Annotated in this window: 43 protein-coding genes and 1 riboswitch (1 of these 44 only partly in view); of the genes, 23 read left to right on the forward strand and 20 right to left on the reverse strand. The window is 32.8% G+C overall.

Annotation, left to right across the window (positions count from 1 at the left end; all coding sequences use genetic code 11):
- On the forward strand, nt 1-903 hold the 3' portion of the coding sequence (locus tag OF897_RS15990; protein ID WP_267266674.1) for an endonuclease/exonuclease/phosphatase family protein. It extends 183 nt beyond the left edge of the window; 903 of the gene's 1,086 nt are visible here — the last part of the coding sequence; the start codon falls outside the window, past its left edge; its stop codon occupies nt 901-903.
- 66 nt (nt 904-969) lie between these two features.
- Here OF897_RS15990 and OF897_RS15995 read toward each other — a convergent pair whose 3' ends face one another.
- Nucleotides 970-1,872 carry a LysR family transcriptional regulator gene (locus OF897_RS15995; RefSeq protein ID WP_267266675.1) on the reverse strand — a complete coding sequence of 301 codons (903 nt, stop codon included), beginning with the start codon at nt 1,870-1,872 and terminating at the stop codon, nt 970-972.
- Between the two features lie 195 nt (nt 1,873-2,067).
- On the opposite strand from OF897_RS15995, the gene OF897_RS16000 reads away from it, so the two are divergent.
- Nucleotides 2,068-2,682, forward strand: coding sequence for an NAD(P)H-dependent oxidoreductase (locus tag OF897_RS16000; protein WP_267266676.1), 615 nt, complete (start codon nt 2,068-2,070; stop codon nt 2,680-2,682).
- Nucleotides 2,682-2,969, forward strand: coding sequence for a putative quinol monooxygenase (locus OF897_RS16005; RefSeq protein ID WP_267266677.1), 288 nt, complete (start codon nt 2,682-2,684; stop codon nt 2,967-2,969). Before OF897_RS16000 ends, OF897_RS16005 begins: the two co-directional genes overlap by 1 nt.
- Nucleotides 2,970-3,026: 57 nt before the next feature.
- Here the strand turns inward: OF897_RS16005 and OF897_RS16010 are convergent, their stop codons facing one another.
- The 3 genes from OF897_RS16010 to OF897_RS16020 all read right to left on the reverse strand — a co-directional run bounded on the left by OF897_RS16010 (nt 3,027) and on the right by OF897_RS16020 (nt 4,725).
- On the reverse strand, nt 3,027-3,467 hold the full coding sequence (locus tag OF897_RS16010) for a carboxymuconolactone decarboxylase family protein (RefSeq protein WP_267266678.1): 441 nt from the start codon (nt 3,465-3,467) through the stop codon (nt 3,027-3,029).
- A 197-nt stretch (nt 3,468-3,664) separates the two neighbouring features.
- Nucleotides 3,665-4,090: a DoxX family membrane protein gene (locus OF897_RS16015; RefSeq protein WP_267266679.1), complete on the reverse strand. Its 426-nt coding sequence runs from the start codon at nt 4,088-4,090 to the stop codon at nt 3,665-3,667.
- A 62-nt stretch (nt 4,091-4,152) separates the two neighbouring features.
- Nucleotides 4,153-4,725 (reverse strand): Crp/Fnr family transcriptional regulator, encoded by a 573-nt coding sequence (locus tag OF897_RS16020; protein ID WP_267266680.1) that lies wholly within the window; start codon nt 4,723-4,725, stop codon nt 4,153-4,155.
- 64 nt (nt 4,726-4,789) lie between these two features.
- Here OF897_RS16020 and OF897_RS16025 point away from each other — a divergent pair, with 64 nt between their 5' ends.
- Nucleotides 4,790-5,155 (forward strand): DUF1304 domain-containing protein, encoded by a 366-nt coding sequence (locus OF897_RS16025; RefSeq protein WP_267266681.1) that lies wholly within the window; start codon nt 4,790-4,792, stop codon nt 5,153-5,155.
- Nucleotides 5,156-5,279: 124 nt separating this feature from the next.
- Here OF897_RS16025 and OF897_RS16030 read toward each other — a convergent pair whose 3' ends face one another.
- Together OF897_RS16030 and OF897_RS16035 are read right to left on the reverse strand one after the other, a co-directional pair.
- Nucleotides 5,280-5,747 carry a thioredoxin domain-containing protein gene (locus OF897_RS16030; protein WP_267266682.1) on the reverse strand — a complete coding sequence of 156 codons (468 nt, stop codon included), beginning with the start codon at nt 5,745-5,747 and terminating at the stop codon, nt 5,280-5,282.
- A 179-nt stretch (nt 5,748-5,926) separates the two neighbouring features.
- Complete coding sequence (locus OF897_RS16035) at nt 5,927-7,999, reverse strand: TonB-dependent receptor plug domain-containing protein (protein WP_267266683.1); 2,073 nt, start codon at nt 7,997-7,999, stop codon at nt 5,927-5,929.
- Nucleotides 8,000-8,157: 158 nt separating this feature from the next.
- On the opposite strand from OF897_RS16035, the gene OF897_RS16040 reads away from it, so the two are divergent.
- The 8 genes from OF897_RS16040 to OF897_RS16075 all read left to right on the forward strand — a co-directional run bounded on the left by OF897_RS16040 (nt 8,158) and on the right by OF897_RS16075 (nt 16,185).
- The gene (locus OF897_RS16040) at nt 8,158-9,345 is read left to right on the forward strand and encodes a homogentisate 1,2-dioxygenase (RefSeq protein WP_267266684.1); all 1,188 of its coding nucleotides are present in this window, start codon (nt 8,158-8,160) and stop codon (nt 9,343-9,345) included.
- A gap of 208 nt (nt 9,346-9,553) precedes the next feature.
- Entirely contained in the window at nt 9,554-10,828 is a 1,275-nt protein-coding gene (locus OF897_RS16045; RefSeq protein ID WP_267266685.1) for an acetyl-CoA hydrolase/transferase family protein, read from the forward strand.
- Nucleotides 10,829-10,856: 28 nt separating this feature from the next.
- Nucleotides 10,857-11,396, forward strand: a complete 540-nt coding sequence (locus OF897_RS16050; protein ID WP_267266686.1) for a hypothetical protein — start codon at nt 10,857-10,859, stop codon at nt 11,394-11,396.
- Nucleotides 11,397-11,520: 124 nt separating this feature from the next.
- Nucleotides 11,521-12,651: a 4-hydroxyphenylpyruvate dioxygenase gene (gene hppD, locus OF897_RS16055; RefSeq protein WP_267266687.1), complete on the forward strand. Its 1,131-nt coding sequence runs from the start codon at nt 11,521-11,523 to the stop codon at nt 12,649-12,651.
- Between the two features lie 258 nt (nt 12,652-12,909).
- Entirely contained in the window at nt 12,910-13,389 is a 480-nt protein-coding gene (locus tag OF897_RS16060) for a hypothetical protein (protein WP_267266688.1), read from the forward strand.
- 109 nt (nt 13,390-13,498) lie between these two features.
- Nucleotides 13,499-14,746, forward strand: coding sequence for a fumarylacetoacetase (fahA, locus tag OF897_RS16065; protein WP_267266689.1), 1,248 nt, complete (start codon nt 13,499-13,501; stop codon nt 14,744-14,746).
- 99 nt (nt 14,747-14,845) lie between these two features.
- A complete protein-coding gene (locus OF897_RS16070) occupies nt 14,846-15,253 on the forward strand; it encodes a GxxExxY protein (protein WP_267266690.1) in 408 nt (135 codons plus the stop codon).
- A 110-nt stretch (nt 15,254-15,363) separates the two neighbouring features.
- Complete coding sequence (locus OF897_RS16075; RefSeq protein ID WP_267266691.1) at nt 15,364-16,185, forward strand: flavin reductase family protein; 822 nt, start codon at nt 15,364-15,366, stop codon at nt 16,183-16,185.
- Nucleotides 16,186-16,231: 46 nt separating this feature from the next.
- On the opposite strand, the gene OF897_RS16080 is transcribed toward OF897_RS16075, so the two are convergent.
- The 8 genes from OF897_RS16080 to OF897_RS16115 all read right to left on the reverse strand — a co-directional run bounded on the left by OF897_RS16080 (nt 16,232) and on the right by OF897_RS16115 (nt 25,246).
- Entirely contained in the window at nt 16,232-17,080 is an 849-nt protein-coding gene (locus tag OF897_RS16080) for an alpha/beta hydrolase family protein (RefSeq protein ID WP_267266692.1), read from the reverse strand.
- A 147-nt stretch (nt 17,081-17,227) separates the two neighbouring features.
- The gene (locus tag OF897_RS16085) at nt 17,228-18,286 is read right to left on the reverse strand and encodes a diphosphomevalonate/mevalonate 3,5-bisphosphate decarboxylase family protein (protein WP_267266693.1); all 1,059 of its coding nucleotides are present in this window, start codon (nt 18,284-18,286) and stop codon (nt 17,228-17,230) included.
- A gap of 166 nt (nt 18,287-18,452) precedes the next feature.
- Complete coding sequence (locus OF897_RS16090; protein ID WP_267266694.1) at nt 18,453-20,222, reverse strand: AMP-dependent synthetase/ligase; 1,770 nt, start codon at nt 20,220-20,222, stop codon at nt 18,453-18,455.
- Nucleotides 20,222-21,238: an NAD-dependent epimerase/dehydratase family protein gene (locus OF897_RS16095; RefSeq protein WP_267266695.1), complete on the reverse strand. Its 1,017-nt coding sequence runs from the start codon at nt 21,236-21,238 to the stop codon at nt 20,222-20,224. Before OF897_RS16095 ends, OF897_RS16090 begins: the two co-directional genes overlap by 1 nt.
- Nucleotides 21,239-21,388: 150 nt before the next feature.
- Nucleotides 21,389-22,174, reverse strand: coding sequence for an alpha/beta fold hydrolase (locus OF897_RS16100; RefSeq protein WP_267266696.1), 786 nt, complete (start codon nt 22,172-22,174; stop codon nt 21,389-21,391).
- Nucleotides 22,175-22,264: 90 nt separating this feature from the next.
- The gene (locus OF897_RS16105; protein WP_267266697.1) at nt 22,265-22,984 is read right to left on the reverse strand and encodes a pyridoxine 5'-phosphate synthase; all 720 of its coding nucleotides are present in this window, start codon (nt 22,982-22,984) and stop codon (nt 22,265-22,267) included.
- Nucleotides 22,981-23,952 (reverse strand): LTA synthase family protein, encoded by a 972-nt coding sequence (locus tag OF897_RS16110; protein ID WP_267266698.1) that lies wholly within the window; start codon nt 23,950-23,952, stop codon nt 22,981-22,983. Before OF897_RS16110 ends, OF897_RS16105 begins: the two co-directional genes overlap by 4 nt.
- A 28-nt stretch (nt 23,953-23,980) precedes the next feature.
- A complete protein-coding gene (locus tag OF897_RS16115; RefSeq protein ID WP_267266699.1) occupies nt 23,981-25,246 on the reverse strand; it encodes a mechanosensitive ion channel family protein in 1,266 nt (421 codons plus the stop codon).
- Between the two features lie 165 nt (nt 25,247-25,411).
- On the opposite strand from OF897_RS16115, the gene OF897_RS16120 reads away from it, so the two are divergent.
- The 3 genes from OF897_RS16120 (at nt 25,412) to OF897_RS16130 (ending at nt 27,659) form a co-directional block, all read left to right on the forward strand.
- A complete protein-coding gene (locus OF897_RS16120; protein ID WP_267266700.1) occupies nt 25,412-26,590 on the forward strand; it encodes a carboxypeptidase regulatory-like domain-containing protein in 1,179 nt (392 codons plus the stop codon).
- A 65-nt stretch (nt 26,591-26,655) separates the two neighbouring features.
- On the forward strand, nt 26,656-27,147 hold the full coding sequence (locus tag OF897_RS16125) for a DUF456 domain-containing protein (RefSeq protein ID WP_267266701.1): 492 nt from the start codon (nt 26,656-26,658) through the stop codon (nt 27,145-27,147).
- Between the two features lie 8 nt (nt 27,148-27,155).
- Nucleotides 27,156-27,659 (forward strand): hypothetical protein, encoded by a 504-nt coding sequence (locus OF897_RS16130; RefSeq protein ID WP_267266702.1) that lies wholly within the window; start codon nt 27,156-27,158, stop codon nt 27,657-27,659.
- Here OF897_RS16130 and OF897_RS16135 read toward each other — a convergent pair.
- The 3 genes from OF897_RS16135 to OF897_RS16145 form a co-directional block, all read right to left on the reverse strand.
- Nucleotides 27,646-28,287, reverse strand: coding sequence for a uracil-DNA glycosylase (locus OF897_RS16135; protein WP_267266703.1), 642 nt, complete (start codon nt 28,285-28,287; stop codon nt 27,646-27,648). The two genes, OF897_RS16130 and OF897_RS16135, sit on opposite strands and share 14 nt — an antisense overlap.
- Entirely contained in the window at nt 28,288-28,590 is a 303-nt protein-coding gene (locus tag OF897_RS16140) for a hypothetical protein (protein ID WP_267266704.1), read from the reverse strand. It lies immediately after the preceding gene.
- 64 nt (nt 28,591-28,654) lie between these two features.
- The gene (locus OF897_RS16145) at nt 28,655-29,158 is read right to left on the reverse strand and encodes a GNAT family N-acetyltransferase (protein ID WP_267266705.1); all 504 of its coding nucleotides are present in this window, start codon (nt 29,156-29,158) and stop codon (nt 28,655-28,657) included.
- Between the two features lie 229 nt (nt 29,159-29,387).
- Between OF897_RS16145 and OF897_RS16150 the strand changes: the two genes are divergently transcribed.
- From OF897_RS16150 to OF897_RS16170, 5 genes are all read left to right on the forward strand, one after another.
- Nucleotides 29,388-31,535 carry an endonuclease MutS2 gene (locus tag OF897_RS16150; RefSeq protein WP_267266706.1) on the forward strand — a complete coding sequence of 716 codons (2,148 nt, stop codon included), beginning with the start codon at nt 29,388-29,390 and terminating at the stop codon, nt 31,533-31,535.
- A gap of 9 nt (nt 31,536-31,544) precedes the next feature.
- Complete coding sequence (locus OF897_RS16155; protein WP_267266707.1) at nt 31,545-32,033, forward strand: YcxB family protein; 489 nt, start codon at nt 31,545-31,547, stop codon at nt 32,031-32,033.
- Nucleotides 32,034-32,379: 346 nt separating this feature from the next.
- Nucleotides 32,380-33,042: an ATP-binding cassette domain-containing protein gene (locus OF897_RS16160; protein ID WP_267266708.1), complete on the forward strand. Its 663-nt coding sequence runs from the start codon at nt 32,380-32,382 to the stop codon at nt 33,040-33,042.
- A gap of 30 nt (nt 33,043-33,072) precedes the next feature.
- Nucleotides 33,073-33,870, forward strand: coding sequence for a hypothetical protein (locus tag OF897_RS16165; protein WP_267266709.1), 798 nt, complete (start codon nt 33,073-33,075; stop codon nt 33,868-33,870).
- Between the two features lie 77 nt (nt 33,871-33,947).
- Nucleotides 33,948-34,132: riboswitch (cobalamin riboswitch) on the forward strand.
- A 112-nt stretch (nt 34,133-34,244) separates the two neighbouring features.
- Nucleotides 34,245-34,628 carry an acyl-CoA thioesterase gene (locus tag OF897_RS16170; RefSeq protein ID WP_267266710.1) on the forward strand — a complete coding sequence of 128 codons (384 nt, stop codon included), beginning with the start codon at nt 34,245-34,247 and terminating at the stop codon, nt 34,626-34,628.
- Between the two features lie 87 nt (nt 34,629-34,715).
- On the opposite strand, the gene OF897_RS16175 is transcribed toward OF897_RS16170, so the two are convergent.
- From OF897_RS16175 to OF897_RS16185, 3 genes are all read right to left on the reverse strand, one after another.
- Nucleotides 34,716-35,621: a T9SS type A sorting domain-containing protein gene (locus OF897_RS16175; protein ID WP_267266711.1), complete on the reverse strand. Its 906-nt coding sequence runs from the start codon at nt 35,619-35,621 to the stop codon at nt 34,716-34,718.
- Between the two features lie 142 nt (nt 35,622-35,763).
- Nucleotides 35,764-36,354, reverse strand: a complete 591-nt coding sequence (locus tag OF897_RS16180; RefSeq protein WP_267266712.1) for an HD domain-containing protein — start codon at nt 36,352-36,354, stop codon at nt 35,764-35,766.
- Nucleotides 36,354-37,022 carry an XAC2610-related protein gene (locus OF897_RS16185; protein WP_267266713.1) on the reverse strand — a complete coding sequence of 223 codons (669 nt, stop codon included), beginning with the start codon at nt 37,020-37,022 and terminating at the stop codon, nt 36,354-36,356. Before OF897_RS16185 ends, OF897_RS16180 begins: the two co-directional genes overlap by 1 nt.
- Nucleotides 37,023-37,298: 276 nt before the next feature.
- Between OF897_RS16185 and OF897_RS16190 the strand changes: the two genes are divergently transcribed.
- From OF897_RS16190 to OF897_RS16200, 3 genes are all read left to right on the forward strand, one after another.
- Nucleotides 37,299-37,628: a PadR family transcriptional regulator gene (locus OF897_RS16190; protein WP_267266714.1), complete on the forward strand. Its 330-nt coding sequence runs from the start codon at nt 37,299-37,301 to the stop codon at nt 37,626-37,628.
- Between the two features lie 11 nt (nt 37,629-37,639).
- Nucleotides 37,640-39,355 (forward strand): PspC domain-containing protein, encoded by a 1,716-nt coding sequence (locus tag OF897_RS16195; RefSeq protein WP_267266715.1) that lies wholly within the window; start codon nt 37,640-37,642, stop codon nt 39,353-39,355.
- Between the two features lie 397 nt (nt 39,356-39,752).
- Nucleotides 39,753-40,349, forward strand: a complete 597-nt coding sequence (locus OF897_RS16200; RefSeq protein WP_267266716.1) for a 1-acyl-sn-glycerol-3-phosphate acyltransferase — start codon at nt 39,753-39,755, stop codon at nt 40,347-40,349.
- Nucleotides 40,350-40,474 lie beyond the last annotated feature (125 nt).

Raw genomic sequence — 40,474 nt, forward strand, 5'->3', positions numbered from 1 at the left:
TTTCAAGGTTTTTTACTGGCACTATTTGTTTATCACGGAATTATTTTGATTAAATACACTCCGCTTTATCCGGTAAAAAAACATGAGAGAAATTCTCATTCTTCAAAAAAAATTCATTTTATTTCGGCAAATATTTATCAGTTTAATAAAGAGTTTGACCGTTTTATTGATTTAATCAAACGAAACAAGCCAGAAATGTTTTTAACGATGGAAAGCGACAGTCATTGGGAAAAAGCATTGCAGGTTTTAGAAAAAGACTATCCGTATCATCATAAAGTGACTCTTGAAAACACGTACGGAATGCATTTTTATTCAAAAATAAAAATCGAAGACTCAAAAACTCATTATTTTGTAGCCGATGACATTCCTTCTATTGAAGCACATTTAAAGACAGAAGACGGTTTTGAGTTTGTATTTTTCGGAGTTCATCCGCCACCTCCAAGTCCGACAGAAGAAGAAACTTCGAAAGAGCGAGACGGCGACTTGTTAAGTACGGGAAAAAGAGTTATTGAAATTAAAAAACCCGTGATTGTTGTTGGAGATTTCAATAACGTCGCATGGTCTAAATCTTCCATTTTATTCAGAAAAACAAGCGAATTGATTGATCCTAGAATTGGTCGTGCATTTGTATCAACTTTTCATGCAAAATATAGGTTATTCAGATTTCCGATTGATTTGATGTTTCACAGTGAAGATGTTTTTATTGAGGAATTAAAAACGCTTGAAAACTTTGGCTCAGACCACCTTCCGGTTTATTGTGAGTTTTTTATCGATCATAAAAATGATGAACAGGAAGAGCGTATTGAAACAGCCGATTCTGAAGAAAAACAGGAAGCCGAGGAAATGATTGAGGAAGGAAAACAAGAAGACGGGGAACGAGATACTGTTGTGACAGAGGATTAATAATTAATTTACAAGAACTAAAAACAATATATTTATTTACATTGTGACCAACACCCCACTTTTACATTATATTCCATCCATCACTTGTCTAAAAAGACTTTTAATATGATCAATTTCTGCTTGATACATCGTTTTTTTTCTGCATCCGAAATACAAAGTATTTTCTAATTTTTTTTCACCTTCCCAAATCAATTTTACCTCACCGCTTTCCAACTCATCCTTACATAAAAAACCAGGAACTACCGCCAAACCGTTTCCGCCTTTCAAGCAACGAATAATAGAGTTGAGATTCGGAACAATATAATTCGGTCGAAAATTAGGTTTATGCCCGAAATTCTGAAGCCAAAATTGGAAAAGATGTTCCATATCTCCAGTTGTTCCATACCATTTATCTTGTTTTAGCCATTCTTCTATTTTTTGAAAGTCTTTAGTTTTTAAAACTTCTTTAAAATTATCTGTATCAACATTTTTTCCACCTACCAAAATAATTTGTTCAGATGAAAACGCTTCGTGTAAAATATTAGGAGAAGTTCCTTTTTTGGGTGTAATGATTAAATCTAAAATTCCTTTATCTAATTGATCTAGCATTTCAGGATATTCACCAAAATTAATAATCAGATTAAAGTCTAACGTTGAAACATACTGTTCTAAAGTGGTCTGAAAGGTTTCAAAACACATTCCTACACTAATTGTCGGAGTGGTTTTTTCGGTAGATTTCTGGAAGTTTTTTTCAACTTCTTCCAATTTAGTTAATGGTTCTAAAATCGCATTAAATAAAACCTTCCCCCTTTCTGTCGGAATCATTTTTCGCCCGGTTCTGTCGAATAATTTATACCCAACATAAGCTTCCAAAGAACCTAAATGCAGACTAACTCCTGGCTGTGAAATGAACAGAGAATCTGCCGCTCCTGTTAAAGTTCCAGTTTTATATATTGCTTTAAAAGTTCTGTACCATTCAAGATTTACCATAATTTTTGTATCAATTGTAAATTTGCTTTGCAGTCAATTTTCAATTCTCATAAATTCACAAGCGAAGTAAATTAACAATTCACTATTCACTTCTTGATTCATCAGAATTATAATACAAAGGTATAAATTATATTATTTTAATTATACAAAACTCCAACATAACTTTGCATCATAAATTTAAACAATCATACAACAATGAAAAAAGTATTAGTTATCAACGGTGCACAAAACTTTGGACATTCCGGAGGAAAATATAATCAGACTATTGCAGAAAATACACTTGAAGTTTTAAAAAACTTTGAAAATGTAGAAGTAAAAGTGACAACCGTAGATGAAGGTTTTGATAAAAATGCAGAAGTAGAAAAATTCGTTTGGGCAGATTTCATCATTTATCACACGCCAATCTGGTGGTTTCAATTGCCAAATGGTTTCAAAAAATATATTGATGAAGTTTTCACAGCAGGTCATGCAAAAGGAATTTATATGAGTGACGGCAGAAGTTCAGAAAATCCGAAAATCAACTACGGAACCGGCGGAATGTTGGGTGGAAGAAAATACATGGTTACCACAAGCTGGAATGCTCCAGAAACGGCTTTTACACTTCCGGGAGAATTTTTCAATGAAACAAGTGTTGATGAAGGAGCGTTATTTGGTTTTCACAGAATGAACGCCTTTGTTTCTTTAGAAAAAATGGAAAGTTTTCACTTTCATGACGTTGAAAAAAATGCAAATATTGAACGTGATATGAAATTGTATAGAGAACACGTTAAAACCGTTTTTGAAAATGAATTAAAACCACAATTAGTCTGATGAAAATTTATTTAACTGCCATTATCAAGTCAAAAGAAGAATACAGAAACGAAGTTTTGGAAGTTCTTCAAAATATGGTAACTGAAACCCGAAAAGAAGAAGCCAACGAATTGTACACGCTTCATCAGGGAATTGAAGATAAAAATCAATTCGTTTTCTACGAAATCTGGAAAAGTGAAGAAGGTTTAGCAGACCACAATCAACAATCTTACATTCAAGCTTTCGGAGCTTTGGTTGATGAAAAACTTCAGGAAAAACCTCAGATTTATTTAACTCAGATTATTTAAAATAAAAAATAGCTTCTCAGAATCTGAGAAGCTATTTTTTTCAAACCAATTATTCTATTATTTTGGCACTTGTAAATGTGTAGAAATTGCAATTCTATTCCACATATTGATCGTAATTACCGCCATAATGATAGTTCTTATTTGCTCTTCGTCAAAAAACTGAGTTGCCTTTTCGTACGTTTCATCAGTTAATCCCTTCTGGCTGATTAAAGTGATTTCTTCGGTCATTGCCAAAATTACTTTTTCTTCTTCCGTGAATAAATCTGTTTCTCTCCAAGCATTTAAAAGGAAAAGTCTTTGCGCTGTTTCACCATATTTTAAAGCATCTTTTGTGTGCATATCCAAACAAAATGCACATTGATTGATTTGTGATGCTCTCGTTTTGATTAATTCTTTTTGAATGTTGCTTAAAGAAGTGTTTTGTAAAGTCATTTCCAGATTCATCATTGCTTTGTAAGATTCTGAATTGGCATTTAAGATTTTAATACGTGTACTCATTACTGTCTGTTTTTGTTATATTACTAAATTTGTTATTCTGTGAAATCATGTTGCAGCCCGACTTGAACGGAAATCCTTTTTTTGATGGCTGAGCTTACCGAAGCCATCGAAAAAAGATTGGGAGTGGAAAGCATAAACGAGATGAAGCGAACGCTTTATCGAAGTTTACGAAAGAAGTTCTTTGCTGCCCAAAAAAATTAATTATTCTTCGCTAAAAGTTCATCAATACTGAATGAATATTTCTCCTGACCTGCCAATAAAAATGCAGCTGCACTTCCTATCCAGACTGAATAATCCAGAGGAGCTTTTACACCTAATGAAACGGTCATCGATAAAGCGAAAATCAGTAATAAAAATCCGATTCCATAAGAGGCAATTTTAGTTTTGAAACCTAAAATCAGCATGAATGGAAACAAAATTTCTAAAAAAGTAGCAGAGTACGCTGAAAAAACGCTTAAACTTTCAGGAAGAAAAAACGTGAGTTGCTTTGTATAATTCTCAAAGTTCTCCCAAGCAGAATTTTTTCCCCAAAATCCGAATCGATCTGCTACGGCGGAAAGCATTGCTACCGAGATAGCGAGTCTTAAAAATAATTGTGGATAATGAACTATTTTTGGCGTCATGATGTTTGCTTTAATTACATGACAAAGTTGCGACATAGGAACCGCAAAAATCTTAAACTGGTTTAAGAACGTAATTTTGCTCTGATTTCACTCAGATATTCCGGAGTAAAACCTAAAAAAGAGGCAATTAAATATTGTGGAATCCTCTGAATAAACCAAGGATATAACGTGCTGAAATGCACATACAATTCCTCTCTACTAAGTTCGTACAAATAACGGATGCGTCTTTCTGAAGCAGCATACGCTCTTTGGTAGATCATTCTGAAATAACGTTCCATCACGGGATGTTTTTTCAACAATTCTTCCTGAGTCTGAAGATTAATTTCAAGAATAACAGATTTCTCAACCGATTGAATGCAAAAGTTGGATTTAATTTGTCGTTCGTAAGCAAAAGTATCAGTCATCCACCAGTTTTCGATGGCAAATTCGGTGGTTCGTTCGACTCCTTTTTCATTGACAAAAAACTTTCTCAGACAACCTTTAACTACAAAATACATTGAGTGACAAATTTCGCCGTCATTCATTAAGATATGTTTCTTCTTAACTTCCACAACTTTGAAAAAAGAAAGAACAGAAGCAAATTCTTCGTCATTAATAGTAATAAATTTATCTAAATGTGCCTTGAAAGTTTCCATTTTTGAAATTGAATACTCAAACTTAACTTTATTTTTTTAGTTTTACAATGATAAAAATCGAATCATGGAAATTGTTGCTAAAATTCTTATTGCAGTTGTGGCTTTAGAGCATTTATATATTCTCTGGATGGAAATGTTTGCATGGGAAACCAAAGGAAAAGAAGTTTTCAAAGCTGCTTTACCCGCAGAAATGTTTAAACCTACAAAAGGTTTAGCTGCCAATCAAGGATTGTATAATGGTTTTTTGGCTGCAGGATTAATTTGGTCTTTTTTTATTGAAGACCCGAAATGGCAAACGAATATTGCTTTGTTTTTCTTGAGTTGTGTAGCGATTGCAGGAATTTATGGTGCAGTTTCAGCCACGAAAAAAATCTTTTTTGTACAGGCTTTACCTGCGATTTTGGGGATTGTTGCCGTTTTGTTAAAATAATTTTCTCTCACAGATTAGGTTGATTTTGCAGATTATTAAGTAATAAAAAACAGCCGTAAAATCTCCCGAATCTATGAGAAAACTCAATATAAGTTTGGAAATTAAAGCTGTCAATAATATAAAATTACAATTCAAAAATTTCTGTCAACTTTTCCTTTAATTTTTCAAGTTTAAATAGACCTTCGTGATAATAAATAAGATTCTGATCTTTATCTAAAATAATCCACAAAGGATAAATCGGTTGACTTTTTTTTTTAGATAAAGCCAAAGCAAGCTCATGAATTCCTGAATTTCCGTTTGGTAAATAATTAAATTCTTGCCCTTGAAAATTGATTTTCTCTTTTGTTTTTTCTGCTTCAAAATTGATAAAGTAAAAATTTTCATTCATTGTTTTAACCAAATCTTTATCTTTATTTAAGTTAAAAGACTCAATTTTACAAACTGAGCACCAACTCGTATAAATATGAATAATAATCGGCTTCGGATTATCATTTTGCTGAATTTCCAAATCCGAAAAAGTGCCTGTTTTCATCTGCGAAAGACAAAAACACGGCACAAACATTAAAAATAAAAATATCGTTAAGATTCTCATTTCATAAATTTTATGATTTTATTTTTACCGCAAAAGAGAAAAAAGATTTTCAAACCTTTCTAAGATATTTAAAAGTTGATAAAAGCATAATGTTTAAAATTTTGCATTTTGTAAGCTTTTGAATATCTATTTTTTCAATCATTTCTTTTACTTCTTTTGTGGTAAAATTTCATATATCATTATTTTAAAATATATTTAACACCCAGAAAACCTCGTATTTTTTGCATAGGAGCGTATCCGTAAGTTGTATCAAAAGTATAATAATTGGGATTATTAATCGGGTCATCAACATTTTTATCAAAAGGATCAAACGGTCGCATCAATGGATCTTTCGGTGTGAAATTGAACAGATTTTTAATTCCGCAATACACTTCAAATCCTGATTTGAAACTTTTCGAAACCTGAATATTGGCTAAATTATAAAATGGCGAATATCCGGGTCGATAATCATTCGGTAAAACAGGCAATCGCATCGGTCCGTAAAACTGTCCTGTAAAATCAATCGTCAAATTACTCGGAAATTTATAGGTTAAATTGTACGTTCCACTCCATTTTGGAGCATGAAGCTGTTGTGATTTTTGTCTGTCATCATCAAATCTTTGGTACACATCAAGATATGTTACACCCAAATTGATACTTAATGGAAAATTAAAAGTATAATCCAAATTCAAAGAAGCTCCTCTCGAAATCCCATAACCTTGAAGGTTATCGTAAATAATTTTCTGAGGATCTGTATCAAAATCACCAACAATTTTATTGCTGAAATAGGTATAAAATGCAGAAGCATCAAGATTAAGCAATTTGTCCCCAACAGGAATTTTCCAAATATAATTTAAATTTCCGTTGATCGATTTTTCAGGTTTTAAATTTGATTTAATAACAACATCACGTGAGCCTGTCAAAGCTGCATGATCTTCTGTAAACAAATTCACCACACGAAAGCCCGTTCCAAAATTGAATCTCAACGTATGATAAGGATTGGGCGAAAACTTCCAAGCAAAACGCGGTGAATGTACCGCATGATGAATTTTATCATAATCGAATCTGTAACCGATTAACAATGTATTTTTTTCGTTAATTTCCCACTGATCCTGAATAAATAGTCCGAAAATCGGGGATTTCATCGGTTCGTTTAGCAATCCGTCATTAGACAATGTTCCGGGCGTATTATCATCATAATAGGTTTTCTTAAAAGTAGCTCCTAAAATCAAATCATGATTTCCCAATTTCTTATCCCAATAGGTTTGCGTAAAAGCTACTTTTTGCGTCGCCAGAAAAGGGTTACTTCCGTAAAAAGAATTTTGATCATGAAAATTAAACGAAAACTGAGTCACAATATTTTCTTTCATTGGCCATTGATAGATTCCAAAAGCTTCGACTCGATTGGTATAAATACTTTCTCCGTAAATTTCATCACTTCCACGATAGGATTTATTCCACTGCATTTCTCCACCAAAACGGTCTTCATATAAATACCTCAACGCAAAACTTGCCAATCGATTTTCTTTTCGCTGGAAATTCCATTTATTAAAAATCGAAATTCTGTTTTGTAACGCTGCATCCGTAAAATTGTCATTATTTTCGTCAAATCTTTTGGTAGAATTAAAATAATTTAGGCTTAATAATGAAGCAATATTTTTATTTATGTTAAATTTCGTTGAAAAATCAACATTATTTTCTGCCCAGCTTGTTGTCATTACATCGACACTTAATTTCGGAGCTGTCAAAGCATTTTTTGTAATAATATTAATCACTCCGCCCATCGCTTCAGAGCCATACAATGACGAAGCCGGGCCTTTTACAACCTCAATTCTGTCCACCAAACTATTTGGAATTCCGCTTAACCCGTAGACTGTTGAAAGTGAACTTACAATCGGCATCCCATCAATCAAAATCATTGTATAAGGTCCTTCCAATCCGTTGATGTGAATGTCTCCCGTATTACAAACGGAGCAATTAAGCTGAGGTTTTACACCATTTACCATCGCAATCGCTTCAAAAATATTCGGAGTGGGATTTTTCTGGAAAAATTTTTGACTGTAAATTTCCACTGCAACCGGACTTTTTGATTTGCTGACAGGTTTCAAAGTTCCTGTAATCACAACATCATCAATATCTCTCGTCTTAATTTCTTTTTTAACAGGAGCTTTTATTGAATCTGTTTTTTTAGAAGGACTTACAGTTAAACTATATGTTTCCTGAGCGAAACAAAATGAGGATAAAAAAAGAGCAGAAAATAATATTCGTTGCATGAAATTAAAATTGTTAGACAAAACTAACATTTATTTTTAGAATACCAAAACTAATTTTATTAACCTTGGAGATTCATATCAAAAAAAACACAGTGAAAAATCTTTCAACACAATTCATTAAAAAATATTAAATTTGAGAGTCAACATATAAAAGTAAAATGAGATATCATCAGTCGGGAAATATCCCACAGAAAAGGCATACGATTTTCAAGTCTCTGGAAGATAAATTCTATTACGAACAACTTTTCGGAACCGAAGGTTTTCATGGAATTTCTTCGTTGTTATATCATATTCATCGTCCGACTCAAATCAAGTCAATTGGCGAAGCGAAAGATGTGACCCCAAAAATTGCGATTGATAAAAACGTGACTCCAAGAATGTTTAAGGGAATGAATGTAACTCCTGAAGACGATTTTATGGACAGCCGAAAGTTTTTGATGGTGAACAACGACCTGAAAATGGGATTATCGAAGCCTAGAAAATCGATGGATTATTTCTACAAAAATGCCGAGTGCGACGAACTTTTATACGCTCACAGCGGAAGCGGAATTCTAAAAACCTTTGTTGGAAATCTGGAATTTTCTGTTGGTGATTATTTAATTATTCCAAGAGGAACGATTTATCAGGTTGAATTACATTCTGACGATACTGTTTTCTTTGTGGTTGAAAGTCACTCTCCTATTTACACTCCAAAGCGTTACAGAAACGAATTTGGACAATTATTAGAGCATTCTCCATTCTGCGAAAGAGATATTATTACACCAACTTTTGTGGGACCAAAAGACGAAAAGGGAGAATTCTTAATTAAAGTAAAAAAAGAAAATCAGATTACTGATTTCATCTATGCAACACATCCGTTCGATGTTGTAGGTTGGGACGGATATTTTTATCCTTATAAATTTAATATTAAAAACTTCGAGCCGATTACGGGAAGAATTCACCAACCACCACCAATTCACCAGACTTTTGAAGCGCACAATTTTGTGGTTTGTTCGTTCTGTGCAAGAATGTATGATTATCATCCGTTGGCAATTCCAGCGCCTTACAATCACTCAAATATTGACTCTGATGAGGTTTTATTCTACACTGAAGGTGATTTTATGAGCCGAAACCATATCGATTTAATGGATTTCACGCTTCATCCAGGAGGAATCGTTCACGGACCTCATCCCGGAGCAATGGAACGCAGTATCGGAAAAAAATTCACTGAAGAATATGCAGTGATGGTTGACCCGTTCAGACCTTTAAAAATTACTGAAGAAGCTTTAAAAGTAGAAGATCCTTCTTACAAAACTTCTTGGCTGGAAAGTGAAGATCATAGTTTAGAAGACCGTTCGCAGGAATAATGCAGCTATATGTAATTAGCTTTTGGCTTTTAGCTTTAAATCTATTATAAAATATATTGAGGACTGAATTTAAAATTCAGTCCTTTTTCATTCAATTTTCACCAAAACATGATAAATATTTTCTCTTATTAATAGCCTGTAAAAATTAGATAAACTATCTTTAAAGGAAGAAAGAAATCGTAAAATCTATCCTTTAAAATTTTAGAAAATGTACAATTATATAAGTGCAGAAGAAGCTGTATATACCGTAAAAAGTGGAAATCGTGTGTTTTTTCATGGAAGTGCATGTACCCCAAATCATTTAATTGACGAATTGGCGAAACAATCTCACCGACTAGACAAAGTAGAAATTGTTTCCATCACACAACAAGGAAATGTGGAAGTTGCAAAACCAGAATATAAAGACAAGTTTTTCGTGAACTCATTATTTGTTTCAACACCTGTGCGAGATGCAGTGAATTCTGACCGTGGAGATTTCGTGCCCGTTTTTTTAAGTGAAATCCCTATTCTTTTCAGGAAAAACATTTTACCGCTTGATGTTGCCTTTATCACAGTTTCGCCGCCTGATAAACACGGTTTCTGTACATTGGGAACTTCTGTAGATGTTGCGAGAGCCGCTGTTGATACTGCTCAGACTATTGTTGCCATCGTTAATCCTTTAATGCCAAGAACACACGGTGACGGAATGATCCACATCAGCAAAATTCATAAATTGGTTTGGCATGAAGAAGAACTTCCAACTGTTGATTATGGTGCAAAAGTAGGTCCGGACGAAATGTTGGTCGGAAAAAACGTTGCCGAATTAATTGAAGATAGATCCACACTTCAAATGGGAATCGGAACTATTCCTGATGCAGTTTTAAAATGTTTGGGGAATCATAAAGATTTGGGAATTCATACCGAAATGTTGAGTGACGGAGTGATTGATTTGATTCAAAACGACGTCATTAACAATAAATACAAAGGTTACAATGATAATAAAACAATTACAAGTTTCTGTTTCGGAACAAGAAAATTATACGATTATGTAGATGATAACACCGTTTTCTCTTTTGACGATGTGAGCACAGTGAATTTCCCAATTAATATTATGAGAAACAATAAAATGGTTGCGATTAATTCTGCGATTGAAATAGATTTAACCGGACAAGTTTGCGCAGATTCCATCGGAACAATGCAATACAGCGGAATTGGCGGACAAATGGATTTTATGAGAGGAGCAGCTTTAAGCGAGGACGGAAAACCAATTATCGCCATCACATCAAGAACGAAAAGAGGAGTTTCCAGAATTGTTCCATTCCTGAAACAGGGAGCCGGAGTTGTAACAACAAGAGGTCATATTCATTGGGTTGTTACAGAATACGGAAGTGTGTATTTATATGGAAAAAATCTTCGCCAGAGAGCTCAGGAACTCATCAGTATTGCACATCCTGATGACAGAGAAATGTTGGAGAGAGCAGCTTATGAGAGATTTAAGCATTAGTTTTAGCGAATTAATAAAAACACCTAAAATGGACAAAAATTTATTAAATCTATTTCATGATTCGTTCAATCATTTTTTAGAATCAAATTTAGATAATATATTAAATGGAGTAGCAGAAAGAAATCTGTGTGCAAGACTTGGATTAAATTTTGAGTTTAATTTTCAAAAATATGGACTTGAAGGCTATTATGCAGATGCCGAGTACAATCGCAAACAAGGAGGAGAGGTAAAAACAATATTAGATAACGAAACTGAAATTATACCAATTCAATGTGATTTAATAATCCATAGTAGAGGTGGAATAATTTCGAATGATAACTTAATTGCAATTGAAATGAAAAAATCAGGTCGACCAGAAGAAGAAAAAATAAAAGATCGAAAAAGACTTCGTGCTCTCACTAAAGAAAGCTACGATGACATTTGGTCAAATGATGGAATTACTCTTCCGGAACAGGTATGTGGATATGATATTGGAATTTATTTAATTTTAAATATAACAAAGAGATATTTTGATATTGAATATTATTTTAAAGGGAAGTATATTACTAAAACGCAAAAGAATTTTTAATACAAGCACAATATTTCATTTGATTTTTTTATTAAAACTTTAACTAACAGTTGTTTGTTTCAATTTTAACATTATCGCAGAATTTTGTAATTTGCAACATCAATAAAAGTAAAAAACAGAAAATATGTCAACATTAACATTTGCCGAAAAAATTGCTCAGGCAGAGAATTTTTTGCCAATCAACGGTACAGATTATATCGAGTTTTATGTGGGGAATGCAAAGCAGGCAGCTCATTATTACAAGACTGCATTCGGTTTTCAGTCGGTTGCATATGCCGGTCCTGAAACGGGTGTAAGAGATCGTGCATCATACGTTCTTCAGCAGGGAAAAATCAGATTAATCCTTACTACAGGTTTAAAATCTGATTCTCCAGTTAGTGAGCATGTAAAAAAACACGGTGATGGTGTTAAAATTTTGGCACTTTGGGTAGATGATGCGTATTCAGCATTTGAAGAAACTACAAAAAGAGGTGGGAAACCATATTTAGAGCCTACAACTTTGACAGATGAGCACGGTGAAGTAAGAATGTCCGGAATTTATACTTACGGCGAAACGGTTCACATGTTCATCGAAAGAAAAAATTATACAGGAGCTTTCATGCCTGGTTACCAAAAATGGGAAAGTGATTACAAGCCTGAAGAAGCAGGACTTTTGTATGTTGACCACTGCGTAGGAAATGTAGACTGGGACAGAATGATTCCAACTGTTGAGTGGTACGAAAAAGTAATGGGATTTGTAAACATTCTTTCTTTTGACGACAAACAAATTAACACAGAATATTCTGCTTTGATGTCTAAAGTAATGTCAAACGGAAACGGTTTCGCAAAATTCCCGATCAACGAACCAGCAGAAGGTAAAAAGAAATCTCAGGTAGAAGAATATCTTGATTTCTATGAAGGTGAGGGTGTTCAGCACATTGCGGTTGCTACAAAAGACATTATTCACACTGTTACTGAGTTGAAAAAAAGAGGTGTAGAATTCCTTTCTGCTCCACCAGAAGCTTATTATGAATTGGTTCCTGAAAGAGTGGGTCACATTGATGAAGATCTTAAAAAACTTCAGAGTTTAGGAATTTTAATTGACCATGACGAAGAAGGTTATTTACTTCAGATCTTCACGAAACCAGTTGAAGACCGTCCTACTCTATTCTTCGAAATCATTGAAAGACATGGAGCTCAGAGTTTCGGAGCTGGTAATTTCAAAGCTTTATTTGAAGCTCTAGAAAGAGAACAGGAAAAAAGAGGGAATCTTTAATATTAAATAAATTACGAGATAAAATTTGAATCTTTAAACCATTAAGTGGAATTAATTAGTTAAGATTTTTTAAGGAAATTTCTAAAGATATTGATTGAGCAAAGTGCTTAATTTTAGATTTATCTAAATCTTAAAAATACTTAAAAACTAAAATATCTTAATGTTTTAAAATCAATTCATTTTAATTATCTAACATTAAACAACACAGTTTTTGTCAGGACAAAAAATCCTGACAAAACTTTTTATAAACACAGGATTATGACCAAATTTTTCAGCGGATTATTACTTATCGGAACCGTTTTTTTTGCCAATGCACAATACGGAACATTGAATGCTATTCTTACCAAATTGGAAGAAAGAAAAGGGATCAATCAAAATTTGAGTAATGTAAATATTGATGATAAAAAATTTGTTGTCATAAAAGATTTTCAGGATCACACTGAAAGAAATTTTATCGTTATAAAAGGTAAAAAAGCAACTTATGTTGAAGTATTCGACGATAAAGCGACAGGAGAAAGTACTTCAAACGTATTTTCAGGAGATATTGTTAGAAGCAGAAAAAACATTATTTCTCTAAGAGCCGATATGCTTGAAAATAAAAAAGTTCCTATTCCTGTAACCAAAACGCTTTTGCTGACAAGGCTTGATGACATTTTATATCTCATCGATATCAACAGCAAAGATCGATGGATTGATGAAACTTCTTTTTCAAAAATGAAAAATTCGTCTAAAAAATAGCTTTGTTTAAACACAAATAACACTGATATTTTTCACGAATAAACACAAGTTATTTATGACATCATTTGTAAACTTTGTGTTAAAAAAATCAAATTAAAAAATAAAAATTATGAAATCATTTGTAGAATATAATTCAGATTCAGACTTTTCCATTCATAATATTCCGTTTGGAGTAGCGGTTTTTAACAAAGAATTTATCGCTTGTTGCACGAGAATCGGAGATCAGATTATCGATTTGGCGACGTTGTATGATTTGGGCTTTTTTGAGGGAATAAAAGGTCTTGAAGACAACGTATTCGAAGCATACACTCTGAACGAATTTATAGAGCTTGAAAAACCAGTTACGAATGCAGTTCGTCTTAAACTTCAGGAATTACTTTTGGAAGGATCTATCTTGTCAAAAGATGAAAAAACCATTGAAGAAGCGTTCTACGATTTAGATCAGGTGAAAATGATGATGCCTGTTCATATCCCGAATTACACCGACTTCTACAGCAGCATCGAGCATGCAACCAATGTTGGAAAAATGTTCAGAGATCCTGCAAATGCTTTACTTCCCAACTGGAAACATTTACCGGTAGGATATCACGGTAGAGCTTCATCAATCGTAGTTTCGGGAACAGAAATTAACCGTCCAAAAGGTCAGACTAAACCTGCTGATGCAGACAAGCCACTTTTCGGTCCATCAAAGCAATTGGATTTCGAACTGGAAATGGCTTTCATTCTGAATAAAAACACAGAAATGGGCGAAAGTATTTCTACCAAAGACGCTGAAGACGCGATTTTCGGGATGGTGATTTTCAACGATTGGTCAGCTAGAGATATTCAAGCGTGGGAATACGTTCCGCTAGGACCATTTTTGGCAAAAAATTTCGGCTCGTCGGTTTCTCCGTGGGTGGTAACTCTTGAGGCTTTAGAACCATTTAAAACCGCTTCACCCACACAAGATCCTGAAGTTTTAGATTATCTAAAATTTGAAGGCGATAAAAATTACGATATCAATCTTGAAGTTTACTTGCAACCTGAAAACGGTGAAGAAAACCTAATTTCCGAAAGCAACTACAAACACATGTACTGGAACATGACTCAGCAATTAGCTCATCACACCGTAAATGGTTGCAATGTTGAAGCGGGAGATATGTATGCAAGTGGAACAATTTCAGGAAGTGACCCAAAATCTTTCGGTTCTATGCTTGAATTAACATGGAGAGGTCAAAACCCAATCACTTTAAGCAACGGACAGGAAAGAAAATTTATTGATGATAATGATACTGTGACAATGAAAGCCTGGGCTGAAAAAGATGGGGTGAGAGTAGGTTTCGGGGAAGTTTCCGGGAAAATTATTCCTGCTAAATAATGACTTAACCACAAAAGGCACAAAAGTTTTTTTTAAGAGTTTAAATTTAAAGCTTTTTAAAGTTCAAATAAGTTGTACGTAAATTATTAAAGAATTGTGATGATAACGCAATCATACTTAACAGATTTGACCTATAAAATTAATGGAGCCTGTATTGAAGTTCACAAGATTTTAGGTGCTGGTTTGCTTGAAAATGTTTATCATAAATGTTTGGAGGAAGAATTCAGATTAAGAAACATTAATTTTAAATCTGAATTAAAAGTTCCTGTTATTTATAAAGGAAAAGAAATTAGTTGCGACTTTTTTTGTGATTTTTTAATTGAAGAACAAATTATTCTAGAAATAAAATCCGTAACGGCAATCAATGAAATTCATCGTGCTCAAATCTTAAACTATATCAATTTAATGCAAAAACCCAAAGGCATTTTGGTCAATTTTAATGTGAAAAATTTATATCATCAAGGGCAGGAAACTTTTGTAAACAAACATTATGAGATGCTGTTATGATTACTAAAAATTTGGTATAGATGTTATTCACACCACCTTTTTTGAACTTTAATAAATTAAAAATTATAACTCATAAAAGCTTTTGTGACTTTTGTGGTAAAATATAAAACATGAAAACAGTAATCCCATCAGAAATAACTCCTGTACAACTACAAACAATAATGCAAACAGCCGTTTCACCACGACCTATTGCATTGGCTTCAACGGTTGATAAAGACGGAAACAGTAATTTATCTCCGTTCAGTTTTTTTAATATGTTTAGTACGGTGCCACCGATTTTGATTTTTTCACCATCCAGAAGAGTTCGGGATAATACAACGAAGCATACGTTGGAAAATGTTTTAGAAACTTCTGAAGTAGTAATCGGGACAGTCAATTTTCCGATTGTGCAGCAGATTTCTTTGGCTTCTACAGAATATGGCGACGGAGTGAATGAATTTATCAAATCTGGTTTAACGATGAAAGATGCTGATTTGGTTAAGCCTAAATTAATTGCAGAATGCCCTGTCAATTTCGAATGTAAAGTTTTGGAAGTAAAATCTTTAGGAGATCAAGGAGGTGCAGGAAACTTGGTTATCTGTGAAGTTCATAAAATTCACATCAGAGAAGAATATTTGAATTCTGATGGAAATTTAGACCAAGCAAAATTGGATATGGTTGCCAGATTAGGTGGAAATTATTATTCAAGAAGCAATGAGAACAGTCTTTTTGAAGTTCCAAAACCTTTGGTTACAAAAGGAATTGGCTTTGACCGACTTCCAGACGCTGTAAAACTCAGCAACGTCTTTACTGGAAACGATTTGGGAATGTTGGCAAATGTTGAGGTTTTGCCTTCAGAAGATTGTCATGATGATGAAAATATTCATTTGGAAGCTCAGAAGTTTTTGCTTGAAAGTAAAATTTCTGAAGCTTGGAAACTTCTGAGTAAATAAACCAAATTATATTAATAAAAGGAGTAAAAATTTTTCACTCCTTTTATTATTCGTTTACTATTTTTTCGGTAATAAATTCAATACATTTTTTTATCACTTCATCCAAATCTTTTGGCAATTCTTTCCCTTCCCAAGGCTCTTTTGCTCCGAAAGTATGATTAGCGTTTTCTACAAAATACAATTCAGTATTCGGATTTAAAAGATGAAGATGTTCTGCATTCTTTAAACTTACTGATTCATCATTTGTCCCGTGAATTATCAAAACATGAGCTTTAGCCATTTCCATCGAGCGCTCAACATCAAAACGATGATAATTGGTTTCAAAATCTTCAAAAAACTGGTAGTAGTGCGGCATCTGCTGTTTCGTCCTTCCGTTTTCGACATAATAAACTCCTTCATTTTTCCAGTTTTCAAAAGCTTCATTTTTCGGAAATCGTTCTAAAGAATCAACACTTGCTAAAGTAATCAAACCATTAATTCTGATGTCTTCGCAGGTTTTAACAATCGAAATTCCGCCACCTCTACTATGACATATTAAAATGATTTTATTTTCATCAACTTTTTCTTTTTTAGAAAAATGATCAATCACAACGTTTAAATCTGAAAGTTCTTTTGTGTAATTATTATTTCCGAAAGCTTCTAAATCCGCAAAATTATCCGGATCTTCAACTGTTGTTCCGTTGTGCGAAAAATTAAATTTAACAAAGAAAAAGCCAGCTTCGGCAAATTTTTCAGCCATTAAATTCCAAGCTCCCCAATCTTTGTAACCTTTGTAACCATGAACAAAAATGACTAAGGGAAGTTTATTTTCTGTTTCAGGGTAAAATGCATCGGCAAGAAAATCTTTCGTTTCAGAATTTGAAAGGATGATATTTTGATCTTTAATAATATTCATACTATCTTATTTAATTACCAGTTTATCGTTCGATTTCTTCCCCATGTTCCTACAGATGTACCTTTGCTATAAGTTGTATTCATGCAAAGAATCAAGATAAAACCTATTAATAAACTGATGAGTAAAATTCTTTTTTTGTTTTTCATTTTAAAACTTCGTCACATCTTTCACTACTCCATTTTTCTGAGTGTGCTGCAATAATTCAGTTTCGATAAACGATTTTATCTGCTCTTCAGAACCATCATTCGGGAACAATAAATGTACATTTGCTCCTGCATCCAAAGTGAAGAATAAAGGTAAATTTGTTTCTTTTCTGAAATCCCAAATCTTATTGATGACTTCCAAAGTGCCTGTTTTCATTAAAATAAAAGCAGGATCGCTCATCATCATCATGGCGTGAAGCGTTAAAGCTTCGTGTTCTACCAACTTGATAAATTCTTCCATATTTCCTGATTTCAGAATTTCTTTCATCGGAACAAAATTTTCTCTTGCCTCCTGAAATCTTCTTTCAGCATACGGATTTGTGTTCATTAAACCATGACCAACCGTTGAAGAAACGCTTTTTACACCTTCATGAATCAGCAAAACCCAATCATTAAAATCTTTAAAAACAGGATGAATTTCATCATCAGAATATTTTACGGCGAATAAATCTGAACTCCCTTCAACCTCATCAGATTTCCCCCAAACAACCAATCCATTGTACAAACTTCTACAAGCACTTCCGCTTCCTAATCTTGCCAGAAACGATGCTTTTCTTAATGATTCATCTTCTGAAGTCTTTCCTGAAAACTCTTCATCCAATGTCATCAGACATTTTGCAATTGCTCCGAAACCTGATGCAGAACTTGCAATTCCTGAGCTGTGAGGAAATGTATTTTCAGTTTTGATAACGTATTTTCCTTTTAATATCCACGGTAAGTACTGCTCGATATTCTTGAAGTATTTTTCGATTTTTTCAGCAAATTTCACTTCTTCATTTCCTGAAAGGAAAGTCTGTACAGAAAATGGCTCGTTTGCAAAAAACTCCATTTCTGTATTGGTTTTACAGTGATTTAAAGTAAAACTGATACTTGGATTTGCCGGAATCTGATCTTTGTATTTCCCCCAATATTTAATCAAAGCAATATTTGAGGGACAGCTTTCTGAAACTGTTTTATTTTGTATCGTAAAATTTTCTTTTCCTAAAAATTCGTTTGTTGTCATAGTTAGTTTCAAATATAAACCTATTTTTCAATCCTAATCATTTTAATAGTTTAAGATATACAATGTTTGTCATTCCGTAGGAATTTAAATTATTTTATCTTAAAACTGTTGAGATTCCTACGGAATGACAGACTAGTCGTGATTTATCTGAGATAATAAGTTCTAATTAGTACATCTTCTCAATAACGTCTGCATATTTTTTCAGCACAATATTTCTTTTAATCTTCAAAGTTGGCGTGATTTCTCCGCTGCTGATTTCAAATTCTGCAGGCATTAAAGTAAACTTTTTCACCTTCTCAAAATCTGAAAGATGCTTTTGAAATTCGTTGATTTTTTCTTTATAAAAATCGATGATTTCTTTCTTCTGAACTATTTCTTCCCAATTGGTAAACGGAATATTTCTCTTTTTTAAATAATCCGTCAGAAATTCAAAATTCGGAACAATTAAAGCCGAAACAAACTGTTTTCCTTCAGCAATCAAAACAATCTGTTGGATGAAATTATTGTTGGTCAGAAGATTTTCTATTATCTGCGGTGCAATATATTTCCCGTTGGAAGTTTTCATTAAATCTTTGATTCTGTCGGTAATAAAAAGATTTCCTTTGTCGTCAAACTTTCCTGCGTCACCGGTTTTAAACCAACCATCCTGCGTAAAAACTTTTTCGGTTTCTTCAGGTCGGTTGTAGTAGCCTTTCATAATGCCGTTTCCTTTTGCCTGAATTTCGTCGTTTTCGCCAATTCGGATTTCTACTCCCGGCAAAGGCTTTCCACAACTTCCGTGTTCAAAATTTGTTGGTGGAAATGCCGTTAAAGTTGCAGTCGTTTCTGTCAAACCGTAACCAACTGTAATATGAATATCAATTGACTCGAAAAACTGTGTTACTTCTGGTGACAAAGATGCTCCACCACAAGGAATAAACCACAATCTTCCGCCTAATTTTTCTTTTATTTTGCTGAAAACCAACAAATCGGCAACCGTTTCTTTACATTTTAAACCAAAAGGAATTGTCTGGTCTTTTCTTTTGAATTCTGCAGTTTGACTTCCAATTTCTAAAGCCCAATTGAAAATTTTCTTTTTTAATGATGAACCTTCTTCTGCTTTTTCTAAAACTCCTGCATACACTTTCTGCAAAAATCTCGGAACAACGCACATCATTGATGGTTTTACTTCCTCCAAAGCTTTGGCAATATCTTTCGGATCGTCCAGGAAATAAACTCTTGCTCCACCATATAAACACAGCAAGGTCCAGCTTCTTTCAAAAACGTGTGTTAATGGTAAAAATGCCAACGAAATCTCATCTTCAAAGTTTTTAAACCTAAAAAACTCAAAATGAGCATCGCAAAGTTTTACAAAATTTCCATGGGGAAGTATTACTCCTTTGGGATTTCCTGTTGTTCCTGATGTGTAAATAATCGTTGCTGTATCGTCTTCATTCTTTTCTGAAAAATCAAGTTTCGGTGACGATTTTGCAATAAAATCTTCCAAATAAAAACTGCTGAATTCTTTTTTAATCCAAACCGCTTTTTTAGAAATGATGATTGATTTTAAACCTGTGCTTTCTTTTTTTAAGATTTCCAGACAAGAATCGTATTGAGCCTGACTTCCCACTAAAACTGATTTTGCACCAGAATCATTAAGAATAAATTCCGCCTGTTCGGTATTATTGGTTGAATAAATCGGAACGGTAATCGCCCCAATCGACAATACAGCCAAATCAAAAATCATCCATTCTGCAGAATTATCGGCATAAATAGCGATTTTATCATTCACCTCAATCCCTGAATCTTTCAGTGCGTTGGCAGTTTTAAAAATAACTTCACTGAATTTTTGCCAGCTCAGTTCTTTCCAACCACCTTCTTTTTTCTTAAAGCCAATTGCTGATTTTAAAGGATGCTTTTCTACATTTTTTTTGATGATTGCCTCTGCAAGATTCATTACTTTTTATTCAGCTTTTTGTCGTTAATATAATTGTTGAGATGAAAGTCAATACTTTCTGACACGGGAGTAAATTGAAAATCTAATTTCTCTTTAATTTTTTGATTTGAAATCACATTTAAAGAAGAAACAGATTCAATATTCGATTTTGTCGCCATTTTGAGCTGAGGAATCATCCAACCCAAAAACACATTGGCTATTCTTCCCATTTGCAGCGCAGGTTTTGAAAGAATTTTAGCTTCTTTTAAACCTAATTTAGTTCTGATTTGCTTACCTAAATCAGCATATTTTTTGTTTTCGGAAACGATAATAAATCTTTCTCCGAACGCATTTTTTTCCATTAATTCAATAGAAATTCTGGCAACATCTCTAACGTCAACATAACTCGTTCCGCCAGAAAATGTGAAGCTGTTATTTTCAAAAGTCGGAAAAATATCGCCACTGCTTTTGCCCCAGTTTCCCGTTCCGATAATCATTCCGGGATTGATAATGATTGTATTTAAACCTTCTGCGGAAGCTCTCCAAACCTCCATTTCAGAAAGATGTTTTGAGATCGAATATGCAGAATGCTCGTCTTTAGGGTTGAAATCTGAACTTTCGTCAAGCTCTCCTTTTTCATTAAATAAATCTAAAACTGCAATCGAACTTACGTGAAGAAATTTTTCAACCTTAGAATTTTCGCAGGCAAAAAGAAGGTTTTCTGTCGCCTTGATATTGGTGTGATTCATTTCTTTTTCATCTTTCGGATGAAAACTGACTTTCGCAGCACAGTGATAGACTTCTGTAACGCCATTCAAAGCTGATTCAACTGCGTGAATGTCATCAAAATCCACATCAATCCATTCAATTTTATCAAAAAAAACACCGGAATTCTCTGTAAAATATTGATAGGAATGTTTTACTTCATTGATGTTGCTCGAAGGTCTTTTTGCAGCACGCACTTTTTTACCTTTTTTTAAAAGTTCGAGAACGATGATTCTGCCTAAAATTCCTGTTGCACCTGTTACGAAGACCATAGATTGAGATTGATTTTAATGGTTTTGCAAATTTGCATAAATATAACAGAAAAAGATGGATTTATTTTACTACAAAAGTCATAAAACATATTTTTCACCTAAATTTTAAACTGAAAATTAGATGGCATCAAAGAATACATTTGACTTAGCTTATAATCCTAAAAATTCTTTCACAACGATTGCAAAATCAACCGGATTATCTGCCTGAACCCAGTGTGCAGCATTTTTTATTTTTACAAATTGAGCTTTTGGAAACTGCTGCTTGATGGCAAACTCATCCTGTGGCAAAATATAATTTGATTTCTCACCTGAAATGAACAATGTTTCACCTTCAAAAACTCCAAATTTAATAGCATTTGATACAAACTGATTGTATTTTTCTGACAATGTTTTCAGATTAAATCTCCAGTTTAATTTTTTAAAATCCCCATTTTCTTCCCAATACAGATTTTTAGCTAAAAACTGAATGGTAGATTTTTCAGGAATGTATTGCGTTAAAACGGTTTCTACTTCACCTCGTGATTTTACCTCATCAAAGTTTACCGTTTCTAATGCTTTCATAATTCCCTGATGATGCGGAGGATATGCTTTTGGTCCAATGTCGACAACAGTTAGTTTATCAACTTTTTCAGGATAATTTATAGCGAATTGCATCACGGCTTTTCCACCTAAAGAATGCCCTAAAACATGGGCTTTTTCAATTCCATAATGATTCATGTAATTGGCAATATCATTAGCTAAATCATCGTGAGACATACTTTCAGAATGAAAACTTCTGCCATGATTACGTAAATCAATTAAATGAACGGGTAAAAATTCTCCCAATTCTTTTCCGAAACTTCCCCAATTATCAAGCATTCCAAACAAACCGTGAAATACTAAAAGCGGTGTTGACGATAAGTTTTCGCCGAATATTTTTGAATGTAAGATTTCCATATTTTTTTAAGATGTTAGAAATTAGATATTAGAAGTTAGTATGCAAACTCTCTTACTAACTTTTAATACCTTAACCTATAGTTTCTAATTCTACCATTTTGCCAATCTCTTCAAATACGCCTGAACTGTATTTTCCATTCCCATATACAACGCTTCAGAAATCAAAGCGTGACCGATGGAAACTTCCAAAAGATTTGGGATATTGTCTGCAAAATATTTTAAATTTTCTAAACTTAAATCGTGACCAGCATTGATTCCTAATCCGAATTTCTCAGCTTCAATAGCTGTTTCAATATAAGGTTTGATAGCTTCTTCTTTATTTGTTGAATAATTTGATGCATAAGCTTCAGTGTACAGTTCAATTCTGTCGGCTCCTGTTTCCGCAGCAAATTTTACCATTTCAGGATTGGGATCTAAGAAAATTGAAGTTCTGATTCCCGCATTTTTAAATTCTGTAATTACAGATTTTAGAAAATCCATATTTTTTTCACAATCCCAACCTGCATTTGATGTTATTGCATCATCGGCATCGGGAACCAAAGTCACTTGTTCAGGTTTTACTTCTAGAACCATATCGATAAAATCTCGGTGTGGATTTCCTTCTATATTATATTCGGTTGTTACCAATGGCTTTAAATCGTACACATCTTTTCTCGTAATGTGTCTTTCATCTGGTCTTGGATGAATGGTAATTCCATGAGCACCAAATTCCTGAATTTTGATTGCAGCTTCCGTCACACTTGGAGTTTCTCCTCCTCTAGCGTTTCTGATGGTTGCAATTTTATTAATGTTTACACTTAGTTTTGTCATTTAGAGAACAATTTTTGAAAAACGGTCTTAAAAGATATTGCATTGAGAGGAAATTCTGCTAAAACATGAATCATGCTCAATACGAAAAGAAACAACAAGCCCGTTTGATAATTTATAAGGTACAAAGCTATTGATAAAATCCAAATCCCTGCAACTAAAACCATCTTTTTTGGCTCCAAAGACCGACTCCATCCTATGACAGAAGTCTTGGAAAACCAATTCAGATAATGGTAAGTATAAGCAAAAGCTATAAAAATCTGTACTTTTATGATTAGTGCTGCAGTTTCTGTTTTACCAATAAAAAAAACCAACCATTGACTAATAGGTTTAAACCCGGTAAGATTAAATAAATTTTGTGCACTTGATCTCTCCAAAGCTAAATTTTCTACAGGAAGAAAATAAATAAAAAATGGCACAGCCAAAAGAATTACAATACTCAGTAAACCCAATCTATTGGGACTTGAAAGATATCCCATTATCATGAACATTGCTGTAAATACATAAACGTGAATAATTGTAGGCAGAAATAAACCAAAAAGAATGATGACACTGGGTTTAAAAAAGTAAAGAATTACACAAAACAATAAAGTTGCAATCATTAAGCTTTTAATCAATATTGATTTAGTTTTAAAAATAAAGTAAATACTTATAAGAAAAAACGCAGACAATAAAAACCCGACAAAAAAACCATTATTTATGCTGTATAAGTTGAAAATACTGATATAATTTAAAAATAAAAAAAGCGACAGTGCGACAAATAATAAGACAAAGATTTTTACTGTTTTTTTAGGAACAAAGAAATCTTTATTTTTTAACCAATGCAATTCTGTTAAATAATGTAATGGCCCCAAAACAGCGTAAGAAAATAAAAAAGTATCGAATGGAAGTACACAAGATATTAGTGCAGCCAACAAAAGCATGATGAAATTTAACTGTTCCGCATTTTGATGAGATACAATATTTTTCATGTTTTTACAAATGTGCTTTTAATACAGATTAGACTTTTAAGCCAATCTGCATAACCTGAAGATCAAATTCCTTTGAAGCAACCAACAAATGGTCAAAAATATCAGCCTGAATTTGTTCAAAACGCACCCATTTAGAATCATTTGCAAAACAATAGATTTCCATCGGAAGTCCTTGAGCTGTAATTTCCAGTTGACGAACCATTATTGGACTTTCTTTATCGATTTCGGGATCATTTTCAAGGTATTTTTGAGCGTAATGCCTGAAAACTCCGATATTGGTCAACTGTCTTCCGTTGATAATTTTATCTCGATGCTCAATTGAAGCTTTTTCCTGATTGATTTCTGAAATTTTTTGATTTAAATAATCCGAAATAAGATTAATGTCTTTTAGTTTTTCAATTTCTTCATCATTTAAAAATTTAAATGATGTAATGTTAAAAACTATTGATTTTTTTATTCTTCGGGTATTTGATTCCGACATTACCTGAAGATTTTTAATTTCAGTAGTCAGCAAATCATACGTTGGAATCGAAGAAATTGTTTTGTCAAAATTTGAAATTTTTGTGGTCAGCAAGCTTATATCTAAAATATTTCCTTCAATATTATATTTTGGAATTCCGATCCAATCACCAACTTTTAAACTTTTGGAAGTAGCAACGTGAATTCCGGTAACAAAACCTAAAATTGTATCTCTGAACACCAAAACCAAAACTGCTGTAATTGCTCCTAAACTCCCGACAATCGTTGTTCCTTTAATCCCAAAAATCACACAGATGCTTACTATAGTAAAAATGAAAATACCGAGAATTTTTACCGTTTCAGAAATCGCATTAATTGCCATCACTTTGTAATAATCTTGTTTTATCGTAAAATAGCTTCTAAAACCAGTTAAAGAACGATACAACATTCCTGCAAGAATCAGTACCAAACCTAGATTAACCGATCTGTGAATAAAAATAGTGGTATTTTTTAAAGCTCCCACAAAAATTGACTCATGCAAAGATCCTATCGTTGCCAATGCTACAAAATGAGCAAGGGAATTGGTAATCCTTGAATTGTAAATAGATTTTATAACGGGAAATTTTTCTTCGTTACGGAAAAACTTAAAAGTATAATTGATGATTATCTTGAAAATAAAATCAAGCAACAGGAAAATTCCAAGCAGCAATGCCATCTTCACGATGATATGAAAAACCCAGTCGAGCCCCGTAGGTGAAATTTTGCTTACATAAATGTAAAGCTGTTCACTCGTTTCCTGAAAAAAACTTTTGGTATCTTTTATTTCGTCTTTCATTAAAACAAATTTAATAAATTAAAATTCACCACAACCCTAATAAAATAAGAATTTTTCACAATACTCAAGATTAATAATTAACAAATATTTAAAATTAATTTAAAAATACAATCAAATCAATAATAATTTAATTAATTTAGTATTCTTAATTTAAAACCAAATTCTATGAAAAATCTCAACTTATTCTTTATTCTCATTCTGCTTTTATCACTTGGATCTTGTAGGTCTGATTCTGAAACTCCGGCAGAAATCACTGTTGACAACACTATAAAAACCGGTAAAATCTCCGGAAGAGTAATGTCGCAAAACGGGAGCAAATCTATCGGAGGTGCATCTGTTTTCACATTTGATGAAAAATACAAAATCTATTACACAACTTCTGATTCTGATGGAAATTTCACATTAGAAGCTCCTGTTGGAAATCACACAATTCACATTCAAACCGGAAATGGCAGTAATTTCCGTACCGAAATTTCAGCAACTATAAAAGACAACGAAACTTTAAGCTTAAATGCAAGTCAAACTAAACTAAATCAGGTTGCTAAAATTGCTTACGTAAAAGGAAACTATGATAAAATTGAGAATATTATTCAGAATTTAGGATACAATGCCACAGAAATTACCAATGCTGATCTTGCCAACATCACAGCAATTGCTCAATACGACATTATTTTTCTTAATTGCGGATCAAGAAATTACAATTCAAACCAATCACTTTACCCTGCAATTGACGCGAATTTGGCTATTTTTGTTGCTAATGGCGGAAGTATTTACGCATCAGATTGGGATGTTGCCTATTTAGTTGGTGGAACTGACAATACAACAAGCTGTTCACTTCCGGGTGGATTTGTTCCTGATACAAAATTATGCTCGACAAACACAGGAAGCTCTGGAATTATTCCGGCAACTGTAAGTAGTTCTGGATTATCTACTGCTTTAGGATTTAATACTCTTAATATTGATTTTGATTTAGGTTCATGGCAAAAAATTACCAACTATGATCCGACATATTGGGAAGTTTTAGTGAAAGAAACTTCATCAAACAATGCATTGATGATCAGAACCAATCATTTTACAGCAACAGGAATTCCTGCAACACCAATCGGAAATGCTCCGAATACAACATTTACAACAGTTTGTATTACACTTCCCGGAAATATACAAATCAGTCTTTCTGTTCCTACCGCTGCAGTTCCTTATCTGGTAGCTTTAGGCGCAACTGTGGGACCTTGTTCGGGATCTACAAACAGTGGATATATTTATTACACAAGTTTCCATAATCACGCTACAGGAAATATTGGAAATGCAGGAGTAATTCTACAGTATGTAATTTTAAATCTTTAAAAATCGGCTTAAAAATTGATAAACAAAAAGTGGCTTTTTAAAGTCACTTTTTTATTTAAATAAATATGGATCATTCAATAATTTCGCTTTTAAGTATCATTTTACTTATTCTGGGAATCTTGGGAACTTTTTTACCGGTTTTACCGGGATTGGTTTTAAGTCTTAGCGGGCTTTTAATTTATAAATATGGCACAGATGCTGATCTTTCAGTACTTTATATTTGGGCATTTGTAATTTTGACACTTGCTTCTGTGGTATTAAGCTACGTAATTCCAGCAAAAACCAACAAAAAATATGGGGGAACAAATTGGGGAAGCATCGGTTCGGTAATCGGAACAATTGTAGGACTGTTTTTACCAATTCCTTTAGGTTTTCTTGTAGGAATGTTTGCCGGAGTTTTTATAGGAGAACTTTTGCACGACAGCAAAGACATGAATAAAGCTTTAAAATCAACCAAAGGAGCGTTTATTGGATTCATTTATGGAACGGGATTCAGCTTAGTTGTTGGAATTGCAATGCTTATGGTTGTCGTTTTAGATATTTTTAATGTAATTTAATTGTAAAAATGTATAAACATATCATATTGAGTTTAAGTTTAATCAGCCTGATAAACTGCAAAGCTCAGAAAGAACTGAAAAATCAGGAAACAGCTCAAAATTCTACTGATGTACAAACCGAAACTTCTATGAAAAGCGAAGGAAATATTATTTATTTCAGTGAAGGAGAAAATAAATTTTTGAAAGAATTTCAAATGAATGTTACTTTTAAAAGTATGGCAGAAGACAGCCGCTGTCCGCAAGGAACACAATGTATTTGGGCTGGAGTTGCCGTTGCCAATGTAGAAGTTATGAGTACCACAAGCCGACCAATGACTTTACAATTTTCAACCACAGAAGTTAACGGGAAAGATTATCATACGACACAATCTTTTAACGGGTATAAAATTTCTTTAGTAAAAGTTACCCCTTATCCAACTGCAGAAAACGGAGCAAAATCACTTTCCGGAAAATACAAAATCGGAATATCGGTTACGAAAGAAGTCTATGAGACGAATTCTACCATGAAATAAGCTTCTTCCCTTTTGAAGCAAGATATTCATTAATTTTCGAGAAAGGTTTGCTGCCATAAAAACCTCTGTATACAGAAAAAGGTGATGGATGCGCAGATTTAATGATAAAATGTTTAGCCGGATTGATTAATTCGGCTTTTTTCTGTGCAAAAGCTCCCCACAAAACGAAAACCACATTTTCTTTTTTATCTGAAATTTCTTTAATTATAAAATCAGTGAATTTTTCCCAACCTAAATCTTTGTGAGAATTTGGCGAATGTGCACGAACTGTCAAAGTTGCATTCAATAATAAAACACCTTGTTTTGCCCAATCATCCAATTCTTTTGAAGTTCGCTCAACTCCAATATCATCTTTTAATTCTGTAAAAATATTTTTAAGTGAAGGTGGAGCTGCAACCTGCTCAGAAACTGAAAAGCACAAACCATTTGCCTGAAAATCATTATGATAAGGATCTTGACCAATAATCACGACTTCAACATCATCAAAAGCCGTTAATTCCAACGCTCTGAAAATCTGTTTTTTTGGAGGAAAAACTTTCGTTGTCGCATACTCCTGTTTTACTTTTTCCCAAAGATTGGTAAAGTAAGGTGTGCTTTTTATCGGGGCTAAAATTTCGGTCCAGGTCATTTAATTTATTGGTTTTAATTCTAAATATTGATCTTTTCCTAATGTAATATAAAATAATGCCAAGAAAGGATTTGTTCCGCTGAGATTATATCTTAATATTCCATCCTCATTAATACTCAGATTAATCAAATTTGAAGTGCACCAATCAATTTTTGCTTTTAAAGCATGATTTCCGGGAGGGATTTCAAATTCCTTTGATTCACCATCTTTTATTTCTCCTATTCTTTTGTTGTCAAGAAGAATTTCTATTAAACGCAATTTATTTGAAAATTCTGATGATCGATTAATAATTATTTTTGCCATATTTTGTTACCGTAATTCTAATATATTGTAGAGGTTTTTATTCGTCAAAAGGATAAGTAAGATATTACTTCTTCAAACTAAAAACCAAATTATCCGGAAAACCTTCATCTTCTCTCTCCTCTTCCAAGATAAAATTATGTTTTAAAAGAAGACCTTTTGAGTTTTCATTAAACTTATTGGTCATAGCCACAATTTCCTGCAAATTTAATTCATTAAAACCAAAATTTAAAACAGCCTGTAAAGTTTCAGACATAATTCCTTTTCTGTGATATTCCGGTAGTAATTCATAACCAACTTCTGCTTGTTTTCTGTCTTCCGAAAATTTCCAGAGACAAATTGTTCCGATAAGATTTGTTTGGTTTTTAAGTGAAATTCCCCAGTAAACAGTTTCATTATTTTCAATCCTTTTTTTGATGGTTAAAATGAAATCCAACGCATCATAATTTGTCTTCGGAGGAATTCTTTTCACAAATTGATTGACAACGTCATTGCCTCGAATTTTTAAAATATCCTCAACATGGCTTTCGTTAATGGGTTTTAAAATTAATCTTTCGGTTTCCAGTTTCATATCTCAAATATAATAAAACCTTATTGAAGTTATTTTATATTTAAATTGAACCATTAAGACCATTTAAGAAGTTAAATTTTAAGGAAAATCAAATAGATTTTTTTTGAATGCAGAAGGATAAAAGCGTAGCAGTGCTTAATATTCTTAAATCCTTCATAAAATCTTAATGTTTCAAAATTAAAAATACATTCTCAAATTATTTCATTTTCAAATTAATTATCTTTGCACTGTGTATATAAATAAAGAAGATTTAGACGAATTAGAGTTCCCGCAATTGCTCGCGGAAATTTCTCCTTTTGCGTACTCTCCGAAAACGAGAGATAAAATTCTTCAACTTCGTCCAATGGAAATTGACGAGGCAGAACTTTCCCTAAAAAAAACTTCCGAATATTTGTCGAGTTTTGAAAGTTCAAATGCTATTCCGTTTGATGAATATGAGGATATTGAAAGTGAGCTTAAATTAATGCTGATCGAAAATTATCGATTGGAGAACGTTGCTTTCATTAAAATAAAAACGCTTACGGAACAAATCGGGAAACTACAGAAGTTTTTCCCAACCATGCCCGAAACTTTTCCTACGTTGATAAAGGATGTTTCTGTGCTTGAATTTAAAAAGGAAATCATTGATAAAGTTGATAAAGTTTTCAACCGTTTTGGCGAAGTCAAAAGTGAAGCTTCTCCAGCTTTAAAAACGTTGAGAGCTGAAATTCAATTGGCTAAAAAAGCAATTCAGGAGAATTTCAACAGGGTTTTATTCAATTATGGACAAAGCGATTTCTTGGATGATATCCGGGAAAGTATTATTGAAGATCAAAGAGTTTTGGCTGTAAAATCGGCGTATAAAAAAAGAGTTCCGGGAAGAGTTTTAGGACTTTCAAAAACTGGTTCTATTACTTATATTCAGCCAGATTCTGTAGTAAAACATTATTTTAAACTGAAAGAAGATCAGGAAGAAGAAAAAAAGGAAATCGACAAAATCCTGAGAAAACTGACTGCAGAATTGGCAGTTTTCCAACCTCAGCTTTGGAGATATCAAATGTATATTTTCGATCTTGATTTAACAAGAGCCAAAGCAAAATTTGGAGAATTAATCAACGGAGTTTTACCTAAAATCAACCGTCACAGAACGCTGAAATTAAGAGAAGCATTCCATCCTTTGTTATTTTTAAGAAACAAAGCAGAGAATAAAACTATTTTCTCGCAAACTTTAAGCTTAACAGATGACAACAGAATTATCTGTATTTCCGGACCGAATGCGGGTGGGAAATCGATTACTTTAAAGACTGTAGGATTGCTTCAACTGATGATTCAGAGTGGAATTTTGGTTCCTACTCATCCAAAATCTGAAATGTTTTTCTTTGAGAAAATCATGACCGATATTGGGGATAATCAATCTATTGAAAATCATCTTTCGACATATTCTTCGAGATTAAAGAAAATGGGCGGAATCATTCGTGAAGCCGATGCCAATACGCTTTTATTGATTGACGAATTCGGAACTGGTTCTGATCCTGAATTAGGTGGCGCTTTAGCCGAAAGTTTCCTTGAGTTTTTCTACGACAAGAAAAGTTTTGCCATTATTACAACGCACTACACCAACATTAAACTGGTAGTAGAAGAACTTCCGAATGCGCAAAATGCAGCAATGCTTTTCAACGAAGAAACGCTCGAACCGATGTACAAATTGGAAATCGGACAAGCAGGAAGTTCATTTACCTTTGAAGTTGCTGAAAAAAATAAAATTCCAAGATTTATCATTCATTCTGCAAAGAAAAAAGTGGAACATGATATCGTGAATTTAGATAAAACGATTGTAAAGCTTCAACAGGAAAAATATGAAGTTGAAAAACTGAAAACTGATCTTGCCGAAAGAAAAGAATCTGTAGAAGACAAACGTGATAATCTACAAAAGCTAAATGATCAGCTTCAGCAAAAACTCTTCAATTTCCAGAAATTATATGAAGAAGAACATCGAAAACTTCAGTTTGGAGGTAAGATTGAATCTTTTATCGACAGTTATGTAAAAGGGAAATCGAGGAAAGATGTAGTGAAAGATTTTGTGAAGATTCTGGAGCAGGAAAAATTTAGAAAAATTGGAGCAGATAAAGATGAAACCAAACGTCTTCAAGTTGTGAAAAGAAAAATAACACAACAACTGAAGAAAGAAGATGTCATTGAAAAAATCAGCGAAACCAACGAAAAAATTGAAGAAAAACGTAAATCTGACCGTGAACTTTGGATGAAAATCGGGCAACGTGTTAGAATTACGGGAAGTACAAGTGTGGGAACAATTGAGAAGATTTCAAGAAATAAAGTGACTGTCAATTACGGAACCTTTAAAACATTGATTGATGCAGATGAATTGGAGAGAATTTAATGCTTAAAAATGACCGTAGAAACGCATATTACTTTTAAAGATTTCTTGAATTTCAATTTAAAAAATTCATTGCCAAGATTGATTATTTTTTCTTTAATCATTCTGGCTGTTTTGGGACTGAATTTATACAATACAGAAATCGATACGAAAGAAATTTTCAGGTCTGCAATGATTTGGTTTGCTGTTCTGTTTGTTTTTATTGTTGTTCGCTCCTATTTCAGATTGAAAAATACATTTTATTCGAATAAGAAAATTCAGGAAAAGATTGTTTATACTTTCACTAAAGAAAATATCCAAACGAAAGGCGAAACATTTGATGGAGATTTTACCTGGAAAACCGTTTATAAAGTAAAAGAAAACAAAGACTGGTTTTTGATTTATCAAAGTAAACTGACAATGAATATGGTTCCGAAAAAGTATTTTACGAAGGAACAGATTTTAGAACTTAGAAGCATAATCAAAAATAATAATGTGAAAGCCAAGCTTAGAACCACCTAAAATCAATAAAAAAATAAAAAAGGGAGTGTCTTAATTGATGCTCTCTTTCTTTTTATTGTTATTTTTGAAAAATGCTTATCAGTTTAAAAGTATTATGGATTTTTTACAGGAAACTTTTGATTCCGGGAATTTTGTTTTCTGTCTTGCTTTCTTTTTCTCTTGGTTTCACGATACAGAATGTCAGTTTGTGTTTTCTTCTGCTATTTCCTTTGCTGCATTATTTTATTTATGAATTGAGATTAAAAAATGAATATTTATTCTATGCGAACTTTGGGTTTTCGAGAATCCAACTTTGGAGCATTACTATTTCTTTTGGAATCATCTTAAAATTTGTGAGTGCATTTTTATGAGTAAACTTCACATTGACAGCATCACAAAATCTTTTGGCGAAAAAGATATTTTGAAAGACATTTATCTGCAGTTGGAAACTGGTAAAATTGCCGGACTTTTAGGTAGAAATGGTTGCGGAAAATCGACTTTATTTCATATTATTTTCGGAACAATTAAAGGTGATACACAATTTATTAAATTTAATAATGAAATTCTAAAAAATCAATCTGACAGAAGAAACAAAATTGCTTATTTGCCACAAAACACGTTTCTACCGAAAAATATCAAGATTAAAAATCTCATCAAGCTGTTTTGCAACAAGGAAAATGTTGATGCAATTTCAGAATTAAATCCAATTCAACCATTTTTAAATGAAACTCCAAAAACACTTTCAGGAGGAGAATTAAGAATTATAGAAACATTACTTATTATTTATTCAAAAGCAGAATTTATTTTGTTGGATGAACCTTTTCACAGTTTATCACCAAAAATAATTGCTGAATTAAAAACAATCATTAAACAACAAACTGAAAATAAAGGTTTTATCATTTCAGATCATCAATATCATGATGTATTGGATATTTCTGATGACATTTTTCTTCTTTCAGACGGTTATTTAAGACCTATTGAAGATTTAAAAGAATTGAAACGGTTTAATTATCTTCCGAAAAATATTTAATTTATATCTTTGAACTATAAATATTTTATAATGACTTTCATAAACAAAGCAATCTATTTATCGATATTCAGTATTTTTTCTTTTGCACTGATCAATGCACAGAATAAAGTTCCTTTTGGCGTTGTAAAAGCAGAAGACGGCTATGCGATGGTGCGTGTACACAAAGAAGATTACCGTAAAATCGTTGATAAAATCAGAATGAAAAAAGGTGATGTTTTTGTTTATGTAAAGCCGGCTCCTGGAGAAACCGAATGGATTTGGATTAAATATCCTGAAAAAGAAGAGCTTCCAAAACCATTTGTGAGATACGATAGTCTTAATAAAGAAGGAATGGTAAATAAAGGCCGTATTGCATTTATAGATCAGCTTCCAAAATTCACTCCGGTATTATCTAAAAACGGAAGATCAATTACTTTTACCGACAATAACAATCCTAAAATTCCTGCCAATCAAAGAACGAAAGTGGTAATTGATATTTATCCTTCCAACGCAAAATTCAAAAAGCAGGAAAAAGATGCAGAAGGAAACATCGTTAAAATCGACAAACAAAAACCTTGGGGAATCAGCAAAGAACTTCCTGAAGATTTAACGGAAATAAAATCTGTGCGTGTTCAACAACCGGGAAGAGGTTCAGTTTTCGTGAGAGAAGGAATTAAAAATATGTTCCAGCCTACAAAAGATTTTGAAAACATGGGCGTAACTTCAATGGATGATGACCATATTTTTCTTTATATGATTAATGGATCAGGTGAAAACAGATACACAACTTTCTGGACGATTAAAGAAGGTAAAGCAATCAGCCAGATCGTTTTCAGCAATCCTGAATAATTCTTAGAAAATATCCTTTATTATTAGTACTTTTGCAACCGAAAAGAATTAAGCTTTTAGGGAAAACCTTTTGCTTTTTACTTTTCAGGAAATTGGGTTTTGCTTAACGCAGATTAAAAGGGAATCGTGTGAAAATCACGTACTGTCGCGCAACTGTAAGTAACCAAAGTCTTTATAAAAAACCACTGTTTCGTATAAAAACGAAATGGGAAGGAATAAAGATGTTACAAGTCAGGAGACCTGCCTATTTCTTTAGACAAAAACTTTCGCGATTTGAAGTTTATTGATCTTATAGTTTTTCGGGAATTTATGTTCCTGAATTATTCTGTGGATTCATATAATATTTCATTTTCGCTTTAATTTAATAATGAAATATGACTACAGAAGAAAGAATTCAATCATCGGAAACCCGAATTTTCAAAGCCGTTTTCCCAAATACAACCAATCATTATGACACCCTTTTCGGAGGAACTGCGATGCAATTGATGGATGAGGTTGCGTTTATTACCGCTACAAGATTTGCTAGAAAACGCGTAGTAACTGTAAGCAGCGACAAAATTGATTTTAAAAAACCAATTCCTGCCGGAACGATTGTAGAATTAATCGGAAAAGTTTCTCACGTTGGAAATACAAGTATGAAAGTAAGCGTAGAAATCTACACCGAGCAAATGTATTCTTATGAAAGAGAAAAAGCGATTGTGGGAGATTTTACTTTTGTGGCAATTGATGAATTTAAGAAACCAATTCAAATTCTATAAATGAAAAAGTTTCGGAAACTTAGGTTTCCGAAACTCAATTTCAAATTATTTTTTTCGCAGTTTCGGTGGATTTTTCCATCGAAATTTTTATTTTTTAATAATTTTTTTGGTGGTAGAAAGCCCTTCTTTATAATTAATTTTAAGCATATAAACTCCAGAAGAAAGTTCTCTTATATCAATCTTATCATTATTTAATGAAAGATTATTTAAAACTTTTCTACCATTTAGATCCAATATATCAACAGAATCAATAGTTAATTTAGTTTTAATTGTTACAAAATCAGATGCAGGATTTGGAGTAATTGAAGCGTCTCCCACTGTTCTTGCATCAGCAACTCCCAAATTCTGAGCAATTAAAGTAAGAATAGCTTTGTATTTCTTTCCTTGAACTTCAGTTGTTGCAGTTGAGTTAGGACCTGTATAGTTTGTTGGTGGATTTAGCGGATCCGGATTAACGGTATCACTTCGATTAATTAATGTAACATCATTAGTATAATCAACAGTTTGATAGAAAGGATAAGTATTACCATTGTGTCCCGCAGCATTTTCATCAACTGTAATTACTAAATTCTGAGTTCCATTATAAGCAAATGGAGTCGCTAAAGTAATGGTAACTTCATTCCCCGTATAAGAAAGAGTTCCTGTCGTTAAAACTTTTTGCTGTTGTGAAACAGGAATCCATCCTGCTCCAGTTGTGCTTACTACATTTTGGAAACTAGTTGCATTTGTATGCCCAATCCAAACATCAACCTGCGCTGTATTGCTTAATGAAGTAATAGGATTTTGCACATAAAATTTTAACTGCTGAATATTCATTGCAGGTCCAATTTCACTTGCCAAATAAATCTGTTGAGACAAACTATATCCATAATAAATAGATATAGGAGTAGACAAACCAACATTCGAGTCCGTTCTGGTTCCCGAACCAATTGTTACTTGTGAATAAAACAAGTTTACCGCTAAAACGGCAATAGAAAGTAGAGTTTTTTTCATAAAATTTAATTAAAATAATTATTAAACAAATATATCAATTTAAAAATGATTAAAAATTAAATAAACAATAGAAGAAATAAATACAATACCATCACCAAATCACATAAAACAGTAAAGCTTTAATAATTCATTAATAAAAAAATTATCTCAAAACTTTCTCATTTTCCAAACTCAAATTCAGCAATGCCTGAAAAGCTTCTCCCATTTCATCGGAAGCTCGGCTGATTGCGTTTTCCAACATATTTCTGATTTGAAGTTCGGTCACTTTAGCTTCAGTCCAGCTTTTTCCGGAAGTGTGAGAATTTAAAATAAAAGGCATAATTCTATCAATTGCACAGGCAAAAATAGCATCAGGAGTTTGTTCTTCTTCAAATTCTAACCAAAGATTGAAAAACTCAGAGCGAAGCGGTTCATCTAAAATTCCGAAAATATTCTGAGCGGAAAGTTTTTCTCTTTCAAATTTCCCAACCATTGCAGCTTCATCGAAAAGGAAAGTATCTCCTGCTTCAATTTCCACCAAATCGTGAATAGAAAGCATTCTGATTACTCTTAACAAGTCGATATCGGCTCTATTTTTAGCGTAAGGAAAAAGAATTTGCGCCAAAATAATAATCTGCCAAGAATGTTCTGCCGTATTTTCTCTTCTGGAATCATCTGCATTATAATTTCTTCTCTGTACATTTTTCAGTGCATCAACTGCAACGATAAAATCGATTTCTTTCTGTATTTTCATTATTTTTCTTTAATATATAGTTCTTTGGGATAGGTTGTGGTTTTTGAAAACCATTTGTAATCTATAAATTCTCTTTTTACGGTAATAACTTTTTTAGGATCTCTTGTATCTTCTTCAAACTCCAAAACTTTAACTAAACCTTTCTTCGGGAAAAATTGATATTCTGAACTAAGATTCCAGCAACAACCATCTTCTTGGTAAGTAATAATTCTTTGACGCTCAGAATTTATTTTAAACATTCCTGGATTTGAACGAACCAAGCTTGTAAAGTCATCATTTAAAACAAATTGTTTCGCAGAATCATTAATATAGACTTCATAGAAAGGATTTTTATTATTGCTGTTTCCGTTTCTAACTGCAACATCATCAATTCCGTCAAAATTAAAATCATCAAAAATAATCGAGTTTTTTAATGAATCGAGAATAGGTTTTCTTATTTCATCAAAATCTAAATAAAAATCATTTGATGATAAAGTCTGATATTTCTTCATCGTCGTTTTATCATAAAGATCTATCGTCGTTTTTCCATTACATTTCTTTTCTCCACAACTTTCGATATTGGCAATCACATTGTATGTTTTGGAAACATTCGGCAGCTCAAAATAATTTTGGGCATTACAAAGCATTCCAAAACATACTAACATTAATAGTAGTTTTCCAGAATTCATTTCGAGTTAATTTAGGTTTTAGTTGATAACAAATATAGAAATTTAGACGTAAAAATTCATCATATTTCTAATATTTAATCAACGGCTAAAATTTAGAATAAAAATTATATACTTGATTTTCAATATTTTAAACTAACTTTAAAAATAATTTCACTACTTTGTATTGCATATTACCATTTTAATTACATATCTTTGTAATGTAAAATCGGAATAGGTTCAACTAGCTAGGAACCAAAACTGAAAATTTATATAACTAATTAACAAAACCCATTAAAGATGAATACCGAAAATACCAAAGCGCAAATGCGAAAAGGGATTCTGGAATTCTGTATTTTAAGCCTCATCAACAATAGAGAAATGTATGTTTCTGACTTGATTGATGAACTGAAAAAAGGAAAACTGGATGTAGTGGAAGGAACCCTCTACCCTCTTTTAACCAGACTGAAAAACGGAGAATTTCTCTCCTACAGATGGGAAGAATCTACAGGAGGACCGCCCAGAAAATATTATCAGATCACAGAAAAAGGCAAAACGTTTTTATCTGAATTACAAAACACCTGGAAAGAATTAACAGATTCTGTAACCCAAATTACTCAAAAACACTAAAAACAAAAGCTATGAACAAGACACTCTCAATAGGACTCGCAGGTTTTTCTTTTACAATAGAAGAACACGCATATATAAAGCTCAGCGACTATCTTAATGCTCTGAGAAATTCTATGGATGCTTCTGAAGCAGATGAGGTAATTCATGATATCGAGATCAGAATTGTTGAAATCTTCAGAGATACTTTAGGAAAACGTGAAGTGATAAATGATACCGATGTAGAAAGAGTAATGGCACAAATCGGTTCTCCAGAAAAAATCGAGGAGCAGGAAGAAGCTTATTATTCTGAAAAAAATACAAAAACAAATTTTTCAGGAACAAGATACAGCGACAAAAGACAATTGTTCCGTGATTCTGAAAGACAAAAAATCGCCGGAGTTTGTGCAGGTTTAGCAGCTTATTTCGGAATAGATATTACGGGAATGAGACTGATCTGGGTTGGAGCATTTATTATCTTATGTTTTGGCGCACCGGTAATGTTATTTATCCCTCTTCTTTATATCATTCTATGGGCAATTTTACCGATCGCTACTACCGCTTCAGATTTTTTGAAAATGAAAGGTAAACCTTTGAATTTTGATAATTTAAAGGAAGAATCTGGCAAAATTGTACAATTCGCCAATGAAACAACAACCAGAGCAGGAGAAATTTTCATTGAAAACAAACCTTATATTGACAATGCAGGAAGCGGAGTTTGGAATGTTTTAAAATATATTATCGGTGGATTCTTCGCATTCATGGCGGTAGGAAGCATTATAGGAGTATTTGTAGTATTCGGACTTTTTGGAATTGACTCAAATTTCCCTGGAGCTAACGAAATGAAGTTTTACTTTGATGACGACGGATTATATAATGTTTTGGCAGCGATCATTGTCGTAGGATCTTTAATTCCGGCTATACTTTTTAGCTTGTTGAGCATTAAAATTTTCTCACCAAAAACTAAATTGAGAAATATAGGTTGGGTTTTAGGCGCTTTATTTTTAACAGTAATTGGATTAGGAACATTCTTCGGATTGAGTATGGCAAAAAGAGAAATGTTTTTCAAAGGTCATAAAGAAGATGTAGAAGAAATTGCCATCAATACAACTTCAGACAGTCTTTATGTAGATGTAAAACAAATCACGATTCCTCAGAACTTTACAGGGTATGATGATGATATTTATTCTGACAAAAAATCGGTGTACGACAGAGATCATATCTATGTAGAAGTGACGAGAAAAGAAAATATTAAAACCCCTTATTTAATCATTAAAAAGGATGCAAAAGGTTATAATATTCCTCTTAACGTAAGTGTTCCGGTAGAGATTGTAGGCAATAAAATCTTACTTCCAAACTACATCAAATATCCTTATGATCACAGAAACAGAAATTATCACGTTGATTATGAATTGGTAATTCCTAAAACCTCAGTTGTGATTTCGTTAAAAGATGACATCAATATAGACGGCGATGCAGATGGAAACGGAATCAATGATAGCGATGAAGACAATTACAACGATGACGAAAACGGAAATATCAGCATTGAAAAAAATAAAATATCAATTAACGGTTCTACTATAGAATACAGCGATAACGATAGAGACAGTGTGATTATCAACGGAAAGAAATATCAAAAAGATGAAGCTAAAAAGATAATGGATACCATGAAGATGAATATTGATAAAATGAAAGATGTTGATATTAAAATAAAAGACGGAAAAAAAGAATTTTCTATTAAAACCAAATAATTAAACTTTAGAGAGTGCAGAAGGTGTGAGTGAATGACAACCGTTTGAAATTCACACTCTTCTTCTCTCAAAAATTTATAAAAAATTTCATTAGAAAGTGTTTTATATAACAAAATCTTTGTATATTCGTATAATCAAATTCCACAAAAAACAAACACAAAAAAATTAAACCATGGTACAAGTAGTTTTAGAAATTGCAGTAAAAATCGCAGATTTAATCAGCAGTTTATTTTAAGAGCGACAATATTTCAATATATTTGTAGAGTATAACCAAAGTTTGGTTATACTTTTTTTGTTTTAAATATAAAATACATGAAATCGCCATGATGAAAAAAAACAAATACTGATAAAGAGGACGCGATAACATATGACCTTTAAAAAACAATAAAATCTACATATGAAAAAACTGATAGGCAGTCTGATACTGAAAATTCTGGGTTGGAAAGTCGTTCTTCAAGGCGACGTTAAAAATCTCGACAGATGTATTCTTGTTGTAGCACCACATACTCACAATATGGAATATCTTTTGGGAAATTTAGCCTATTGGAAATTAGGAAAAAAACTGAAAATAATCATTAAAGATGCTCACACAAAAGCTTGGTACGGCGCAATCGTAAGAAGTTTAGGTGGAATAGGAATCGACAGAAGTCAGAAAAATGATTTGATTAATTTTGTGGCAAATGAATTTAAAAAAGAAGATTTCAGCTTGGTAATTACTCCGGAAGGAACCAGAAGCTGGGTTCCGAAATGGAGAAAAGGTTTTTATCACATGGCTTTGGCGGCAAAAGTTCCTATTGTTTTGGCTGCCGGAGATTTTAAAAGAAATATCGTTTATTTAGGCTACCAGATTCCTTACGAAAGATTAGAAACTGCAACTTTTGCAGAAGTAATGCAGGAAATTCAGGATTATTATATTAAAAACGACATCGGACCAAAAATTCCCGCCAATTGGAATCCCAATTTGATGGGAGAATCTGAAGAAGTTAGAAGTTAGAAGTTAGAAGTTAGAAGTTAGAAGTTAGAAGTTAGAAGCAAAATTACTTCTTACTTTTTATTTCAAAAAATCATTCATTACCAATTACTTATTACCCATAGAAATGTATATTAAAGATAAAACCA

Origin of the sequence: Chryseobacterium formosum (genome assembly GCF_026460885.1) — a bacterium.
GTDB classification, from domain to species: Bacteria; Bacteroidota; Bacteroidia; order Flavobacteriales; family Weeksellaceae; genus Chryseobacterium; species Chryseobacterium formosus.

Excerpts from the sequence above, each read along its gene's own strand:
- OF897_RS15995 (WP_267266675.1), bottom strand. The coding sequence starts at position 1,872 with ATGGTAAATCTTGAATGGTACAGAACTTTTAAAGCAATATATAAAACT.
- OF897_RS16000 (WP_267266676.1), top strand. The coding sequence starts at position 2,068 with ATGAAAAAAGTATTAGTTATCAACGGTGCACAAAACTTTGGACATTCC.
- OF897_RS16005 (WP_267266677.1), top strand. The coding sequence starts at position 2,682 with ATGAAAATTTATTTAACTGCCATTATCAAGTCAAAAGAAGAATACAGA.
- OF897_RS16010 (WP_267266678.1), bottom strand. The coding sequence starts at position 3,467 with ATGAGTACACGTATTAAAATCTTAAATGCCAATTCAGAATCTTACAAA.
- OF897_RS16015 (WP_267266679.1), bottom strand. The coding sequence starts at position 4,090 with ATGACGCCAAAAATAGTTCATTATCCACAATTATTTTTAAGACTCGCT.
- OF897_RS16020 (WP_267266680.1), bottom strand. The coding sequence starts at position 4,725 with ATGGAAACTTTCAAGGCACATTTAGATAAATTTATTACTATTAATGAC.
- OF897_RS16025 (WP_267266681.1), top strand. The coding sequence starts at position 4,790 with ATGGAAATTGTTGCTAAAATTCTTATTGCAGTTGTGGCTTTAGAGCAT.
- OF897_RS16030 (WP_267266682.1), bottom strand. The coding sequence starts at position 5,747 with ATGAGAATCTTAACGATATTTTTATTTTTAATGTTTGTGCCGTGTTTT.
- OF897_RS16035 (WP_267266683.1), bottom strand. The coding sequence starts at position 7,999 with ATGCAACGAATATTATTTTCTGCTCTTTTTTTATCCTCATTTTGTTTC.
- OF897_RS16040 (WP_267266684.1), top strand. The coding sequence starts at position 8,158 with ATGAGATATCATCAGTCGGGAAATATCCCACAGAAAAGGCATACGATT.
- OF897_RS16045 (WP_267266685.1), top strand. The coding sequence starts at position 9,554 with ATGTACAATTATATAAGTGCAGAAGAAGCTGTATATACCGTAAAAAGT.
- OF897_RS16050 (WP_267266686.1), top strand. The coding sequence starts at position 10,857 with ATGGACAAAAATTTATTAAATCTATTTCATGATTCGTTCAATCATTTT.
- hppD (WP_267266687.1), top strand. The coding sequence starts at position 11,521 with ATGTCAACATTAACATTTGCCGAAAAAATTGCTCAGGCAGAGAATTTT.
- OF897_RS16060 (WP_267266688.1), top strand. The coding sequence starts at position 12,910 with ATGACCAAATTTTTCAGCGGATTATTACTTATCGGAACCGTTTTTTTT.
- fahA (WP_267266689.1), top strand. The coding sequence starts at position 13,499 with ATGAAATCATTTGTAGAATATAATTCAGATTCAGACTTTTCCATTCAT.
- OF897_RS16070 (WP_267266690.1), top strand. The coding sequence starts at position 14,846 with ATGATAACGCAATCATACTTAACAGATTTGACCTATAAAATTAATGGA.
- OF897_RS16075 (WP_267266691.1), top strand. The coding sequence starts at position 15,364 with ATGAAAACAGTAATCCCATCAGAAATAACTCCTGTACAACTACAAACA.
- OF897_RS16080 (WP_267266692.1), bottom strand. The coding sequence starts at position 17,080 with ATGAATATTATTAAAGATCAAAATATCATCCTTTCAAATTCTGAAACG.
- OF897_RS16085 (WP_267266693.1), bottom strand. The coding sequence starts at position 18,286 with ATGACAACAAACGAATTTTTAGGAAAAGAAAATTTTACGATACAAAAT.
- OF897_RS16090 (WP_267266694.1), bottom strand. The coding sequence starts at position 20,222 with ATGAATCTTGCAGAGGCAATCATCAAAAAAAATGTAGAAAAGCATCCT.
- OF897_RS16095 (WP_267266695.1), bottom strand. The coding sequence starts at position 21,238 with ATGGTCTTCGTAACAGGTGCAACAGGAATTTTAGGCAGAATCATCGTT.
- OF897_RS16100 (WP_267266696.1), bottom strand. The coding sequence starts at position 22,174 with ATGGAAATCTTACATTCAAAAATATTCGGCGAAAACTTATCGTCAACA.
- OF897_RS16105 (WP_267266697.1), bottom strand. The coding sequence starts at position 22,984 with ATGACAAAACTAAGTGTAAACATTAATAAAATTGCAACCATCAGAAAC.
- OF897_RS16110 (WP_267266698.1), bottom strand. The coding sequence starts at position 23,952 with ATGAAAAATATTGTATCTCATCAAAATGCGGAACAGTTAAATTTCATC.
- OF897_RS16115 (WP_267266699.1), bottom strand. The coding sequence starts at position 25,246 with ATGAAAGACGAAATAAAAGATACCAAAAGTTTTTTTCAGGAAACGAGT.
- OF897_RS16120 (WP_267266700.1), top strand. The coding sequence starts at position 25,412 with ATGAAAAATCTCAACTTATTCTTTATTCTCATTCTGCTTTTATCACTT.
- OF897_RS16125 (WP_267266701.1), top strand. The coding sequence starts at position 26,656 with ATGGATCATTCAATAATTTCGCTTTTAAGTATCATTTTACTTATTCTG.
- OF897_RS16130 (WP_267266702.1), top strand. The coding sequence starts at position 27,156 with ATGTATAAACATATCATATTGAGTTTAAGTTTAATCAGCCTGATAAAC.
- OF897_RS16135 (WP_267266703.1), bottom strand. The coding sequence starts at position 28,287 with ATGACCTGGACCGAAATTTTAGCCCCGATAAAAAGCACACCTTACTTT.
- OF897_RS16140 (WP_267266704.1), bottom strand. The coding sequence starts at position 28,590 with ATGGCAAAAATAATTATTAATCGATCATCAGAATTTTCAAATAAATTG.
- OF897_RS16145 (WP_267266705.1), bottom strand. The coding sequence starts at position 29,158 with ATGAAACTGGAAACCGAAAGATTAATTTTAAAACCCATTAACGAAAGC.
- OF897_RS16155 (WP_267266707.1), top strand. The coding sequence starts at position 31,545 with ATGACCGTAGAAACGCATATTACTTTTAAAGATTTCTTGAATTTCAAT.
- OF897_RS16160 (WP_267266708.1), top strand. The coding sequence starts at position 32,380 with ATGAGTAAACTTCACATTGACAGCATCACAAAATCTTTTGGCGAAAAA.
- OF897_RS16165 (WP_267266709.1), top strand. The coding sequence starts at position 33,073 with ATGACTTTCATAAACAAAGCAATCTATTTATCGATATTCAGTATTTTT.
- OF897_RS16170 (WP_267266710.1), top strand. The coding sequence starts at position 34,245 with ATGACTACAGAAGAAAGAATTCAATCATCGGAAACCCGAATTTTCAAA.
- OF897_RS16175 (WP_267266711.1), bottom strand. The coding sequence starts at position 35,621 with ATGAAAAAAACTCTACTTTCTATTGCCGTTTTAGCGGTAAACTTGTTT.
- OF897_RS16180 (WP_267266712.1), bottom strand. The coding sequence starts at position 36,354 with ATGAAAATACAGAAAGAAATCGATTTTATCGTTGCAGTTGATGCACTG.
- OF897_RS16185 (WP_267266713.1), bottom strand. The coding sequence starts at position 37,022 with ATGAATTCTGGAAAACTACTATTAATGTTAGTATGTTTTGGAATGCTT.
- OF897_RS16190 (WP_267266714.1), top strand. The coding sequence starts at position 37,299 with ATGAATACCGAAAATACCAAAGCGCAAATGCGAAAAGGGATTCTGGAA.
- OF897_RS16195 (WP_267266715.1), top strand. The coding sequence starts at position 37,640 with ATGAACAAGACACTCTCAATAGGACTCGCAGGTTTTTCTTTTACAATA.
- OF897_RS16200 (WP_267266716.1), top strand. The coding sequence starts at position 39,753 with ATGAAAAAACTGATAGGCAGTCTGATACTGAAAATTCTGGGTTGGAAA.